Here is a 57671-nt window from a genome sequence, read left to right on the forward strand (position 1 = left end):
TGACATATTGTCATTCAGTTTTCAATGTTCGTTTTAACAATTACATTTATTAATTGTATCAAATACTAATTATTTTTGTCAAGAACTTTTTTAATTTTTCTTTTCTTGAAGTTAATTAATATTTCAACAAATAATATCTTATAATAAATTGTTTTTATAATCAATAGTCAAAATTACACTTTCTTAACATTGTTTTAAACTAATTTACTTTGCGTTTTCAAACAATATCTTTTGTTTTTGACGACTTTTATATAATAGCAAGTTTATTATTGAACGTCAATGAATTTTATAATATAAAATCGTTTAATATTTCACACTAAATGTATTCATTATCTTTAATGAGTATTTTTTATACTAAAACTCTATGGTATTTTTTATTTAATATTTATCTTTTAAATTCTTTGATTACTTATAAACAAAAAAAGCAATGACATTAAAGTCATTGCCTAACTTTATTCTTTATTTTTACATTCTTCACACAATCCATAAATTTCCATTCGATGATGTGTTACGTCAAAGTTTGTAACGTGTTGAGCTAATTGTTCAATTTCATCCAATTGAGGATAGTGGAAATCTACTATTTTACCGCATCGTTCACAAATAACATGATAATGATTATGAGTATTAAAGTCGAACCTACTTGATGCATCTCCATAAGTCAATTCTTTTACAATACCTATCTTCTTAAATACTCTTAAATTGTTGTAAATTGTCGCAACACTTATATTAGGAAAATCAGGTGAAAGTGCTTGATAAATTTCATCCGCTGTAGGATGTGTATGTGAGCTAATTAAAAATCTAACAATAGCTTGTCTTTGAGGCGTGATACGAACGCCTGACTTTCTTAATGCTATTATAGCTTGTTCAAGCTCATGTTCAATTGATTCTATTTCTGCACTCATCATTTTCACCATCTTTCTACTTTATAATTATTATTATCTTATTAATAATATAACTACTTTCATACGGCATTGTCAATTATTCCATAAGTTTTATATTAATAGCCATCTTTTAAGTCTACTACGTTCTCACTTATTTCTTCTTTATTGAGAAAATGAGATAGATTTCTTTCAAATATTTTCGTTGCTTCCTTTTTATTTTCTTTATCATTACCAGTTATATGTGCAGTAATTGTCACGTTATCTAAATCATAAAGTGGATGTTCTGATTCTAGTGGTTCATTTTCGAATACATCCAAGTAAGCATGACGTATTAATTTTTCTTTAAGTATTTCAATTAAATCGTCTTCTTCTACTATAGTTCCTCTTCCTACATTAATAAATAAGGTATCTTCCTTCATTAATTGGAAGTGATGTTTGTTTAATAAATGATATGTTTCTTTGGTTTCTGGTAACGTATTAATTATTATATCCGCTTCTCCTAATAGTTCGTCTAATTCATTTATCTCATATGTTTGATTAAATCCTTCTTTTTGTTTTCCTGTTTTACTTACACCTATTATTTTCAATTCGAAAGGTGTCAATAACTTTACAGTATCTTGAGCAATAGCTCCAGTACCTAAAAATAAAATTGTTTCATCCTTTAAACGTTTACCTGTCAAAGTACTATCATAAATATGCTTTTGTTGATTAATAAATGATGTTTTCATTTTTTTATGATCATCTAATATAAAAGTTAGTATATATTCTGAAAGTTGCTTTGATTGTATTCCTCTAGTATTGGTTAAAATAATTCCTTTATTCTTAATATACTCTAATGGTAGATTGTTTACGCCTGTTGCATACCATGCAATCCACTTTAAATTCGGGCAAGACTTTATAAATCTTTCATTAATCTCCCCGTCATACCCTATCAATACCTCGAGTTCTTTTTTTTCATTATCTGGAATATTATCTGCTTTATCATAAAACAAAAATGAAATATCAGGATACTTTTCTATTAATTCATTTTCTATATTACCTAAACGTTTCAAGCTTACGATTTTCATTTATCTCACTCCAGCATTTGTTTTAATTCATCTATTTGTGTTTTAACTTTTACTTTTTCAATGATATTTGTAATATATCCCGCTTCATCTATTACAAACGTTGTTCTCACTATTCCCATATTTTCTTTTCCAAAACTTTTCTTCAAACGATATATTCCTACTGCCTTCGATAACTTAAATTCATCATCAACTAACAAATCAAAATTCAAATGATGCTTATTAATAAAGTTTTCGTGTTTTTTTCTAGAATCCCCGCTAATACCATAAACTTTAACTTTCATATCATTAAAGTATTGTATATTATCTCTAAAGTCACATGCTTCTGTTGTACACGTTGGTGTGTTATCTCGTGGGTAGAAATATAATATTGTTTTTTCTCCCATAATTTTTTCATTAGTAATTAATTCACCATTTTGATTCTCTAATTCAAATTTTGGAAAAAGATCTCCTATTTTTAACATCGTATCACTCATTTCTTCATATTATAATTATTATGTTACGATAGTAATGAATATTATTAAATAAGAAAGGTTGATACTCTATGAATTTCACTGAAAGTGAACGTCTTCAAAAGTTATCAAATGAATATATTTTAGGTGGAGTTAATTCTCCTTCACGCTCTTATAAAGCTGTTGGCGGAGGTGCTCCCGTAGTTATGCGTGAAGGTCATGGCGCTTATCTTTACGATGTCGATGGAAATAAGTACATTGATTATTTACAAGCATATGGTCCTATAATCACTGGTCATGCTCATCCTCATATTACTGAAGCTATCCAAGATCAAGCGGCTAAAGGTGTGTTATATGGTACACCGACTGAACTTGAAATTGATTTTAGTAAAAAATTACGAGCAGCTATTCCTTCATTAGAAAAAATTCGTTTTGTTAATTCTGGAACAGAAGCAGTAATGACTACAATTCGAGTTGCTAGAGCTTATACTAAAAGAAATAAGATTATTAAATTTGCGGGGTCTTATCATGGCCATTCTGATTTAGTATTAGTTGCTGCAGGAAGCGGACCTTCTCAATTAGGTTCTCCAGATTCAGCTGGTGTACCTGAAAGTGTCGCTAGAGAAGTCATTACTGTACCTTTCAATGACATTGAATCTTATAAAGAAGCCATGTCACATTGGGGAGATGAAGTAGCAGCTGTATTAGTAGAACCTATTGTAGGTAATTTTGGTATGGTAAAACCTCAACCAGGCTTTTTAGAAGAAGTTAACAACATCACTCATGAACATGGGGCTTTAGTGATTTACGATGAAGTCATCACTGCTTTCCGCTTCCATTATGGCGCTGCACAAGATTTATTAAATGTTTATCCAGATTTAACAGCATTTGGTAAAATTGTTGGTGGTGGATTACCAATCGGTGGCTACGGTGGCCGTCAAGATATCATGGAACATGTTGCTCCATTAGGCCCAGCATACCAAGCAGGAACAATGGCAGGTAACCCACTTTCAATGAGAGCAGGTATTGCATTACTTGAAGTTTTAGAGCAAGATGGTGTATATGAGAAATTAGATAATTTGGGTAAACGTTTAGAAGATGGTTTAAATAAACTTATCGAAAAACATCATATTACTGCAACAATTAATCGTATTTATGGATCGCTAACACTCTATTTTACAGATGAAAAAGTAACACACTACGAACAAGTAGAAAATTCTGATGGTGAGGCATTTGCAAAATTCTTTAAACTTATGCTTAACCAAGGTATTAATTTAGCACCTTCTAAATTTGAAGCATGGTTCTTAACTACTGAACACACTGAAGAAGATATTGATCGAACATTAGAAGCGGCTGACTATGCCTTCAGTCAAATGAAATAATATTTAAAATTTAACGGACCTAAGAATGTCATATCGTAAATATACATTCTTGGGTTTTTATATATGCGTATACTTGTATAGTTTTATTTGTTGAGTGTATACTAATTTAAAAATACATTAAACTATAAACTTGTTATTTAAAGGAGCGTTGTATTTGAAATTAGGCGCACGTATACTTAAAACTGGAATTGCTATCATTCTCGCCCTTTTTATCGCTTCTTTTTTACCTGATAATGTTGGTTTGAAATCTGTAGCAGGAATAAGTGCTATTTTTGCAATGCAACCTAATATATATCGTTCAATGAAAACGATATCTGAACAAGCTACAGGTAATTTAATCGGTGCTATATTAGCAGTGATTATGGTAACCATTTTTGGTAAAAACATTGTGATTATGGGTATCACAGTCATTCTATTAATCGCCATTTTATACAAATTAAACTTGGCGCATGTAGCAACATTAGCAGGTGTCACTGCGTTAATCATTATGGGGCAACATACAGGATCGTTTTATCTTGCAGCTACATTTAGATTTATTTTAGTAATGATTGGAGTTTTAAGTGCTTCACTTGTAAACCTAGTATTCTTACCTCCAAAATTCGAAACTAAAATTTATCATAATGCGGTTAATATTTCTTCCGACATATTTATATGGTTTAAACTTGTGATTAATGATACTTCTGAATATCATCAGATAAAAGAAGATGGTGAACAGTTAGAATCTCGCATCATAAAATTAGAACAAATCTATAACTATTATCACGAAGAACGTACGTTTACAAGAAAAGCTGCTTTCCAACAAAATCGTAAAAAGATATTATTTAAAGAGGTCGTTGGAACAACTCGACAAGCTTACGAAGTATTAAATCGTATGGCTAGATATCAAAATGATTTGCATAATACGAATCATAATTTATTATTTCAAATTAAATTAGAGTTAGATTCATTAACAGCGTATCATGAACAAATTTTAAAAAGTTTATCAAAAAAGGCGCGTTATAATGTAGATGATTTTGATAATCAAATTTTAAATCCTCAAAAGAAAAATCTTATGGATGCTTTTCAATATCAATTAATTCAAAATCCATATCAAGTAGAATATTCATATTCGAATATCATGCAAATTATCGCAGCTATTGAAGAATATCGATATTATTTAGAGCATTTAGATAGACTAAGATTAAGTTTCTTTACGTATCATCGTAATGACACGGATATTGAAATTCAAGATGAAGACTTTGATTTATAAAAATTAAATATCAATACTAAAAAAGACAAACTTAACTATCAAAGTTGAGTTTGTCTTTTTTAGTATTCATTATTTAGTTATAAATCTTGAATGCTATACAAATGTTCATATTCACCTTTTTTAGCAATCAGCTCTTTATGTGTACCCGTTTCAACGATTTGGCCATGCTGCATAACAATAATTTTATCTGCGTGTGTGATTGTTGATAATCTATGAGCTACAATAAGTGTAGTTCTATCTTTACTTAAAACATCTAATGCGTCTTGAATAATTGCTTCACTTTCTAAATCAAGTGCACTTGTCGCTTCATCTAAAATTAATATAGGTGGATTATTTAAGAAAATACGCGCAATAGATAAACGTTGCTTTTGGCCACCAGATAATTTTACGCCACGTTCTCCAACTTCAGTATCATAGCCATTCGGTAAATTCATAATAAAGTCGTGCGCATTTGCCATTTTAGCTGCTTCGATTATTTCTTCTTCAGTAGCATCAGGACGTCCTAATAAAATATTCTCTCTTACAGTATCAGAAAATAAAATATTGTCTTGTTGAACAAGTCCAATTTGATTTCTCAAGCTTCCTGTTAAATAATCTTTAATATTATGACTATCGATCAAAATTTCACCTTCACTTACATCATAAAAACGTGGAATAAGATTAATAAGCGTAGATTTACCTCCCCCGCTCATACCGACGAATGCTACTGTTTCACCTTTGTTTATATTTAAATTTATATTTTTTAAAACTAAAGATTCATCTTCATTATATTTAAAGCTTACATTTTTTAATTCAATATGTCCTTCTTTTATTTCAATAGGTTGTGCACCTTTTTTATTTTTAATGTCATAGTCTTCATCCATTAATTGAAAAATACGATCCATAGAGGCGAAACTTTGCGTTAAAGTTGTGAATGAAGAAACTAAACGTCTTAATGGTCCGAATAATTGTTCTAAATATCCTACAAAAGCTGCTAAGGTACCTACTGTAATTGAACCAGTGATTGCTAAATATGACCCTACTCCAATAACAATGATAGGACCTAAATCTGTGACTGTATTAATAGCTGCAAATGAATAGGCATTCCATGAAGTATGTTGAAACGCTCTACTTAAAAAGTTTTTATTTTTTTTATCAAAGTTTTTCGCTTCATTATCTTCAATTGCAAAGCTTTTTATTACAGACATACCTTGAACACGTTCATGTAAAAATCCTTGTACTTCCGCTAATGCTTGTGAACGTTTACGTGTTAATTTTCTTAAACGTCCAAAGAAAAAATATACTGTAAAGATATAAAAAGGAAAAATAATAATTGCTGCAAGTGTTAATTTAATATCTAAGAAGAACATAATAGAAAGCGCAATAATAATCGTTACACAGTCTAACCAAATATTCATTAACCCAGTTAAAATAAAGTCTTTCGTTTGTTCTACGTCATTAATTACTCTCGATATAACTTGTCCCACTTGATTATTTGCATAAAATCGAGCACTTAAAGCTTGTAAATGGTCATACAATTGCTTACGAATATCATATAAAATTTTATTACTCGTCCATTGTGCTAAATATTGTCGAAGGTATTCAATTGGCGGGCGCACAATTAAAAATATAAATAGAGTAATACCTATCGCTATAGCAAGATGATGGAATTTTTCATTGGTAGTTAATGTACCATTATTAATGACACCATCAATCGCATATTTAATTAATAATGGAATTAACATTGGAATACCAAATTTTATAATTCCAATAATAATCGTTGCGAAAATACGATATTTATATGGTTTAACAAATTCTAAATATCGTCGAATCACACTGACTCCTCCTTAATTTTATTATCAAAAAATGAATAGAGGTTGAACCCTCTATTCATAAACTCATTTATTTAAGAATAGGCAAGTAGTTTCAACCTCTTATTTATTACTCAAGTACTATAAACTAATTAATTACTATTTGCCTCAATTATGCTTAGTAATTACGAATTTTTTTATATCTTTGTTTCCAAACTTTTATAAAGTCAGGAGCGAAAGGACCTTTTTTCTGTTCTATCCATTGTTGTAAAATGTCTACATTTCTTCTGAGTATTACGTCTATTTCATGAGGATAATTCATTTGTTTCATATGTTGTTCATATTCATCCTCATCTAATAAATGATATTTACCATTTGGATAAACTTTAATATCTAAATCATAATCAATATATTTTAAAGCTTCTTCATCACATACAAAAGGCGAAGATAAATTACAGTAATAGTAAATACCATCTTCTCTAAACATGCAAATTACATTAAACCAATACTCAGAATGAAAGTACACGATTGCAGGCTCTCTAGTAATCCATGTACGTCCATCACTTTCAGTTACTAAGGTATGATCATTCCCACCAATGATGACGTGATCTGTTCCTTTTAAAATCGTTGTTTCAGACCATACTCTATGAATATTTCCATCATGTTTATAGCTTTGGATTTTTATATTTTCGCCTTCTTTAGGTATGGATTCTTTAACCATACTCCACACCACCTTTTAAAGTTTTTACAATTCGAATTATACCATATTTTTTTAAACTTCTTTAAAGAGATATAGAGAGATAATATGTTTTTCTATTTACCAACAATAAACTCATATATTTTACTCATTGATACTGGGAAAGAATAATCGTCTCGATTTTCTAAATCAAACCATTCCATAAAGTCTGGTAATTGTGCTGAGTCAATATTTATATCTTCAATCACACTATAAACATTTAAATTCCAAGTTTTATGTGTAAATTGATGCTTTAATTGAAATATTGCGTTCTCAGCTAAAGTTAATGACTGGTTTAACTTATATTCTAGTTTTTGAATCCCATTAGGACTTTCAAACATCGGAAATTGCCACATACCATTAAGTAGCTTTTCTTGACGTTTTTCAATCAGATATTGACCTTTCTGATTTCTGACTAAAAAAACCTCCTGATTAATTATTTTCTTAGCTTGCTTTTTAGTCTTGATAGGTAACTCTAACGTAGTTCCTTTTCGAAATGCTTCACAATTTTCCTGCACTGGACAAAATAGGCATAACGGATTCTTAGGTGTACATATTGTTGCACCTAATTCCATCATTGATTGATTAAACGTACCCGCTTCTTCTTGTACAAAAGGTTGAAGCTCTTTTTCAAATGATTTTCTAGTAGATTGTAATTTGATATCACGATAGTCATTATTAAGTCGAGTCCATACTCTAAACACATTTCCATCTACAGTAGCTAAAGGGCGATTAAAAGCAATACTCATTACAGCTGCTTGAGTATATGGACCTACTCCCTTTAATTCACCAAAAACTTTAGGGGATGATGGCACTTCACCATTATAATTATGATGTACTTCTTTAATTGCTGTATGAAAATTGCGGGCACGGCTATAATATCCAAGACCTTCCCAATACTTTAATACTTCATCTTCTTCTGCTTCACTTAACGCTTTAACTGTAGGAAATCGATGAATAAATTTATTGTAATAATCAATGACCGTTTTAACTTGTGTTTGTTGAAGCATAACTTCACTTAGCCATATATAATATGGATTAGTTGTTTCTCTCCAAGGCATTTCTCGTTGATTTTTCTCAAACCATGTCACAATATTATTTTTAAATGTCGTTTCATTTAACATTAAATTATCCTTTCTCTTACATAAAAAAATGTATAAGTTATAATACTTTCTAATATTTGATAAGTATCTTAATTTTGTTATTCTAATTTTTAGATTATAATATATATTAAATCAAGATGAAAAGAGTGAACTTTTATGGATACAGCCACTCATATTGCTATCGGCATTGGACTAACTGCTTTAGCTACACAAGACCCAGCAATGTCACATTCTATGACAGCTACTGCAACAACTTTAATTGCGGGTTCTTTAATACCTGATGGCGATACGGTTTTAAAATTAAAAAATAATGCAACTTATATTTCACATCATCGTGGTATTACACATTCCATACCCTTTACGATTTTATGGCCAATATTACTTGCTTTTATAATATACGTTATCTTTCCACATGTAGATGTGACTCATATATGGATGTGGGCTCAGTTAGCGGTCTTTTTACATGTTTTTGTAGATATCTTTAATTCATATGGTACACAAGCACTTAGACCTATATCAAATAAGTGGATACAACTCGGTGTAATCAATACATTCGATCCAATTATTTTTTTAATATTATGTATTGGAATCACGCTATGGTTATTAGGCATTCATCCATATCTAGTGTTCTTTCCAATTATTGGCGTTTTAATTATTTATTATATCGTTAGATTTAAAATGCAATCAATAATCAAATCTCAAGCGTTGAAACTCATTCATGATGAACATCATCCTGTGAAAATTTTTGTTGCACCTACTATGAAATTTATGGAATGGCGTGTAGCTATTCAAACTGAAAGCTATGATTATGTAGGTAGAGCTTATGGTCGTAATATAACGTTTAGTGATAAAGTAAAACGTCAACAATTCTCATCTGATACACTTTTATGGCAAATAAAAAGTAATCCTGAAATAAGAACGTTTTTAAAATTCTCTTCTATCTATCGTTGGCAAATACGTAAACTTGATGATCAAACAACTGAGATAAGATTGATAGATTTACGTTATCTAAATAAAGGACATTATTCTTTTGCAGCAATTGCACATCTTACTCAAGATCAAAAAATTGACCATTCCTATATTGGATGGGTATTTACAGAAGAAAAACTTCAAAAAAAATTGTACTCTCATTAATCTATTAACTTTAACTATAATTTAAACAACCCCTAGATGACTTATTGACAGTCATTTAGGGGTTATTATTATAAAATTATAAAAAATATATGTTATTTATAACGATTCACTCATATATTAAATATATTCATATTTCTTATGGGCAACAAGTCGAGTTAAAATAAAATTGATAACTCCAATTAATACTAAAAAAGCAATAAAATAAATATGATACACAATATTGTACATATTTACAGCTCCAAAAACAATTGAAGATGATAATCCGTCAATCAAATAATATAATGGATTAATTTTTAATATTTGATCAATCATATTTGCCTTATTGTTAGGTATAAAAATGATAGGTACTAAAAAGAATAACACAATTGTTGCTACCACATAAAATTTAAATACTTTTTTACTTATTAAAGTCAATAAACTTAATGTTATTGATATAAAAACAATAAATATAATCGACATTAGTATAAAATAAACAAAAGATATCACCGATGTTTCAAGGTTTACTGGCTTAAAGATTGATGTAATCAATGATAAAACACAGATGATGATAGCCCCTATCAGTGCATTAAGGATGGGCGTAATAATAGGTGTGAGTTGAAATGATTTAGCAATAAGATAATCATACTTATATAATTTGAATGATTTATATATAATATAAGCAATGGTTACAAAAGTATAGAACGCAATCATTCGATATATCCATTGGGCCTTTTCAATTTCTTCTGTATTAAATAAATACATCACTCCAATTATGATACTAATGATAATTAATTGTATTAAAAATAAAATCACATCATATTTCCAAGTCTCTTTTACTTTTGCTTTAGCCAAATGTAAAAGAGATGGAAAATGTTTAAAATATAATATTAACTTATCTATCATGTTTACACCTACAATTCGATATAAATCCATTTACTATTTTTCATATCTGCAATTAAATATCCATTATTTAATTTTGAAATCCATACATTACTTTTAATATTAAATTTACGCTCTAATTTTGATTTATCTACTATAGGAAATACAAAACCAGTTAACTTATCCTCATCATTAAATAACATTTTAATAGGTTGTTGTGTAATAGGCACCACAAATCGTTGATCTTTTTCAGGAACAAGCGTCTTTTTCACTTGCTTATGTGGTTTATGTAATTGAGTATTAAAATAATCAACATACTTACTGTAGTTTGACTTCATATAAGGCGCTAAAGTACTAAATTTATGCGTTTCATATAATGCAGCAGGATTAAAATAATAAATTTTGTTCTTACCTACTTCATATGTATCATCATCGACAATTAAGCGGTATTTTGAAGCACTTTCTCCAGTAATCGTCACAAAAGAATATTTTGGCATTTCAATATCTTGATGATTTGATAATGTCACTTCATCATGTAGAACAATTCCATAAGACAATTTATTTTCAAAAGAATCCGTGTCTTGATTTTGAACTTTCTTCTGAGATTCGTTGATAGGAATTTCAATTTTCCCTATATTATTCACTACCAGTGCGCCAAGTAACACTAAGACGATTAACGTTGAAACTAAAAGCGTCCAAAATTTAACTATAAAATCCGGAACTTTAACATGTTTGTATCGTTCGACTCTTTTAAAGTTATAACTCATTTCCGGCAATCTACTTCTACTTTTCTTCCAATCCAAATCAAAATTCTTAAGTGTTTCTTCATCTTCGATACTTAATCTATCTCTTTCATGATCATTAAATACTGGTAAAACGTCATTTAAAGACCCTTCCATACGCACTTGTCCGTGAGAAATCCATGTAACATAGTTACTTACTTGAGATATTTTAGAAATATCATCGTCTACAAATATAATTGATAAGTCATTAGACACATAGTCTTTTGAAAGTTGTTTCGCCTTATTTAAAAAAGCTTCATCAAGATATTCGAGAATATGACTTAAAATAATAATTTCTGTTTTACAAACTCTTGCAACACTTAAAATCAATTGCGCATACTCAGAGTGACTAAGTTTATTCACTTGAATCGAAGATTTATCATCTAAATGCGCATATTTAATAATTTGATCGACAATATGTGAAGACGTCTCGTAATTAAATAAGCATTGTGTTTCTTCAATATAACTTTTAACAGACATATTTAATAAATGTTTGTTTTTTATATCTCCATAATAAATACTTGCTGATTGTACAACTTTCCCTCTATCAGGTGCAATATCTTGTGCCATAATTCTTCCAATCAATGTTTTGGATGAACCAGGTTCTCCTATGAGTGCAAGAGCTTCTCCTTGATAAATGTGTAAAGTTATTTTATTTAATTCTATGTCTTCCGCGCCATATCCAAACGGCAAATACCACTTTCTATTCTTTTGGTTTCTATAGTATTGTGTAACATTTAATAATTTTAAAACGATTGAACTTCCCATTTGTGTTACATCCTTCTAAATTTTTAATAATGCAATGGGTAAACCCTCTTCAGGATTCGTACTATTTATTCTATAACCCCAAGCAAAAACCCCTTTTAAACGTTCAACTTTAAAGTATTGTTCACTACCATCATTTAATTTATACATTCTGCCTATATTAATTTTAGAACGATCGACTAAATAACTCTCAGCTACAATGACTTTACTTTCATAAACATCATATTCATTCATTATGCCATTCATTTCAGCTTTACGCATTTTTTCTTTACATAATTGTATTTCATGTCTCAATTCCTGTTCAGACATTTCACTTAATCTTTTGTCACTCATCTAAAATACCACTTTCTGCTAATTTAATTTTTATTTTATCATAATTATATCCTTTTCTCATAAGTGCTTCTATTGTTTTCATTTTTAATGTATTACCATCATATTTACGACATTGTTTATTATAAACTTTTTCTAAATCCTTTTGTAATAAGTCATCTAGCACTTCTTCGTCTTGAGCAAAGTCTAACTCATTAAGTACATATTGTGCAGTTTCTATTGTATATCCTTTTTGGATTAAGCTATGCATTACTTTTTGCTTTACTTTAACAACAGGACCTTTTTTAGTTTTCATTATTTTTTTAGCAACATGAATGATAGATTCTATAGGTTGCTCTTCTTCATATCGTTTAACATATCTATCTATAATATTAGGTTCTACTCCAACTTGGTATAGTTTTTGTTTAAATACTTCAGGTCCTTTATCTGTTGTGTTGATCATTGTATTTTTTAAACTTTCAGCATAATCTTCATGATTAATATATTGCTCTTTATAACAATATTCAATCACTTTTTCTACTGCCATTTCATTAATATCATTCTTTTTCAAATAATCACTAACTTCTTTTTCAGTTCGTTTTTTATATGATAAATATTGTATTGCCATATTAACTCCTAGACGATAGTGTTCGTATTTTTGAATTTTTTCCATTTCTGCAGCATCTATCATTTGATTCTTTTTCAAATTGAATTTAACGAGTGTATCTATATCAATTCCCATTTCAAATGCTTCGTCAAGAAAGAGATTAAATCGTTCTTTATTATTTTTTTGAACTTCTATTTTAGTAATTTTCGGCATCATTATTCTCCTCATACTAATTAAAAATTGTATTTTAATAATATATTTATTTTATAACAGAAAATCTAACACATATAGTATTTGATATTAAAAAAGAGCGAAATGGAAGTTTATTTATTCTCATTCTCACTCTTAGTTTATATTTAATTAAATTGTTATATTACTATATTAATAATTATTAAGTTGCGATAAGGCTTCTTGATATTGACTGTCAGAAATATAATTCTGTTGTCTCATTTTTTCTAAATTCACTTTAATTCGATTCTTGAAATTATTTGATACGTTATTAATATCATATACACTTGGGGCATTAACTTTACTTGCTAGCATTGCACTTTGTAATACAGTAATAATCGGATAACTACTATTATTTTGATTTGTAGTTGCACCAAAATAGTAATTTGCTGCACTTTCAATATCATATTGATTATTACCATAGTAAATATTATTCAAATAAAAACTTAATATCTGATTTTTACTGTATTGCTGTTCAACTTTATGCGCGACAAATAATTCTTTTAGTTTACGTGTAAATGAACGTTCATTATTGTAATAATAATTTTTTACAGTTTGTTGAGTAATGGTGCTCCCGCCTTGTACCTCACGTTCACCAATCGTTGAAAATAATGCACGTGTTGTCCCTTTGATATCGAATCCATGATGTTTAGAAAAACGTTCATCTTCCATAGATATAAATGCGCCCTTAACATAATTCGGCATATTGTCTGATGATACAAAATTACTCTTATTTTCAATCGTTTGTAAATCATCGACATTCGCTCTAGATGATAAAAAATACATTAATCCAGTAAACAAAGCAAATATAATCAGAAATATAATAAACATTCTTAGAAAGAGCCGTTTACTTTTCTTCTTTTTCGGTGGTGAACCCACAGGTTGATAATAGGTATTATAATAAGGCTCATTTTGATAATAAGTTGTTTTCTCTTTTGGATAGTTATCTCTTTGTCTTCTTTTCATGGGATTGCTCCTTTACTTAAAGGTCACTCTATAATTGAGAGTTTAACAGTAAGTATTATTTTTATCTATATAAACAATCAAAAATCAGTCTCAAGGTGTATCATTGGTTTTTATATCGCTCAAATTTTCAAGTTACTTTGAAGAAGATAGAGAAGGATTTTTTAAAGATGGATAAGCGGATTTAAAAAACGATATTAAGTTCATAAATATATGAATTTTTAAAAGTAACATTTAAAACGTATTTTCTCCATTTCTAGAAAACAAGGAAAACAAATCAATCAGACGCTTATGAATTGACACGACTTGTAATGATACATTCTCAGTTTCATTGGAGCCTATCCAGAATACAGTTACATTGTAATTCAATCATCGACTATCAACACATTAAAAATGCCTGAGACAATTACACATGTCTCAGGCTCAAATATAACTTTCAAAAAGTTATTTTAAATTAATCATTTAATTTTTTAACGATTTCTCTATTGAAATCATCTAAATCATCAGGTACACGACTTGTTACAATATTATTATCAACTACTACTGATTCATCAACAACATTGGCACCTGCATTTGATAAATCTTTACGAACATTTAATACTGCAGTTAAAGTGCGACCATTTAAATCATCAGTATCAATTAAAACTTGAGGTCCGTGACAAATAGCAAATGTTGGAACATCATTTTTAGTAAAGTATTTTGCAAATGTTCCATAACGTCCTTCTGCATCTCCACGTAAATTATCTGGAGAGAAACCACCAGGAATTAATATTGCATCATAATTTTCTGGTTTAGCATCAGCAATACTTACATTTACTGTAACTTTTTCGCCATGTTTCCCAACAACTTCAGCGTTCGCAGTATCTCCAATAACTTCAGTTTCAAATCCTGCTTCTTCTAATGCTTCTTTAGGACTTGTTAATTCTATATCTTCAAATTCATCAGCTAAAATAATTGCTACTTTTTTAGTCATAACCAAAATCACCTTTTCTTTCGTTTTATTATATTTAATTATAGACAAATTTAAGATGGTTTAAACATAAATATTAAATTTAGTTAAAAACTTTTTCATACTCCACAATTACTTAGAAACTAACTTAACTTTTTCTTCTAATTGATCTAATAATCCAATCCATTCATCAATATCTTTTACACTTACTTCATCAGGATTAACGTGGTCAATATCTTCTAAAAATTTAGACAATCTTGTTTTAATTTGTTCAATAGTTTGTTTTTCATCCATCGGAATTTAACTCCTTATATATAATATTTTTAGCTTTTATTCATAACTATCCTAACAAAATTTGACAAAAAGAGATATAATTCTAATAATATTTATTGTAATTTTATAAAGAAGAATGTTTTAAAAGTTTAGGAGTTTTTATAATGACAACATCAAAAATTAAACAAGCAATCTCAATTTATAATGATCCGTGGGAAGCTTATAATGATATTAAACAATTCGATCAACTCACTTTGAGTAATGTAGAATTTACCACAACAAATTTATGTAATATGAGATGTAGTCACTGTGCAGTTGGTTATACATTACAAACAAAAGATCCTGATCCATTACCTATGAATCTTATTTATCAACGTTTAGATGAAATTCCCAATTTACGTACTATGTCGATTACAGGTGGAGAACCTATGTTTTCAAAGAAATCTATAAATAATGTTGTTAAACCATTATTGAAATATGCGCATCAAAGAGGCATATATGTGCAAATGAATTCTAATTTAACGTTACCTCAAGATCGATATCTAGAAATTGCTGAGTATATTGATGTCATGCACATTTCTCATAATTGGGGTACCATCCAAGAATTTGCAGAGGTGGGCTTTGGCGCAATGAAAAAACAACCTCCTTTAAAAGCAAAGTTAAAATTATATGAACAAATGCTAGATAATGCTAGTACATTATCTGACCAAGGGATGTTTGTTTCAGCAGAAACAATGTTAAATCAAAATACCCTACCACATTTAGAAAACATACATAAAGAAATTGTTAATGATATGAAGTGTAGTCGTCATGAAGTTCATCCTATGTATCCAGCAGATTTTGCAAGTCAACTCAATGTATTATCATTAAAAGACATGAAGCAAGCTATTCATCATTTATTAGACATTCGTGATAAAAATACTTGGATGTTATTTGGTACTCTCCCAATCTATCCTTGCATAAACGATGAAAATGACCAACTTTTACTTGAACGATTAAGAAATGAAAAAAATGTTACTGTTCGAAATGACCCAGATGGCCGTAGTCGCTTAAATGTAAATGTATTTAGTGGGGACGTTATTGTAACAGATTTTGGTGATGAAAACGGAACAATTTCTAATATTAAAAATGATAAGCTCACAGATGTATTTGATGCTTGGTTATCAACAGATTTAGCAAAATCTTTAAATTGTCATTGTGAAGCTTTCCAATGTTTAGGACCAAATGTATTAGTTAAAAATATGTATTATCCAAATACAAACTTTAGAGAAAATGAAATCGCAATGCACACTGAACATAGTTTTCAATAAAATTAAAAGAAACTGGGACATAATTCCTAGCAAAATAGCCAGTAAATGAGTTTATTGTAAACTCATTTACTGGCTTCTTTCTTTATAATACTGCGTATTGTTGGCTCGCTTTCTTAGGGCACAACTTCAGCCTGTAGTCTTTAGCATATCCTATTGCCTCAAGAGTCTCACCAAAACACTTTGTATTTATATGTAATTTTACATTGAATTATTTTTAAAAAACAAGGCCCTAAAACCCTTTCGTATAATTTAAAGTCAATACATATAATTTATATCATATGTATTGACTTTTATTATAAATCTTAAATATCTTCTATGTGCTGTGCTTCAGATAAAAATTCAATGGTTTTTTTACTTTCTTCACGTCGTTCTTTTCTTCGTTGAACACGTTTTGGTGCTCCTTCATAGAACCACTTTTCTATTTTAGTTTCAGGGTACACTTTAGGAATACGTGTTGGTTTTCCATTTTCATCTAGGGCAACAAATGTTAAAAAGCTCAATGCTGCTAAATGTCTTTCCTTATTTAGCACATCTTCAATAATAATTTGCACACAAATTTCCATTGAACTTGATCCTGCGTAACTTACCATTGCTTCATAAGACGTAATATCCCCTGTTTTTATAGGTCTTAAAAAATCCACCGAGTCAGTAGAAGCAGTAACCACTTGTGCATTCGCATGTTTCATAGCTGTAATTGCAGCTATTTCATCAATATTAGCCATCAATGATCCACCAAACATTGTATGGTGATGATTGGTATCTTGAGGAAATACTTGTCGTGTTTTTATACTTTTTGATTCAGACATAGATTTTTTATTAACTTGAGAATTTGACATACTTTATTTCTCCTATTCCTAATTTAAATGAGTTATTGTGCCCAATTCCCATTTTCGAAAACTAATTCTTTAGAGCCGTCTTCTAAAATACCATAAATCGTTAGATCTGAACTTCCAATCATAAAGTCCACATGAACATTAGAATCATTTAATCCACTTGCTATTTTTTCTTCAGTAGACATTTCTGTACCGCCTTTAATATTAAACCCGTAGGCTGAACCAATAGCAAGATGACAAGATGCATTTTCATCAAATAAAGTATTATAAAAAATGGTATTACGATTTGAAATTGGCGAATCATCTGGAACTAGAGCAACTTCTCCTAATCGCTTAGAACCTTCATCTGTGCTAATTAAATCTTTTAAAACTTCTTCACCTTTTTCTGCTTTAACATCGATAATTTCACCATTTTTAAATGTTAAAGTGAATCCATCAATAATATTACCATTATAACTTAATGGTAATTTATTAGTTACATAGCCATCTACATGATTTCTATCTGGTGCAGTAAATACTTCTTCCGTTGGGATGTTTGCAATAAATGGTTGTTGATTTCCATTTACATAGCTCGTTGCATCTTCCCAAATATGTCCTTTTGGTAGCCCTACTGTTAAATCAGTGCCTTCAGACATATAATGTAATGCTTTATAATTTTTTTCTTGAAGTTTATTTGCATGTACACTTAGAGATTTCACATGTTGCTCCCAATTTGTGATTGGGTCATTTCCATCCACACGTACAATTTCAAATACTTCATCGATAAATTGGCTGTATGCTTCTTCTTCAGGCAAATTAGGATATACACGTTTTGCCCATGCTTTAGATGGAAATGCAGCTACTACCCATGGAAATGCATTCTTTTGGCTACCTTCCATATACCCTTTGAATGCTTGTCCATAATTAAACTGAGATGCTTTTAATTTTTCTGAATCAATGCCATTTAATAAGTCTGGATCACCGGAAATAAGCGCTAAATTCGCTGCTCCTCTATGAGCATAATCCATACGCTCTTCAACATCATAAGCTTTAACAGCATGGTTTTCAAAATAATCAACAGATTCATTTTCATATTTTAAACGTTCTAAAATAGGATCTGAATATACCACTCTTACATCTGAAGCGCCTTCTTGATAGGCTACTTCGACAATTAAGCGCGTTAATTCTATAGTTTCTACAGAAGTTCTTATAAACACAGGTTGATTTTGTTGAACGTTCATACCTACCTTTACTAATAATTCTGCATATTGTTTTAATTTGTCTTGATAATCTTGATTGGCCATTTAAATTCTCCTTACTCGTGACGTAAATTACCTAATTCATCAGCAATTGCTGTAATTTCACTTGGTGAAAATGAATCTTTAGACATAACAAAATCATGAATGTCTTTAATATCCTTTGTATCTGTATCTTTAAATTTTTCTGGATTAATTAAAGATTGATTTACAATATTTAATTTTTTTCGAATATTTTTAATCATTTGTTCATTATTCTGTGCCATTTGTTTCACCTCTTTATTATCATATTTTATCAAAGTATAAAAATTTATTAAACTTTTATAGAAATTAGTAAAATTATGGCTTTATAAATGTTAAAAATAACTATAAAATAGTTTATATATTAAAGTTTGGAGGAGTACAAGATGGTAGATGTAGCTTTTGTATGTCTTGGAAATATTTGCCGTTCTACAATGGCTGAAGCAATCATGCGTCAACGATTAAAAGAACGCGGTATTTCTGATGTTATTGTACATTCTAGGGGTACTGGACGTTGGAATTTAGGTGAACCTCCTCATCAAGGTACTCAAAAAATTCTGAAACAACACCATATACCTTTTGATGGTATTGTTAGTGAATTATTTGAACCTGATGATGATTTTGATTATATTATCGCTATGGACCAAAGTAATGTGGATAATATTAAATCAATTAATCCCAATCTTAAAGGTCAATTGTTCAAATTGCTAGAATTTAGTAACATGGAAGAGACTGATGTGCCTGATCCTTATTACACAAATAATTTTGAAGGTGTATATGACATGGTACAATCATCTTGTGACAATTTAATAGATTTCATCGTAAAAGATGCTAATTTGAAAGAGGGGTAACTAAAATGGAAAATAAATTTGTTCCAGGTATTATTATTGGTGCTATCGTTGGTGGAGCTGCTACTTTAGCAGATAAATCAACACGTAATGCATTAGTACAATCATTCAAAGACATTAAAGAAGGTAATCGTTCTCGTAAACCTTCTAAAATTACTTCAATTAAAAATGAAGTATTGTATTGGAAAGATACAATTGAAGAAATTCGTCGTAATAATCCAGAATTAGAAAAATCAATTAAAGATGCTAAAGATACATTTGTAAATTGTAAAAACAATCGTCTTAGCTAATCAAATATAATTGACAGAAAATAAAGGCAAAATTCCTTTTTACTTAGGTAGTTTTGCCTTTATTTTAGAATTAATTTTTAAGGAGACGCCTATGTCAAAAAAAAATCAATCAAACTCTAAGTACCTTAACTCTATTAAGGAAAAAGAGACAGAAAATAAAGAGAAAATAAAGGTTGATCGTACATACGTAGAACCTCAGGAATTTCAATCAAAGAAGCCTAAAAAAGATAAACAAGTTTTTTTCGTTTCTAGATTAAATAAACCTGCAAAATATACTAAAAATTCTAATTTTTTATCTTATCTTATTTATCGTATTGGTAAAGATGATGCTTCAGGTTTAGCGGCTCAAATGACGTATCACTTTGTATTAGCTTTATTCCCAATGTTAATCTTTTTATTAACTTTATTACCATTATTCCAAATTGATCCTCAGCAAATTAAAGACTTAGTTAGTCAAAATGCTCCTGCTGAGACTGCTGATGTTGTTACTAAAATTTTTAAAGATATTACAAGTAACTCTAGTGGTAGTTTATTATCAGTCGGTTTGATTTTAGCTATTTGGTCAGCATCAAATGGTATGACAGCAATTATGAATTCATTTAATGTTGCTTATGATGTTGAAGATGCTCGTAATCCTATTGTTCTTAAATTATTAAGCATTTTGTTTACAATTGTTATGGCTATTGTATTAGCTATAGCTCTAACATTACCTACATTTGGTAATTTTATTAAAGATCATCTATTTGGTCCGTTAGGTTTAGATCAACAAGTCGCTTGGATATTTGATTTAGTGCGTATATTGTTACCACTTATTGTTATTATTATTTTATTCTTAACATTATATTCAGTAGCACCTAACGTTAAAACTAAGTTTAAATCTGTATATCCTGGTGCAATCTTTACTTCTATTGTATGGTTATTAGGATCATTTGCATTTGGTTGGTATTTATCTAACTTTGGCAACTATTCTAAAACATATGGTAGTCTTGCTGGAATCATCATTTTATTACTATGGATTTACATTACATGTTTCATTATCATTATTGGTGCTGAAATTAATGCAATTATTCATCAAAGACATGTCATTAAAGGTTCTACACCTGAAGAAGCTGCCTTAAAACATGATGATAATAATGAAAATCATTACAATGAGAATACAAAATATGAATACGATTCTACAGCATCATCTAAATATGAAAAAAATTATGATGTGGATCCTACACCCAATGATAAACATAGTGAACAAGACTCTTTTGTTGATAAAATTAAAGATAAATTTGATAAAGATAAATAGCTATAGAAAAGAAAACTTTTAACGAAAAACCTCCTTATGAGATAGTCATTTTTTGACTTCTTTATAAGGAGCTTTTTATTATTGAATTAAATTATGTTGGAATGCATAAATAACCGCTTGTGTTCTATCTTGTACCTCTAGTTTACTTAAAATATTACTCACATGTGTTTTTACTGTTTTAATTGTAATATGTGAAGCACTGGCAATTTCTTGATTAGAATAGCCTTTAGCAATTAATAACAATATTTCCATTTCACGTTCAGTGAGCATTTCATATAATTCTGCTTTCTTCTTCATTCTATTTCTCATTTTTACTAAAACTTCTGGCTCGAATACAGATTCTCCACGATATGTTTTTCTAACTGCTTCTGCAATATCACTGGCACTTGTCGTTTTTAATATATAACTATCAACCCCTGCATCAAGTGCTCTATATACTTCTTTATCTTCTATAAAACTTGTTAACATGACTACTTTGATATGAGGCAAATCTTTTTTTATTTGTGTCGTCGCTTCTACACCGTCCATATCATTCATTAACAAATCCATTAAAATTAAATCAGGATTTAACGTATGTGCTTTTTCAATTGCCTCTTTTCCTGATGATCCTTCTCCTACTACTTCAATATCAGATTGAGTAGATAAATAACTTGAAATACCAATTCTAACCATTTCATGATCGTCTACAAATAATACTTTAATCGTCATATTAACCCTCCTCTTTCGTTAAAGGTGCTTTTACCTCTATTCTAGTTCCTGAATCTGGTAGAGATACGATATGAAACGTTGCACCTATTTCTAATGCACGTTCTCTCATATTTTTCAATCCATAACTTTGTTCTACTTTTTCATCTACGTTAAAGCCTTTACCATTATCTTGAATTCTTAATAATAAATAATCTTGATGATTAAATAATTCGACTGTCACTTTAGTTCCATCAGAATGTCTTAATGTATTTGAAATTGCCTCTTGTGTAATTCGAAATAGATGATCTTCAATTCCTTTAGGCACTTTAAAATCTTGTATATCATAAATGACTTTCATAGGTACTTTCTTTTGTAAATCAATGACTAAATCTTTAATACCTTCCCCTAATGATTTATCCTTGAGTCCTAAAGGTCGCAAATGTAGTAACAGCGCTCGCATCTCTAATTGAGATTCTTGTATCATTTTCTCAAGTACTGGAATTTGTTGGTTAAGGGGTGGTTCTAGTTCTGTTTCTTTTATCGCTGATAACATCATACTTGCTGCGAAAAGTTGTTGACTTACTGAATCGTGTAATTCCCTTGCTAAACGCTGACGCTCATCTTCTATAATTTTTTTTACTTTAATGTCATTCATATTGTAGTTTTCATTTGTTAAATTTTGAGTTTTGATTCTTAATCGCTGTAATTCTTGATTTAAAGGCACTAACATTTGATAAATATCAATTGTTTCATTATATAGTTCTATGTTTTTATCATTAATACCTACCGTTTCACCTTCAATGGCGTGTTCAATTTGATTCTTTATCCAATCATTTTGCTGATTTATTTTATAAGCTAATACAGAGCCAACGATAATACAAAGTAAAATAATCACTAAATTAAGAAATAGAAACACAGGTATACCAAATATTTGAGTATAGAACATTCCTTGAAAATATATAATATTTACAAAAACTTTATCTATAAATAAAAACGCAGTTAGCATGCTATACACTAAAATAAGCATGGATCCTATTGCTCTTAAATAGTGATTCATCGATAAATCACCTCAACATCACCAATAAATGTTGATACATATATATTTACACTATAATTTTCTTCTTTCGGTTTTTCTTCTACTTGGACATGATTATTTTCTACTTTATATGCTTCTCCATTTATATAAGCGGTACCATAAAATGATGCCATGTGAAGATTAATATTATAATTAACTGGAACAATCAGTTGTACTTTACCTAAAATATGTCTAACTACAATCGTATTATTTTCTTTGATGTTTGCTGCTTTTGTCATATCAATATGAATATCTCCAACCCCATGTTGAATTTGCACATCTTCCCATTTATATACATATACTGGAGTACGTTGTTCACCTAGCCAACGTTGTTTAATAAATTGAGGAGAGGTCACTTCTTCTTCCGAGGCCACAATCTTCAAAGGTTTAAATTTAAAAACTAAGTATCTAATAATGATTATTACTAAAAATATAAATAAAATAATAATCGTATATTTGTTGGATAACAAGGTAAACGCTATGAGTAGTGCTCCTATCCAAAACGCCAATAACCCTCTTACTTTATGAAAGTAAAGGTACCCTACATAAATTAATATACATCCTAATAATAAAATAAATAAATATCCAATTTTTTCAAAAAAGATGTAATAAAAGTTAGCGATAATCATTAGCGCTGTAAAAATAATTAATAATTCAGTAGATATATATTTACGTGTCAATGTGTCGCCTCCTGATTTTAATTAAGCTACATAACTCATTTGTTCAATTATTGCATATTGTTCTTCTGCAGCAATACGTTCTTTCGTACAACGATGAATACTAGCTTCAATTTTGGCATAATATGCTTCAAATTTATCTAATCGTTGTTTTAATAAATCTATTTCATTATTATGAACTTCCTGAGCATTCTTTATATTGTACATATTTATCATATCAATATACTTATTCTCTAGTGTAGCAGATAAACTGTCAATTAAAGTATTGATTTTTTCTTTTTTATTTTTTAAATATTTTATATATCGTTCCATACTCTGAAGCTTATCATCTAATAATGAACGATAATCATTAATATTATTTTTTATAATTATTTTTAAAAAGTGTTGTAAATATAAATCTAAATAATTCATAGAACCACCTCGTTGTTTACTAAACTTTATTATAAATGAGTGAAATCTTACTTAATATAGTCCTAGGAACCATTTTCTTCTCATACTTAAGTACGATTAATTTTAATTTAAAAATAAGGATATGAGTTGAATACCATTAAGAAGAGTGATTTAAGATGGTGTCCATATATTTTAAACATTATTTTACTTCACATGTTCGAATTTAGTTTTTCATTTATCGCTGATACTAACTATTTATTATTTGGTGTTGTGTTTTTAAAGTCTGTTCTTTTAGGTGTTTCAGTAAAATGAGTATTTTGTAATATTGTTCAGTCGATTCACTTTGACTAATTAAGCTATATTTTGGTAGCTTTATTTTTGATTACATGTTTTATGTCCACTCTTATTTGGAAATTTGGCAAAGTAGAACAACGTTGGTCATAAAAAAGCCTAAGACATCATTGTTGTCTTAGGCATAGAAATTGTCTTTTTTCACTTATCCAGAAACTTTATGTTCCGGACTCTTTTTAATATACTAACAATTCTTGAAAATACATTTTATCACAAGTTTTTTCAACATCATCAGAGACGCTGAATCCCAACATAGAGACGTTCTTTATGGAACATCTCTATGTTGGGGAATCATTATCAGTATGGGACGACGACATCAAAATGACTTCTTTTCAACTTCATTTTTCTTAATCAATTTTTGTTGTTAACATCGGACCATCTTTCGTAACAATGACAGTATGCTCAATTTGGGCCACAAAGCTTTTATCTTTAGTTTCAAATGCCCAGTCATTTTTGCCTTCAGTAACAAATGTTGCTTTAGATGAAATAAAAGGTTCTACTGCAATGACTACGCCTTCTTTTAAAAGCGTCTTATCTTTAGGATCATAATAATTCATAACATGACTTGGCGCTTCATGTAAAGATTGTCCTACACCATGACCTGTTAAATTTTTAATAACAGTTAAATCATTTTTACGTGCTGTAGCATGTACCGCTTTACCAATATTACTTAGTTTTGTACCTGGTTTTACTTTAGCCATTGCTGCATCAAATGCTTCAAGTGCTACATCACATACTTTTTGTTTTAAAGGGTTATCCGCTTCTCCTACTACAAAAGAAATGCCAGTATCTGCATAATATCCATTTTTTAATGCTGAAACATCTATATTAACTAAGTCCCCTTCACGAATAATACGTTTACCAGGTATTCCATGAGCGACTTCTTCATTAACACTAATACAAGTTTGACCTGGGAATTTTTCATCATGAATAGGTGCTGAGATTGCACCATGTTCTTCAAATAATTCTTTAGCGATATTGTCTAATTCTTTTGTAGTAATCCCAGGTTTAGTTGCTTCTTGCATTGTATCTCGCACTTTTGCACATATATATCCTATTTCTTTTAACGCTTGTAATTCTTCATCTGTTTTTACAATCATATTATCCCGTTCCTTTTTAAAAAATATTCCACCTTATTATACCAAAAATTTTTTGATATACTAAATAAGAAATGTAATATCTACTGACTTGATGTCTCACTACATCAAACTTGATATTAAACTTATTCTAACATTATAATCATCACGTTCGTTCTTTGAGAGGATTTAACAATATGAATCAATGGTATAAACATATTATAGGCGCTAGAACAATAAAAACGGGGCTAGCTACTTTTCTAACAACTTTATTTTGTTTACTATTAAACTTAACTCCTATATTTGCAATTTTAACAGCAATTGTTTCGATCGAACCAACTGCTAAAGCTTCTTTACGAAAAGGTTATCGTCGACTTCCTGCTACCGTCATTGGTGCATTGTTTGCAGTTATTTTTACGTATATTTTCGGCGATCAATCTCCATTTACTTACACCTTTAGTGCTATTTTTACTATTTTAGCGTGTACGAAATTAAATCTCCAAGTTGGTACAACTGTTGCAGTATTAACTTCAGTTGCTATGATACCTGGTATTCATGAAGCCTATCTTTTTAATTTTTTCTCAAGACTTTTAACAGCTTTAATTGGTCTAGTAACTGCTGGATTAGTAAATTTTTTCGTATTACCGCCTAAATATTATCATCAAATCGAAGAGAACTTAATTCATTCAGAAAATAATTTGTATGAACTATTCGCTTCTAGATGTCATGAATTATTATTAGGAAAATTTGATTCAGATAATAGTAATACATCATTAGCAACCTTATCTGATATGAATAAAAAAACAGATACTTTAATGAATTATCAACGAGATGAATTACGCTATCATAAAAATAACGAAGATAAATGGAAACAATTAAAAGATATGTCAAATAGAGCATATATTGATAGACTTCTTGCTACACATTTATCAAATATTATTTATTTACCAAAAAACGTAAATATTTGTTTTACTACTGAGGAAAAAATGGCAATTATAAAAATTAGTAATAGTATCAACAATATCCCTTTAGATGGAGTTTTTAAAAGAGAATCTAAATCTATATCTACTTTAAAATCTTCAGTCAAAATACTAGAAGAATTCGATAAGAATCAAATTAAGAGTCACGTTATTTATGAAATTTTACTTATCTACAATTTACTAGATAATCGATTTGTTAAAGCATAAAAAAAACGTTGGATGAATTGAAATAATTCAAGTCATCCAACGTTTTTATTCTTTTTCTGAACGTTCAATAATAACATATTTCGCCGCTTCTTCTTCAGTGTTATCTAATTGTTTTGGTGTAAATGGAATTCCTTTACGTTCACATGCCTTCTCTAATAAATAATCAGTAAGTTCATGATTTTTCGGTAATATAGGCCCATGTAGGTAAGTTCCTAATAAGTTTTTATAATGTATACCTTCTTTTTTATCATCATCATTATTACCATACCCGGTTACTACATGACCTAATGTATCAAAGTTATGATATGTACGACCACCGTGATTTTCAAAACCTACTATTGTTCCAAATGTATCACTTTTAATTACGATATCTCCTGTTAAACGATCTGTTTTTGACTTTGTATAAAAGTCTAAAATTCCAAGTCCTTCTAACTCTGTACCATCAGGAGTAATATATTTAGTACCTAAAAATTGATATCCACCACAAATGGTTAAACCTGGCATTCCATCTTCTATTGCATCTTTTAATATAGTTTTAATTTTACTTAACTCTTTAGTAGCGATACTTTGTTCTCTATCACTACCCCCACCAATAAAGAAAATATCGCAATTTTCTAATGTAACTCCCTCAGTTTCATTAATTTCGATAACTTTTAAATTAATATTGCGTTTTTTTGCTCTCTGTTTTAAAGCAATAATATTTCCTATATCACTATATAAATTTAATTTGTCCGACATAAAATGAAAAACTGTTAATTCGTACATATCTAACGTCCTCCTGCAAATGAGCGATTAAGTTGTTCTAACATAGGTGAAAGTGATGTATAATTTGGAATCGCTACTGTAAAGCCTGCATAATTCATAGTTAAAGCTGTAGCTTTATAAATATCTTTCTCTAAAATAATTGGAACATCTACTTCAGCTAATTTCAGTCTAAGTTGTAATTCTTCTGCTCTTGTACCCGTTACAATAATTTTTTCTATATTTTGATTACGTAACTTTTCAAAATCCGCATCGTAAATCCAAGATGTATCTCTGCCATCAGCAGCATTATCATTCAGACTGATAACATATACTTTTTTTTCTTTAAGTTGATCTCCGACTGATAGACTCACATTCATGCCAGCAGGATTTTTAGCTAAATTAATCATTGCTTCTTTTTGACCACGCTTAAAGTATTGCATTCGACCATTATTTGAAGTGTATGTTTTAAATCCTTTACGAATTGCATCATTATTTAAGCCTAACTCTTTTAATACTGAATATGCAGCAAGTGCATTAAAAGCATTAAAATCACCAGCAATTTTCATTTCAAAGTGCGCATCGTTCACATCCATATCAATAAATGGTTGCACCTCAAATTGTGAAACTTCATATTTAGGTGTTTCACGCTTAAATCCACATTCACAATGATAATGTCCTAATTGATTATAATGGGTATAATCATAAGTTAATAATCTACCACAATTCGGACAATATTTACTTTCATTCATAGTACTTTGTTCAAATTCATGTGCATGGGCTTTCATTCCGTAATATACAATTGTATCACTCGCTATTTTCAAACGACTTACAAATGGATCATCGGCATTTAAAATTAATTTAATTCCTTTATTACTAATTGATTTTGCAATATTATTAACCATAATATCAATTTCACCAAATCGATCCATTTGGTCACGAAAGAAATTAGTAAATACCATCATTGAAGGTGTAACTTCTTTTAATACTTTTGGAATTGAACCCTCATCAATTTCAATGACCGCTACTTTAATATCTTTTACATTTTTCATGATGAATGCCGAAGTAATTCCAGCAGCCATGTTAGCACCTTCATTATTATGTATAATTTCAATATTATTTGCTTTTAAAGTGTGCCCAATCAAATTGGAAGTTGTTGTTTTACCATTTGTTCCACTGATAAAAACAATATCATCAACTTGTGAAGCTAACTTTCGTAAAATATTTTGATCTACTTTGCGAGCAATTTGACCTGGTAAATCAGTTCCTTTTTTTCCTGCTGCGATACTTATCTTGCGTGCTAGTTTAGCCAAGTGTGTTGCTGTCCATTGTCTCATGTCTTTCCTCCTCGCATAATTCACTCGAGTAATTATATCATGTATCTAAAGTAACAAAAAATATTCTCAATTAAAAGTAACAAAATACACTTCTAATTATAACTTTTTCCCTTTAAATTCCGTATCTATTTTTTACTCTGTTATCTATAGATTATGAAAAAAGCAATTATTTATATTTAAATCGTACTTTCTGTTAAACTGTGAATAATTCATTTTAAATATTTAGAAAGGAATATAGAATGCTTAAAAATTCATTTATAGCTTTGGATTTTGAAACTGCAAATAAAAAAAGAACAAGTATTTGTTCTGTTGGCATGGTAAAAGTAGTAGATAACGAAATAGTCGAAACGTTTTACACGCTTGTTAATCCTCATGACTATTTTTCGGAAACAAATATTCATGTTCATGGTATTCATCCTGAGGATGTTAAAGGTGCGCCAGATTTTAAAGAAGTCTTTCCATATATGTTGCAATTTATAAATCAATTACCCGTAGTGGCACATAATGCTGCTTTTGATATGGGTGTATTACATCAAAGCTTAAAACATTTAAACATAGCTGTTCCCTCACTTACCTATTTCTGCTCATATCAACTTGCTAGACGTACGATCAAAGCTTATCGATATGGATTAAAACATCTAATGAACCATTACAACTTAAATTTTCATGGCCATCATGATGCCCTGAATGACGCAAAAGCTTGCGCAATGATTACTTATAGATTATTAAAACACTATGATAGCTTACAAAGTGTGCTTCAATTTCATGGTAAAAATTTAAAAGATAGAAATAGATAATTTAAAACATCTTATCTATTTCTATCTTTAAATGAAATCATAAATGGTCATATTTTGATATGTTGATTGCTCTAGATGACCTACTGTAACACCAATTAATCTGATAGGTACATCAGGGTCTTTTAATTCATGATATAAATCATAAGCTATATTATAAATATCAATGTCTTTACTTACCGCTTCTCTCAAACTTCTTTGTTTAGAATAAGTTTCAAAGCGATGCGTTTTAATTTTGACAGTAACTGTTGTGCCAGACTTTTGCAATTGAGTTAATCGTTCAGTTGTTTTACGAGAAAGTTCCCATATTTTTTGTAGAATCTCTTTATCATCATTAATATCTGTTGAAAAAGTACGTTCGGTTCCTACTGACTTACGAATCCTACTTACTTTTACTTCACTATCATCAATGCCTCTTGCTTTTTGATAAAGTCCTCGTCCTTTTTTTCCAAACCAGCGAATCAATTCAAATTCCGATTTGCTATATAAATCTTTACCAGTATAAATATCATGTTCATGCATGATTTTTTTAGAAGCTTTTCCAACGCCTGGAAAATCACCTATATCTAAGTTCATTAGTATGTCATGCACATTCTGATAATGAATAACCATCATTCCATTAGGCTTATTCATTCCACTAGCTAATTTAGCTAAATATTTATTATAAGAAACACCAGCAGAAGACGTTAAACCTGTTTTATTGAAGATATCTTTACGTATGTTTGAAGCAATTTTTGATGCTGATCGATGAGGTTTAACTAAATGAGTAATATCTAAATACGCTTCATCTAGTGCTAAAGGTTCTACAATTTCAGTATACTGTTTAAAAATTTCCATTATCTTACTTGAAACTTCACGATATACATCAAATCTTGCTCTAACATAGTACCCATTTGGACATAGTTTATGTGCTTGCGACATAGGCATTGCTGAATGAACACCATATTTACGTGCTTCATATGAAGCGGTTGAAACGACTCCTCGATGACTTGCTTTTCCACCTACAATGACAGGTTTTCCTTGTAATTTAGGATTATCTCTCATTTCTACCTGAGCGTAGAAACAATCCATATCAATATGAACGATTCTCCTTTCTGTCATTGTCTCACTCCTTTTTAAATAAAATAAGCCTCAATACTATTATACTGCACCCTAAAAGAAAACACTTTATAAATGCATTTATAATAATATTAAGACTTATGCAGATGTTTATTCATAGTCATTATTTATAGATATAGGCAAATGATGATACATAAAGATACCTTCATCAGTAGAACGAATATATTTAAATTTGTTAATAATTGTTATACCTGCTAGATATATATCAATCAAACAATATCCGATGTGTATGCTTGATATAAATATAATAGAAGAGTAAGCAAAGTGGTAAAATGAAATCATTAACCCTATTGTAATGATTACTAATGGTGCAAGCATGACTGCACAAAATTGCCATTTATTAAAGTATTTAGATGACAAATAAATGAGCAAAATTCCATTTTTATATTTAAATTGTGGTTTCTGTCCTTTAGAAAAGATAAAAAATAAACATTTATGTATTAATTCGTGAATAATTAATACTCCAATAAAACCAAGTATTCCATAAATGACATTTGTCAAAAAACGTTGTTCAATAATATCAACATAATTAACTGCCCACTTATATGTAAATAAAATTGCAAATAACATCATAACAACTTGAATGGTAAGTAATTTTGATATTTTGATTCGATTGTGTGATAAATCAATTTTGTGCATCTGTCAACCTCCACTCATTTCACTAAAACTCTTTCATAGTATACATGTAGAAGTGTTAGAATGAAAGCGATTATAAATAACTTAAACCCTTTGTAATCTTATTTTAATAAACTTCTCCTCATTTACTTTAATTTAATTACACTGTTTTTCTTTCGAATAAGGCCACAGTTTCAATATGTGTTGTATGTGGAAACATATCGACTGGTGTTATTTCTTTTAAATGATATAGATTAGCTAAAAGTTGAGCATCTCTTTGTTGTGTTGAAGGATTACATGAAATATAGATAATGCGCTTAGGGGCTAACTCTAATAATGTTTCTATAAAGACTTGATCGCATCCTTTTCGTGGAGGATCGACCATGATAACATCAGGTTCTATTCCTTTTTGTTTCCATTCAATTATCACTTCTTCTGCTTTACCACATTCGAACGTTGTATTATCAAAATGATTAATTAAAGCATTTTGCTTGGCATCTTCAATAGCTGATGGCACAATTTCGACACCATATACATGTTTAGTCACTGGTGCCATGTAAAGCCCAATCGTTCCTATACCACAATATGTATCTAAAACAATTTCATTTCCACTTAATTGAGCATAGTCAATAGCTTTCTGATATAATTTTTCTGTTTGAACAGAATTAATTTGATAAAACGATTGATCACTAATTTCAAAAATAGTTTCACTTAACTTATCTGTAATTTTATCTTTTCCATATAAAGTCATCGATTGCTTACCCATTATGACATTTGAATGTGAATTATTAATATTTTGTTTAATACTTGTTATGTCAGGATATACCTCTGTTAGTCTATGTACTAGCGTTTCAGCTTCTTTAAATTTAGAACCATTTGTTACAAATATAATCATAACTTCATTTGTATAATGACTTGTTCGAATGACTACATGACGTAATAACCCTTTTTTATTTTTTTCATTATAAATGCTTACATTCAATTCATTTAACCACTGTTTTATATCATTCATTAGTTCTTGTTGTTTTTCATCTTGAATTAAGCAACTATCCATATCAATGATGTCATGACTTCTTTGACGATAATATCCCATTATCGTTTTATTATTTTTATCTTTACCTACAGGAAGCTGGGATTTATTTCTATACCGCCATGGATGATTCATACCAATAGTATCGTGAATCACTGTTTCCTCTAATTTCGCCTTTTTATGAAATAAATTAACAACTTGTTGTTTTTTCATTTTTAGCTGAGATTCATAAGACATATGTTGTAACTGGCATCCTCCACATTTCTCATAATATATACAAGGAGGTGTTACTCTTTGCTCACTTTGTTTTAGTACTTTTAATAGTTTACCAATAGCAAAGTTTTTCTTTACTTTAATTACCTTAAACTCTACTTCTTCATCAATTAACACATTAGGAACAAAAATAGGATAACGATCTAATTTAATCACACCATGTCCTTCATGCGTTAAATCTATCACTTTTCCTTTTATTACATCATTTTTATTAATCATCACTATTATTTTTTCACTCCATATGAAAAAGAGGTACGTATAACTTCTTACCTTTTCAAACCAGAAATTATAGATAACCTCTTTTTAACTTCTTATTTCATTTTCCCTAATTCGTTTAATTCTTAAATACTTTAATGATTTTCAGATAGCTCATCATTATAAATATCTTTAGGCGTACAAACTTCAATATGCTGTTTTAAATTTAAAAAGTTTGCAGGTAATTTACCACCATATTCTCCATCTACATTTAATTGCATATCTGTAAATGATGAAATATTAATTGATTTTGCTTTTTTATATATTACTTTAGGATGTTTGGTATGTTCACCTCTAGAAGCTAATGTCATGATATGGCCTAATTCAGCTAAGTTTGCTTTCTCAACGATAATTAAAGTATAATACCCATCATCTAACTTAGCATCAGGTACAAGTTTTTCAAAGCCTGCCATTGAATTGGTAAGCCCTAGTAAGAATAATAGTGCTTCTCCTTGGAATACCTCATTATCATATTCAATTCTCAAATCGACTGCCTTCATTTGCGGCAACATTTCGAAACCTTTTATATAATATGCAAAAGGTCCAACAATAGATTTTAAGCGACTAGGTGTTTCATAGGATACTTGCGTGAGCTTACCTCCAGCAGCTAAATTTATAAAATATCGGTTATTCATTTTTCCAATATCTACTTTTGTCGTATGACCTTTAATAATAACATCTACTGCACCCATAATATCATTTGGTAAATGTAAAGCTCGTCCAAAATCATTCACTGTACCCATAGGTATAATACCTAATTTAGGTCTATTGGGTTGTTCAGCAATTCCATTTACAACTTCATTTAAAGTGCCATCACCGCCAGCGGCTATAATAATATCATAGTTTTGTTCAAGTGCACGTTCCGCTTCAAGTGTAGCATCTCCTTCTCGTTCAGTTGCATAAGCACTTGTTTCATAACCTGCACGTTCTAATTTTATTAAAACATCTGGTAAAGTGCGTTTAAATAGCTCCTTTCCAGAAGTTGGATTATAAATGATTCTTGCTCGTTTTCTCATAAGTTATCCCTCTACTTTTTATTACATAACACTATATTAAATGATTTATGAATGAGTTAAAAGTATTTATACCCATTCTTTTAAATTTTTGTAGGTATCATTTTGTTGTACAATTGTTGTAATAAACTAACCGAAGTAAAGAATATCTCATTCTTTTGACACTAGGAACAAACTAAATACTTTGCTTATCTATCCTATTGAAATCCAATATCCTTTTCTTTAGAAATATGAATAAAAAACTGTTCACAATCTCAAACACTTTGTGAACAGTTTATCTTAAACTTATATTTAATACCTCATATGAGATGAGCTATTATCTTTTATCCAATTCTTGTTTTAATAATTGATTGACTTTTTGAGGATTAGCTTGACCTTTTGAAGCTTTCATAATTTGACCCACTAAGAAGCCCATAGCTTTGCCTTTACCATTTTTATAATCTTCAACAGATTGTGGATTATTATCTAAAGCTTCATTAACAAATTTTAATAGTGTAGCTTCATCTGAGATTTGAACTAAACCTTTATCTTCCATAATTTGTTTAGCATCTCCACCATTTTCAGCTAATTCTGGGAATACTTTTTTGGCAATTTTACTACTCATTGTTCCATCTTCAATAAGCTTAATCATTCCAGCAAGATTTTCAGGAGTTAATTTTGTATCTTCTAAATCTACTTGATTTTTATTAAGATATTCATTAACGCCACCCATCAACCAGTTAGATGTTAGTTTAACATCTGCGCCATGTTCAATCGCACCTTCAAAGAAATCAGACATTTCTTTAGTAAGGGTTAATACATGTGCATCATATTCAGGTAAGCCTAGTTCATTAACATATTTAGCTTTACGTTCGTCAGGCAATTCTGGAATGGTTTGTCGCACACGTTCTTTCCACTCATCATCGACATATAAAGGTACAATATCTGGTTCTGGGAAGTAACGATAATCATCAGAACCTTCTTTAACTCGCATTAAAATAGTTTTACCAGTAGATTCATCAAAACGACGTGTTTCTTGACCAATCGTACCACCGTTTAATAATTCTTCTTCTTGACGTTTTTCTTCGTATTCTAAACCTTTTCTAACATAGTTAAATGAGTTTAGATTTTTCAATTCAGTTTTAGTACCGAATTCTTTTTGACCGTAAGGACGTAATGAGATATTAGCGTCACAACGTAGTGAACCTTCTTCCATTTTACAATCAGATACACCAGTATATTGGATAATTGAACGTAATTTTTCTAAATAAGCATATGCTTCTTTAGGAGAACGAATATCTGGTTCAGATACAATCTCTATTAATGGTGTACCTTGACGGTTTAAGTCTACTAAAGAGTAACCATCTTTATGAGTTGATTTACCAGCATCTTCTTCCATATGAAGACGAGTAATACCAATACGTTTCGTTTCACCATCAACTTCAATATCAATATATCCATTTTCACCAATTGGTTGATCAAATTGAGAAATTTGATATGCTTTCGGATTATCTGGATAAAAATAGTTTTTGCGATCAAATTTAGAATTTGTAGCAATGTCCATGTTTAGAGCCATTGACGCACGCATCGCCCAATCTACTGCTCTTCTATTTACAACAGGTAAGACACCCGGATAAGCTAAATCAATAACATTAGTGTTTGAGTTAGGTTCAGCCCCAAAATGCGCTGGTGATGGAGAGAACATTTTTGAGTCTGTTTTTAATTCAACGTGAACTTCAAGTCCGATAACTGTTTCAAAATGCATTATTTCCACTCCTTATAATTTTTCGTATGCGTCGTGTAAGTTAAATTGTGTTTCATATTGATATGCCACACGATATAATGTTTTCTCATCAAATGGTTTACCAATAAATTGTAAACCTATTGGACGTCCGTTTGATTGGCCACATGGCACAGAAATGCCAGGTAAACCAGCTAAGTTAACAGGCGTAGTTAATAAGTCATTTGCATACATTGTTAAAGGATCATCAATTTCTTCGCCTAAATTAAACGCTGTTGTTGGAGCTGTAGGTCCTACAACAACATCATAATTTTCGAATACTTTATCGAAGTCATTTTTAATTAATGTTCTAACTTTTTGAGATTTATTATAAAATGCATCATAATAACCAGAACTTAATGCGAATGTACCTAAGAAGATACGACGTTTAACTTCGTCTCCAAAGCCTTCAGAACGAGACATTTTGTATAATTCTTCTAATGTTTGCGCTTCTTTTGAATGATAGCCATAACGAATACCATCGAAACGTGCTAAGTTTGCAGATGCTTCAGATGATGCAATTACATAATAAGAAGGAATACCATATTTAGTGTTTGGTAATGATACTTCATCAACTTCTGCACCAAGTGACTTTAATGTTTCTACTGCTTGTTTTACAGAGGTTTTTACTTCCTCACTAACACCTTCTCCTAAGTATTCTTTAGGAAGTGCAATTTTAAGACCTTTGATATCTTTACCAATTTCAGAAGTAAAATCAACGTCTTCAACCGGTGCACTTGTAGAGTCATTTTTGTCTGCACCTGCAATTGCTTCTAATACCATCGCATTATCTTTAACATTACGAGTGATTGGCCCAATTTGATCTAATGAAGATGCAAAAGCAACTAAACCAAAACGTGATACACGGCCATATGTAGGTTTCATACCTACTACACCACAATATGCAGCTGGTTGTCTGATTGATCCACCAGTATCAGACCCTAAACTAAATGGTACTAGTCCTGCTGCTACTGCTGCAGCTGAACCTCCAGAAGATCCTCCTGGAACTGCTTGATGATCGAATGGATTGACAGTTTTTTTGAAATAAGATGTTTCTGTAGAACCACCCATTGCAAATTCATCCATATTTAATTTGCCGATTAACACTGCATTTTCTTGATGTAATTTATTCATCACTGTTGATTCATAAATCGGTACAAAACCTTCTAACATTTTACTTGCACAAGTTGTTTCGACATCTTTAGTGATAATATTATCTTTAATTCCCATTGGGATTCCAAATAATTTACCTTCAAATTGATCTTTAGCTTGTAACTCATCTAATTCTTTAGCTTTTTTAATTGCATTTTCTTTATCCAAAGCTAAAAATGATTTAATTGTTGGATCTGTTTCTTCAATAGCATCATAAATATCTTTAACTACTTCAGAAGGTTTAATTTTTTTACTCTTAATCATTTCTGAAAGTGTTTCAACAGATTCATAACGAATACTCATCTTAAGCGTCCTCCTCATTCATGATAGCTGGTACTTTAAATTGACCGTCTTCTGTTTCTTTCGCATTTTTTAATGCAAGTTCTTGAGGAATACCCTCGATTGCTTTATCATCACGTAACACATTTTGTAAATCTAAGACATGATATGTTGGTTCCACACCTTCAGTATCTGCTGAATCATTTTGCTTTGCAAAATCTAAGATACTTTCAAGTGTATTAGCCATTTCTTCAGTTTCTTCAGGAGAAATTTGAAGTCTTGCTAAATGTGCTATATGTTCAACTTCTTCGCGTGTAACTTTAGTCATTATTAAAAAAGCCTCCTTATTACTCATTCATCATAAAATTGTATCAAATTTTCAGTTAAAAATCTAAATATTTATTATACTCAGTGTATTAACTATTCTTAGCAAAGTTAAGTATTAAAATAACTTTCTTATGTAACTCATTTATATAGTTATCTATAAATATACATTAATTTCTATTAATAATTTATTTATATTAACGTTATATAATAAAATGAATTATTTTTTATCTATACTATAATTCTTGTTAACGCTTATCATTATATTGAAATAAACTGTTATTTATAGATAAAATTTTACTTCTCTAATCTATAAATATCATTGTATAATATTACATGTAACTAATTTAAAAATCGTCATTTCTTTTTTCAGTACAATGTTGTTGAAAAATATAAATTTAAAAGTTTTAAAGGGGGTAATTACAATGTTTGTATTAGGTGCAAATTTAGGTACTCATGCTAACACAAGCTGGCAGACTTATATTATGATTGCAATCTATTTTATTATTCTGCTAGTGATTGGTTACTATGGTTATAAACAGGCAACCGGCAATTTAAGTGAGTATATGTTAGGTGGGAGAAATATAGGCCCATATATTACTGCTTTATCAGCCGGTGCTTCAGATATGAGTGGTTGGATGATTATGGGACTTCCAGGGTCAGTTTATAGCACAGGTTTATCGGCAATATGGATTACGATTGGTTTAACTATTGGTGCCTATGTTAACTATCTAGTTGTTGCACCAAGGCTTAGAGTATATACAGAAGTTGCTGGAGATGCAATTACGCTCCCTGATTTTTTCAAAAATCGTCTTAATGATAAACATAATATCATTAAAATTATTTCTGGTCTTATTATTGTTATTTTTTTCACTTTATATACGCACTCTGGCTTCGTTTCTGGAGGTAAATTATTCGAAAGCGCATTTGGATTAAATTATCATTGGGGACTTATTTCAGTCGCAATTATTGTCATTTTATATACCTTTTTCGGAGGATATTTAGCTGTTTCTATTACTGACTTTTTCCAAGGGGTTATCATGCTTATCGCAATGGTAATGGTACCAATAGTTGCTTTGATACAACTTAGTGGATGGGATACATTCCATCAAGTAGCTGAAATGAAACCAACTAATATGGATTTATTTAGAGGCACTACTTTTTTAGGTATGATTTCATTATTTGCATGGGGATTAGGTTATTTTGGTCAGCCTCATATTATTGTACGATTTATGTCTATTAAATCTCACAAACTTTTACCTAAAGCACGACGCTTAGGAATAAGTTGGATGATTGTAGGTTTACTTGGAGCTGTGGGTGTAGGGTTAACTGGAATTGCTTTTATTTCGAAAAATCATATTAAAATGGACGATCCAGAAACATTATTTATTATAATGAGCCAAGTTCTTTTCCATCCTTTAGTAGGTGGATTCTTACTTGCTGCCATTCTAGCTGCTATTATGAGTACAATTTCTTCACAATTATTAGTGACTTCAAGCTCACTTACAGAAGATTTCTATAAGCTCATTCGCGGTGAAGAACATGCTCAGTCACATCAAAAAGAATTTGTACTTGTAGGCAGATTATCTGTGTTAGCTGTGGCCATTGTAGCTCTTGCTATTGCTTGGTCTCCTAATGACACTATATTAAACCTAGTCGGAAATGCTTGGGCTGGTTTTGGTGCAGCGTTTAGTCCACTTGTTCTTTTTTCTTTATATTGGAAAAAACTAACACGTGCGGGTGCGATAAGTGGTATGATTGCTGGAGCTCTCGTAGTCATTATTTGGATTGTCTGGGTTAAACCACTTGCTAATATTAATGAACTATTTGGTATGTATGAAATTATACCTGGTTTTATTAGTAGTGTAATCGTTACATACCTTGTTAGCATCTTCACCTATAAATCAAACTATTCTATTGAACAACAGTTAAATCAAGTTAAAACCATTGTTCGCGAAAAATAAATTAATTTATTGAATATCAAAAAGAGGCTGTGACACGACGTGTCACAACCTCTTTTTGATTAATTACTATAAATATGGACTTGTGGGTCTTTGTCATCTTTTGTTTTACTAATAAGTGCTCTTGAATTGTTACCATCTTTTATACGAATTTCGTAACTATCTATATTATCAAAATATTTCTTAGCTTGTTCTGTTACATATTGTGTAATTCCTATTGTTTCAGCTTGACCATAGTAATCGATTGGCAAATCAATCACTAGTTTATTAGGTTTCTTATCTACAAATTTCACTTTTCCAATTGCTTGAGTAAAATTAGAGAAATAAGATTGAAGATCATCATTAAATTGCTTAAAATTATTATTTAGATTTTTGTCATATTTTTCTGCTTCTGTTGAAGGTAAAAGTGCTGAAATCTCATCAATTTTATTCCATTTATTAATTTTAGTTTGTTTGTCATCAACAGTAGTATTAGCAATAAAGTGTCCTGGCGTAATTGCATCTTGACTCGATTGAACATATATTGCAAAGTGAATTGGAATATTTTTCAAATCTTTATTTGCTCTAAGGCGTGTAAGTAACTCTTGAGCCATTGCTTTACCTTGTTTTTCAATTTCTTTATTATCTAGCGATTTGCTATATGTTTCTCCATCTTTTTCTTTTTGATAATAATAGACACTATTCATAGCAAGACCAATTGTTATGCCTTTAATTGTTTTTCCTTTTGTATCATTTGTATCATAAAAATCTTGTTCTAAGATATTAGATAAATAAGCAGGAGAACTTTCTGCTATTTTTTCTGGTTTAGTTTCTCCATCATGTGATGGATTAAGACCTAAATTTTCAGTAGCTTTTTTTGATTCCTTTTCACTTTCACTCATATTATCAATTTCGTCTTTAGAATACTTGGGATTTAAATATGCGTTAACTGTATTTTTGTCTAAATACTGCCCATCTTGATATAAAAAATTATCAGTTGGAAATACAGACTTACTTAGATGTAATAAACCATTTTCGAAATCTTCACCGTTATAGCTATTAGCCATATTATCTTGTAATACTCCACGAGCTTGGCTTTCTTTAAATGGTAAGATTGTACGATAATTATCTCCTTGAACTTCTTGATCAGTGGCAACTGTTTTTACATTATTTGAATTTTGTTCTTGTTGCTTATTATTTGACTGACTATTTTTATCATTCCCATTGCCACACGCTGTCAATATCATAAGCGACGTTATAACTAATAATAATAACCGCTTCATTACGTTCTCCTCTATTCTGATATTTCATTTTGTTTTTCAATAAATTGTGATTCGGACCATATTTCTGTACCAAATTGTTCAGCTTTAGACAATTTTGAGCCAGCATCTTCACCAGCTATTACTAAATCTGTACTTTTAGTTACACTACTTGTTACTTTAGCACCTTGCATTTCTAACCATGTTGTTGCTTCTTTACGTGTCATTTGTTGTAATTTTCCAGTAAGAACAATAGTCTTATTTTGAAATTCTGGATGTCCTTCAATTTCAGAGGATTTAACACCTTTATATGTCATGTTGACATTTTTATCTTTTAATTTTTCAATAAGTGCTTTAATATCCTCATTATCTAGATACGTTACTACAGATTGTGCTAATTTATCTCCAATATCATGAATCGCTATCAGTTCTTCTTCTGTTACTTTAAGTAAACGATCCATGGTTTCAAATTTCTCTGCTAAAATTTGACTTGCTTTGGCGCCAAGATGTCGTATACCTAAACCAAATAATAAATGTTCTAAAGAATTTTGTTTTGCATGTTCAATAGCGCTTAATAAGTTTTCTACTTTTTTTGTACCCATTCGTTCTAAAGGCAATAAATCTTCTTTAGTTAAATAGAAAATATCACCTACATCTTTAATAAGTTGATGATGATACAGTTGCTGAATAATTTTATTTCCTAGTCCGTCTATATTCATCGCTTGTCGAGAAACAAAATGAATCAATCCTTCCACAAGTTGAGCTTGGCATTTTGGATTGATACATCTAAGCGCAACCTCTCCTTCAATACGCACTAATTCATGACCACAACTTGGACAATGCGTTGGCATACGGTATGGTTTTGCATCATTTGGACGACGGTCAATAATACTTCTTACGACTTCAGGAATAATATCTCCAGCTTTTTTCACTATAACGCTATCACCGATTCTAATATCACGTTCTTTAATTAAATCTTCATTATGAAGCGATGCTCTTGAAACTGTAGTACCCGCAACACGAATAGGTTCTAAAATGGCTGTCGGTGTAACGACGCCAGTACGTCCTATACTTAATTCAATATCTTTAAGTTCTGTGACAACTTCTTCGGCTGGAAACTTATAAGCTATTGCCCAACGTGGAGATTTTTGAGTAAATCCCATTTCGTCTTGTTGATCAAGATCATTCACTTTAATAACAATTCCATCAATATCATAAGATAACTGTTCACGTTGTTTAGTCCACTTTTTAATATATTCTAGTACACCCTCTATATCTTCTACGCGTGCACGTTCATGATTAGTTTTAAAACCTAAACGATCTAATTCATCTAATGCATCACTTTGAGTAGTAGCGTTAAAATCTGTAAAATCATTTACACTATATAAAAAGACACTTAGTTTACGTTTAGCAGCTAATTTAGGATCTAATTGTCTTAAAGAACCTGCTGCTGCATTACGTGGATTAGCAAATGGTTGTTCTTCATTTTTTTCTCTCTCATCATTCAATCTCATAAAGGAACGACGTGGCATATATGCTTCTCCACGAACTTCGACATTTAAAGGTTCTTTAATTTTAAGAGGAATCGCATGAATAGTACGTAGATTTTCTGTAATATCTTCTCCTGTGGTACCATCTCCTCGCGTTAATCCCTGCACAAATCGTCCATCTTCATACTTTAAAGAAACTGCTAAACCATCAATTTTTAGCTCACACATATATTCCACTTTACCAATATGTTCTCGAATACGTTCATCAAAACGTCTTAGTTCTTCTTCATTAAAAGCATTACCTAAACTAAGCATAGGTGTTTCGTGATTTACTTTTTCAAATGATGATTGAGCTTCTCCACCAACCCTAACTGTTGGAGAATCGTCAGTTTTTAGTTCAGGATGTGCATTTTCAATGTCAATTAATTCACGTAATAATTTGTCATATTCACTATCAGGTACAGAAGGATTATCTTTTATATAATATTCGTAACTATATTGATTTAATAAATCATGCAGTTCATTGACACGATTTTGAATGTTATCCATTTACTAATCCTCCTTTTTTTCGATAGGCGCAAATTGAGCTAATAAACGCTTAGGACCTTCAGATTTAAATATAATATCTAATTCAACAGAGCCATTTTTTTCACTTACATTACTCACCATACCTTCGCCCCATGATTTATGTGTCACTTTATCTCCTACCTTCCAATCTGAAGCAGATACTTGTTTTTTAGTAGAAGTCGTACGTTTACTAAAACCACGTTTTGACGATGTAGTTGACTTAGAAGTGATTGTTTGTCGTTTTGATTTTGCTGGTGTTTCTAATAATTCTTCAGGAATTTCTTTTAAGAAGCGTGATGGTAGATTTGCTTGTGAACGTCCAAATAACATACGAGAAGTTGCATGTGTAATATATAACACTTCTTCTGCACGTGTGATGGCTACATAACAAATTCGTCTTTCTTCTTCCATCTCATGTTCGTCATCACTTTTAATTGCTCTAATATGAGGGAAAAGTGATTCTTCCATACCCATTAAGAATACAATTGGGAACTCTAATCCCTTTGCAGAATGCATGGTCATTAACGTTACACCACTATCAATTTGTGCTTCATCAATATCTGCGACAAGTGATAAATCAGTTAAAAAGTTAATCAATGATTGTTCTTCTAAAGGTGTATCTTTTTCATAGTCTTTAGGTACAGACATAAATTCATCAATATTTTCAAGACGACTACGTGATTCAATTGTTTGTTCATGTTCTAACATTTGACGATATCCTGATTTTTCAAGTATTTCCTCAACAATCTCACTAATTTCTAAAAATTCTTGTTCTTTAATTAAGTTTTGAACCATTTCATAAAATTGTATACATTCTTGAGTTACTTTTTTAGAGAGCCCTATAAAATCCACTTCTCCTAATGCATCAAACATACTAATATTGTTATCTAGTGCATATCGTTGAATTTTATCAACTGATGATGGTCCTATCCCTCTTTTAGGAACATTAATAATTCTTTGAAGACTAATATCATCATTACTATTTGCTACTATTCTTAAATAACTTAATAGATCTTTGATTTCTTTACGATCATAGAACTTTTGGCCTCCAACCATCGTATAAGGAATATTTGATTTCATAAATGTTTCTTCTAACACACGTGATTGTGCATTTGTTCGATACAAAATTGCCATATCATTATAGTCTTTTCCAGACTTACGATGTTTAATAATTTCACGAACTACATATTCTGCTTCGTCACGTTCAGTCATCGCTTCATAATATTTAATCTTTTCTCCACCATTATTTGCAGTCCATAACCCTTTAGGCTTCCGTTCAGTATTATGTTTAATCACTTCATTTGCAGCTGTTAAAATGGTTTTTGTTGATCGATAATTTTGTTCTAGGAAAATGGTCTTTGCTTCAGGATAGTCTTCCTCGAAAGATAATATATTTTGAATATCTGCACCACGCCATCCATATATTGATTGATCAGAATCACCTACAACACATAAATTTTTAAATTTACTTGCAAGTAATTTAACAAGTGTATATTGTGCTTTATTTGTATCTTGATACTCATCTACATGGATGTATTGAAATTTATTTTGATAGTATTCTAATGCATCTGGTACACGTTCAAATAAACGAATCGTTTTCATGATTAAATCATCAAAATCCAATGCTTCATTTCTAGACAGTTGACGTTGATATCCACTATATACTGTTGCAACCATTTGTGAATGAAAATCATTTGCTTCTTTCATCGCATCTTCGGGCGTTTTCAATTCATTTTTTAAATTACTGATGGCACCAATAAACATTCTCGGTTCAAAACGTTTACTATCAATATTTTCATTTTTAAGTACATCTTTAATTACAGATTTTTGATCAGTTGGATCAATAATGGTAAAGTTGCGTTCAATTCCAATACGATCTGCATCTCTTCTTAAAATCTTTACACACATTGAATGGAACGTTGACATCCAAATCACTTGAGCTTCTTCACCAACCAAGTGTTCCACACGCTCTTTCATTTCTTTTGCAGCTTTATTAGTAAAGGTAATAGCTAAAATGTTATACGGAGACACATCTTTTTCATCTAATAAGTAGGCTATGCGATGTGTTAACACCCTTGTTTTACCTGAACCTGCGCCAGCCATGATAAGCAGAGGACCTTCTGTCGTTCTAACTGCTTCACTTTGTTCTTTATTCATATTACTTACTAGAGCATTCATTATTTCGACTCCTTCTTTATTTTTACAGTTTTTAAAGCTTTTTTAATATCTGAGTATATAATATTACCTACAATAATTGTATCGGCATAGTTTTTCATTTCTTTAGCTTCAGTTAAAGAACTAATACCGCCACCATAAAATAATTGTGTATGGGTTAACATTTGGGAAGCGGCTTTTACAATATCTTTATCTCCATATGTACCACTATATTCTAAATACAAAATTGGCAACTTATACATTTCTTCAACGAGTTGAGCATAAGCTTCAATATCTTCAACATCTAACTGAGTATTTGATTGTGTCAGTTTGGCTACTTTACTATCTGGATTAAGAACGACATACCCTTCAAGCATCACTTCTTCAAAATTAATCATATGACCATATTGTTTTAATGCTTTATGAAGCAAACCATTATGATACGTCACATCATTACTATTTAATATTGAAGGTATAAAATAAAAGTCAAAGCCAGGCATTACGCTATCTAAATTTGAAACCTCTAGTACTAAAGGTAATGGATATCTTCTAACTCTACTCATAAGATGAATGACATTATCTTCAGTTACATCGTCTGTCCCACCAATCATGATGGCATCAGTATCTGACATACATAAGGCTTCTAAATTTTCGTCGCTAATCTCTTTGGCAGGATCAAGTTTAAATACATGCTGCCACTTTCTAATGTCATACATTATCCATAACTCCTTCTTTTAACATACACTAAATTATAGCATTTTTACCTTTGCAATTCTAAATCAATACACTAAGTTTATACTAGTATAAATTGTAAAAATTATATTCACAAAAAAGAGACAATTGCTATTTTTAGCTAAGCAATTGTCTCTCTTTATTTATTCTTTTGTTTCAACATTTAATCTATCTAAAATCATTGTATACGCATCATTACCCCATTGCAGTGAGCGTTTAACTCTAGATATCGTAGCTGTTGATGCACCAGATTTCTTTTCTATAGTTGCATAAGTAAAACCTTGCTTTATCATTTTAGCAACTTGAAGTCTTTGAGATAAAGATTGAATTTCATTGACTGTACATAAATCATCAAAGAATTGATAACATTCTTCTCTATCTTTAAGTGTTAAGATAGCATCAAATAATTCATCCAATGCTTCTCCTCTTAATTTTTCAATTTGCATCTCAAGCAACCCCTATTTTCAAATTAAATATAACTATATTTTAACGCATTAATTAATTAAAGTGTAGTTATTTCAATTGAAAATACTAAAACTATATTAGTAAACTATTCTAAATTAGCACGTTTAAAAATGGTATCAACTTGGTTCAAATGATGTTTTGGATCAAAACACTCGTCTAATTCTTCTTTAGATAAAACATTTGTAATGGTTGAATCTTGTTCTATAAGTTCACGGAAAGGTGTTTTAGTTTCCCAAGATTTCATTGCTTTAGGTTGTACTTTATCGTATGCTTCTTCACGAACCATACCTTTATTAATCAATGCAAGTAAAACGCGTTGTGAGAAAATAAGACCAAATGTTTTATTGATATTATTTCTCATATTATCTTCAAATACTGTTAAACGGTCGATAATATTAGTAAATCTATTTAAAGCATAATCTAATACAATTGTTACATCTGGTAACATAATTCGCTCTGCAGAAGAATGAGAAATGTCTCGTTCATGCCATAATGGGACATTTTCATAAGCAGTCGTAATATAACCACGAATCACTCTTGAAATACCTGTAATATTTTCTGAACCGATTGGATTACGTTTATGCGGCATTGCTGATGATCCTTTTTGACCTTTTGCAAATGCTTCTTCAACTTCTCTCGTTTCAGTTTTTTGTAAATTACGAACTTCTACAGCAAATTTTTCTAATGATGTCGCAATTAACGCTAAAGTTGCAATGTAATAAGCATGACGATCACGTTGAAGTGTTTGAGTTGATACAGGGGCTGTGTCAATTCCGAGATGTTTACAAACGTAACTTTCAATTTCAGGAGGGATATTGGCAAATGTTCCTACTGCACCACTCATTTTCCCAACTTCAATTTCTTTACGTACCTCTTTAAAACGTTTTAAATTACGTTTCATTTCTGTATACCATAATGCCATTTTTACGCCAAAAGTAGTTGGCTCAGCATGAACACCGTGTGTACGACCCATCATTAATGTATATTTGTATTTTTTAGCTTTTTCTTCAAGTACTTTAATAAAGCGTTCAATATCTTTTTCAATAATTTCATTAGCTTGTTTAATTACATAACTTAATGCAGTATCTACAACATCTGTAGAAGTTAATCCATAATGAACCCATTTACGTTCTTCTCCAAGTGTTTCAGATACTTGTCTTGTAAATGCTACTACATCATGACGTGTTTCTTGTTCAATTTCTTTTGCACGATTGACATCAACTTTAGCATTTTCACGAATTTTTTTTACGTCGTCCTTAGGAATATACCCTAATTCGCTCCAGGCTTCACAAGCAAGAATCTCAACTTCTAACCATGCTTCATATCTATTTTGGTCTGTCCAAATACTAGACATTTCTTCTCTTGAATAACGTTCAATCATTATTAAACTCCTATCTTATGTAATTATTTTTATAAAAAGCTGTACATTAAATCGATTTTAAGTAAAATAGTTCGTATTTAACTCTATATTTATAGTTTAACAGATTCTATACTAAAAGTATAAAGATTTTTTATTCTAATTGAATATAGGTTTACGAACTTTATAAAAATATTAAAAGGTCTCTGACTTCTAAAGTGTCAAAGACCTATATATGAGCAGTTATTAAATGTCGTTTTCGATTTTCTTACCAACAAATTGAATATCTTGTCGTAATATCTTTATATTTCCTTGTTTATCTTCAAAGTACACAGGTTTTTCAATACGTCTGACTGGCATGTATCCTTCTTTTCTCATACGTGCAATACAATCTGAAATAGTTTCATTTTCATTTACCTTGAACTTCACTATGTTCCACAACACTTTCTATTTCTTCTACTTCATATGCTTTTACTTTCTTAGTTCGAACACCTTTAGTCCAGAATCCACCGTGAATGGCTCTAGGTTCATACGCAATGATAAATGCTTTTTCATCTAAACTACGAACAGTTTCCATTAATTTTCGTTCATAACGTCTAGGTGTTAAAATTTGCATTACCATTCGACTTCCATCTCTACCATGTGCTTCATAGTGAGTAACACCATAACCTAAATTTCGTAACTCTTTAGGTAAATCGAGCTCATATTCTGAAGATGTTACGTTTACAACTGTATAGCCTAACGCAAGTTTTTCTTCAATTTTCATTCCAACAATGATACCTATTGAGAATCCAAAGGCATATGCAATAATATTTTGAATTTGATCTAAACTAGACATCACTAGCCCTAATCCAACAACATATATTAAAACTTCAAAAAAACTTACTACTGCTGCCATATAACGATATCCTTTTAACGTTAAAATTGTGCGCATTGTAAGAAATGTAACATAAAAAACGTTAATGATGAATATCGCTAATACCATTATCCATGGATTTGACGTTATTACTGACATATTATTCCTCATTTCATTTAACTAAAATTCGAAATAATTTTATCAGTCACAAATAATTTTGTCACTAAAAACTAATAGTAATTAAATCATTTAATTATTAACGTATTCATTTATTCTTTTGCATGTGAATGTTTAGGCCAAGTATAGCGAGTATATGCCAATTCTCTTTTATGTGCATTTTTAACATAATGATTCTCTATCGTTGTTTTTGCATCACTTGGTACTTCTTTGCCCTCTAAGTAGTCATCAATTTGATTATAAGTTACCCCTAATGCTTCCTCATCAGGTAATTGAGGTTTATCATCTTCTAAATCAGCAGTAGGCACTTTTTCATATAAATGTGATGGCGCTTCTAAATATTCCAAAAGCTGTCTACCTTGGCGTTTATCCAGTCCAAAAATAGGTGCAATATCAGCAGCACCATCACCGTATTTAGTATAAAAACCTGTGATATTTTCAGCTGAATGGTCCGTTCCTATAACAATACCACTACGATTTGAAGCAATAGAAAATTGTACTTTCATGCGCTCTCTTGCTTTTTCATTTCCTCTTTGGAAGTCTGTAAGTTCAATACCCGCTTCTTTCAATGATGCTACACTTTGATCTACTGCCGGTTTAATATTAACTGTAATCACTTCATCAGGTTGAATAAAATGAAGTGCATCTTCTACTTCATCAGCATCCTTTTGTTTACCATAGGGAAGTTTAACTGCTATAAATTGGCATTCTCTTCCTTCTTTACGGAGTTCTTCAACTGCTAATTGCGCTAATTTACCAGTGAGTGTAGAATCTTGACCACCAGATATACCAAGTACTAATGACTTAATAAATGTATGTGATTGAACATAATTTTTAATGAATTGGATAATCTCACGAATTTCTTGTTGACTATCAATATGTTTCTTTACTTTCATTTCTTTTACTACGATATCTTGTAAATTAGTCATTGTCTTCCTCCATTTCCTTAACATGTTCTGTCACTTCAAGAATGCGCTTTTGTTTATTATTCCAACAACTTGTGCTTAAATCTACTGGATATTCTTGTGGATTTAAATAACGTTTATTTTCTTCCCACAATTGTGATAATGATTGTTTTAAATAATCTTGAGTTTCTTTTTCACTTGGTAAGTCATAAACTAACTTACCATTTTCGAAAATTGAATGATGTAAATCAACCGCTTCAAAATGCTTAACATGTTTCATTTTATAAGTATGAACTGGATGGAACATCTTTAATGGTTTTTCTTTATTAGGATTTTCATGTTCAAGCGTGATATAGTCACCTTCAGCCTTGCCAGTTTTAGTATTAATAATACGATATACTTTTTTCTTACCAGGCGTAGTAACTTTTTCCGCATTATTTGATAGCTTGATACGATCTACATATTCACCTTCATTATTTTCAACAGCGACAAGCTTATAAACTGCTCCTAAGGCTGGTTGATCATAACCCGTGATCAATTTAGTCCCTACACCCCAAGAATCTACTTTTGCACCCTGTGCCTTTAAACTGGTAATTGTTTGCTCATCTAAATCATTTGAAGCAATGATTTTTGCGTCTTTAAAGCCTGCATCATCAAGCATACGACGAGCTTTTTTCGATAAATATGCAATGTCACCAGAATCTAATCTTATACCTATAAAATTAATGGAATCTCCTAATTCTTTTGCAACTTTAATTGCAGTTGGTACCCCTGATTTTAAAGTGTGGAACGTGTCTACTAAAAACACACAATTTTTATGTCGTTCTGCATAAATCTTAAATGCTTTATACTCATCACCATATGTTTGAACTAGTGCATGAGCATGAGTTCCAGAAACTGGAATACCAAATAATTTACCTGCTCGGACATTACTTGTTGAATCAAACCCACCAATATATGCCGCACGTGCTCCCCAAACTGCAGCATCTATTTCTTGTGCACGTCGTGTACCAAATTCCATTAACGTATCTTGTGGTGCAACTTGACGAATTCTACTAGCTTTCGTTGTAATAAGCGTATGAAAATTTACAATATTAAGTAAAATTGTTTCAATAAGTTGAGCTTGAATTAGTGGCGCTTCTACTCGTAATAATGGTTCATTCCCAAAACACAATTCCCCTTCTTGCATTGCGCGAATATTCCCTGTAAATTTCAAATTTTTAAGATATTTTAAAAAGTCATTTTTATATCCTATTGATTGTAAATATTCGATATCAGAATCACTAAAATGGAAGTTTTCTATAAATTGAATCATTCTTTTCAACCCATTAAAAACAGCATATCCACTTCCAAATGGCATATTTCTGAAATACAAATCAAACACTGCATTTCTTTCATGAATACCATCATTCCAGTAACTTTCTGCCATATTTATTTGATATAAGTCATTATGTAACATTAAACTATCATCTTCGTAACGATACACCCTCATCTCTCCTAACAACCTTTTTGTATATTTTATCACAATTCAATAATAGTGAGTATTTTCGATAATAGTCTTTAATTTAAAAATTAATTTTTTTAATTCGACAAATTCATGACATAAGTATTTATTGTATGTGTTATATTAGTTACTCGCTTATAATACTATTGAGGTGTTTATATGCTATTAGAAGAAGCTAAAAATTTTATCCAAACTATGTATGGTGAATTAAATTACTCAAATCATATTATTTCTAAACGTATCACTGAGATAGAGAAAGAAATCAATCAAACAGGTACCTATACACATACTTATGAAGAACTAAATTATGGTGCTAAAATGGCATGGCGTAATTCCAATCGATGTATCGGCCGCTTATTTTGGGAATCATTAAACGTTGTAGATGCACGAGATATTTATACAGAACAACATTTCTTAGATGCGCTTCATAATCATTTAAGCAAAGCAACAAATGGCGGTAAAATCAAACCATATATCACTATATTTTCTTCAACTGATGCACCTAAAATATATAACAATCAATTAATACGTTACGCAGGATATGAAGATAAAGGCGATCCATCAGAACGCGAGATAACGCAATTAGCTAATCATTTGGGATGGAAAGGCAAAGGTTCAGACTTTGACGTGCTTCCTCTTATTTATCAATTACCAAATTCACCTATAAAATATCATGAATTTCCAGCCTCATTGATTAAAGAAGTAGATATAGAACATGATCAATTTCCAAAGCTGAAAGATTTACATTTAAAATGGTATGGTGTTCCTATTATTTCTAATATGGATTTGAAAATAGGTGGAATTACATATCCAACTGCTCCTTTTAATGGTTGGTACATGGTCACTGAAATTGCAGTTCGTAATTTTACTGATACTTATCGCTATAATTTGCTTGAAAAAGTTGCAGAAACATTTGAGTTTGGTACACTTAAAAATAATTCATTTAATAAAGATCGTACATTAGTAGAATTAAATTATGCAGTTTATCACTCTTTTAAATCACAGGGTGTTTCTATTGTTGACCACTTAACTGCTGCTAAACAATTTGAATTATTTGAAGAAAAAGAGGAACAGCATCATCGTGATGTTACTGGAAAATGGTCATGGTTAGCCCCACCGTTATCGCCAACGTTAACTGCTAATTACCATCATGGATACAAAAATATTATTAAAGATCCTAATTTCCATTATAAAAAAGCGACACCGATGAAATGTCCATTCCACTAGTGTACAAGATTCATGAGGTGACAATTCATCATGCATTTATATTATTTAGGTCCCGAAGGTACATTTTCATATTTAGCTGCTAAAAAATATTTTTCAAAAGATAACTTTAATTTCATACCAAAGTCTAATTTATACGAAGTCATTAAGGCAGTAAATAGTGACGCTCAATCTGTAGCAATTGTACCAATAGAAAATTCAATTGAAGGAACTATAAACATTGTGGCAGATGCACTGGCTCAACAACATGTTTTTGCACATGGGGAAATACATTTAGATATTAATTTTGGTTTATATGCGACAAGTGATTCAAAGGTAGAAAATATAAAAAAGGTATACTCTATCGCACCAGCCATCAGTCAAACAAGCCAATACATTCAAAAACATCAATTTTCTTACGATTATGTTGACAGTACGATTCAAGGATTAGAAAAAATTTCCTCAGATGTAGCTGCCATTGTTCCTGTGGGTAGTGGTGAAATGTACGGATATACTGCTATAGAGAGTAATATTCAAGATTATCCGCATAATGTTACACGTTTTTTAGTCATAAAAAATGATAATAACTTTGAGTCTAAAACGAATAACACAATGCTATTAATTACCCCTAAGTATGACAAAGCTGGATTACTGGCAAGTATACTGACTACATTTGCATTATTTGATATTAATTTATCATGGATTGAATCAAGACCACTGAAAACTCAACTGGGTATGTATCGTTTCTTTGTACAAGCAGATACCGGTCTATCAGATAATTTGAATAAAGTTATCTCGATATTAGAAACATTAGATTTTTCAGTAAAAATTATTGGTGCTTTTCATCGTCAATAAAATAGAGTGGACAATATTTGTGTTGAAGTTATCCTCTCATTCTGAAAATCTAACCGCATCATATTAAAAATGCCTAGGACCACTCATGAACTCATGATGTCCCAGGCTCTTTTTGTATATTTATTTAAAGTATTAAGATAAAACATACATAATGAATATATGATTTCAAGATATTTAATTTTATTTTAAATTTAATGTGTCAGAAATATCAAATCCTAAAATATGTGGCATTAAGAAATAAACAACTACTATAATAATCACTGCAGAAATTAAATTAACCCAAAATCCTACTTTAGCCATTTCTTTAATACTCAACTTACCTGATCCAAATATAATAGCATTTGGGGGTGTTCCTACTGGTAACATGTAAGCACAGTTTGCTGCCATAGCTGCAGGTACCATTAATAACAATGGATGTACACCTACTGCTACAGATAGCGCAGCAAGAATAGGTAAAATCATTGTAGCAGTTGCTGTATTCGAAGTCACTTCTGTTAAAAATAACACAAATATTGTAATGACAATAACGATTACTAGTGGATGCACCCCATCTAACATTTTCAGTTGCTCACCTAGCCATTTTGCTAAACCACTTTCTGAAATTCCTTTTGCTAAAGCTAAGCCTCCACCAAATAATATAAGTACACCCCATGGTAATTCTTTTGCCACTTCCCAATCAATAATTCGCTTATGCTTTTCTTTACTTTTAGCCGGAAATATAAAAAGTAAAATAGAAATAAATATTGCAATTGTACCGTCTGCAACTTCAGATGTTATTGGAAAATTTTTTAAAATAAACTCTCTTGTTATCCATAGTAAGCTGGCAAGAATAAAAATAGCTTGAACTACTTTTTCTTCATAAGACATTTTACCAAGACGATTGAGTTTATCTTCAATCAATGTTTGACCACCCGGTAAATACTTCAGATCATGTCTAAATGCGATAAATCTTAAATAAGCCCATGCTAGTGCTATTAAAATAATGACTGTAGGAATACCAACAATCATCCATTTAGCAAAGCTAATTTCTTGTCCGAAATGTTGTTCAAATTGTCCTTTTAGTATAATGAGTGGCGGTGTTCCAATAAGTGTACCTAATCCTCCGATGGTTCCAGAATAACCAATTGCTAAAACAAGTGATTTTTCAAATTTCGAAATACTATCTGATTTAACGTCATCATCTTTCAACTCATTCGCTTCTTTAATAATTGCTAAACCAATAGGTATCATTATCATAACAGCCGCTGTATTTGATACAAACATTGATAGGAATCCTGTAGCAATCATGAATCCTAATAATATTTTACTCGTGCTTGCTCCAATATATCTAATAATAGTTAAAGCTACACGTGTATGTAAATTCCACCTTTCCATAGCAATTGCAAGAATAAAACCACCTAAAAATAAAAAGATAATATCATTACCATATTCAGAAGAGACTTGTTCAGGCGAAAGTACATGTCCTAAAGGCAAAAGTATGAGTGGTAAAAAACTCGTTGCAGCAATTGGTATCGCTTCTGTAATCCACCAAATAGCTATCCACACCGTAATTCCTAAAACATATACCCCTTTGAAAGGAAGTTCTACTGGATGAAAGAATGATAAGATAAGAACAAACAATAACGGTCCTAGAATGAGCCCCAATAATTGCCCCATAGAATAAGATTGATTTGTATGATCTTTTTTAGAAAAAAATGTTAAGTATTGTGCATTTTTTCGAAAACCTGATTGCTTAGTCATCTAATTCCCCCTTTAAAATTAGAAACTTAACTCAATATATTCTATTTTTAGAAATATGGCATCATCTCAATATAGTTGATTTGATACCTATTATGTTGCAAACAAACCCCATAGAAAATCTGACTTTTTTGAAAATATATAATGATATTATAACACAAAAGAAAGCGCTTTATTATATATTACAATAAAGCGCACATCATTTAATTTCCATATATAATTATATCTTTTTAAATTAAATACTAATCAATATTAATTTTTTTAACTTTAACTTTATCACTTTGATTAAATGTCAAATTAGAAATATCTTCTAAATGTAATCTTTGTGTCGAATGATTAAATGAATTACCTGCAATAAACACATTAGTATGTTTTACATTATTATAACTTCTCACGTGTATAGCATCTCTTTTCATTTCTCCTTCGAAATGGTTACCGGTTACAGTCAAATTATCTCCAGCTTGAGTCTTTTGAACTTGTCCTGTAGAAACATCAGCCGCATTTTTTCCATCTTTAACTCCAAGAAAACGAATACCACCATTACAATTTATAAAGGTATTATTCGAGATAAACATTGCCTTTGATTTTAACGGAGTTAATGCATATTCGTTCATTCCGTTAAACACATTATTTCTTATATGAATATTTTCATAAAAGCGATTATAACGACTGGCATGAGAACCTATCGCTCTATTCCAAGCTTGCATTTTAGGTTGGTTTGAATTTCCAAAATAGCAATCTTCAATGACAACATTTTTGGTAATCGTGCCATCAGTCGTACCAAATTTAGGAAAAGACCCAGGTACTTGAATGTCTAATTGAATTGCTTCAGAAAATGAGCGATCACCATTTACATCAAAAAAGCCTTTAAACTTACAATTCTTAATATATAAACCATTGATTCCACAAGCATCTAGTGCATGTCCACCTACAACATCAAGTACTGTAATACCTATTAGCTCAATATCTTCAGCATGACCTATAGACATTGCGGTATTATTATAGGGGTACTTTGAACCGTTCATATCAAATATACCACCTTTTATTTTAATATGCCCATTTCCTTGATATCCATGATAGAAACCAAATTTTTTACCATTTTTTAACAATGCATCTCTCGAGTGACGTTGCAAGATGGTATCATCTTCTAATATTAAAGTGGTATGATCATATATCACTAATGCTTTACTAATATAATAAGTCCCAGATGGTATATAAACTGTATGCTCTCCGTATCTTGCGGTATTAAGTGCTTTTTGTATAGCTTTAGTATCTCTTCGTTTATGTTTTCCTTTTAAACCAAAATCCTGTGCATTGATCAATATTTTTTTATCCCCTATCTTATGTTGTTATTAAATATATTTGTAACCATAATGGTGTATAGCTATACTATATTTATAATTTAATATTATACATTTTTTAAGGGATTCAAACATTTATTAAGAAAGGGATGTTTATTATGACTAACAAAGCATTGATTGTTGTAGATTATTCTTATGATTTTATCGCTGATGACGGCCGATTAACTTGTGGTAAACCAGGCCAAGATATTGAACACTTTATTGTAGAAAGACTCAATCAATATCAACATCAACATGATAATATCTTTTTCATGATGGATTTACATTTCGAAGAAGACCCGTATCATCCTGAAACTAAATTATTCCCACCTCATAACATTGAAGGCACTTCAGGTCGTCATTTATATGGTGAGGTAAAATCATTTTTTGATAAATATAAAAATGAAGATACTGTACATTATTTAGATAAGCGCCGTTATGATTCTTTTTATGGTACTGCTTTAGATAGTTTATTAAGAGAAAGACATATTGATACTGTTGAAATTGTAGGTGTATGTACTGATATATGTGTACTCCATACAGCAATTTCTGCTTATAATTTAGGTTATCATATTATTATCCCTGAACAAGGTGTTGCATCATTTAATGAAGAGGGTCATCAGTTCGCTTTAGCTCATTTTAAAAACTCATTAGGTGCAAAGGTAGAAGTTATCAATTAAAACATGCTAAAATAAAGATAAATTTAAAAAATAAGGGTGAATAAATCAATGGCAAAAACTTATATTTTTGGACATCAAAATCCGGATACAGATGCAATATCTTCAGCTATTATCATGGCTGATTTTGAACAACAAACTGGAAATTCTGAAGCAACTCCTTATCGTTTAGGTGAAGTGAGTGCTGAAACAAAATATGCATTAGATTATTTTAAAGTTGATGCACCAACTTTATTAAATGATGATTTAGAAGGTCAAGACGTTATCTTAGTTGACCACAATGAATTCCAACAAAGTGCTGAAACTATTGCTAAAGCGAATATTGTGAATGTCGTAGATCATCACAGAATTGCGAACTTTGAAACAGCAGGTCCTTTATACTATCGCGCAGAACCTGTAGGTTGTACTGCTACAATTCTTTATAAAATGTATAAAGAACGTAACTTTAAGATTAAACCTGAAATTGCTGGATTAATGATTTCAGCTATTATTTCAGATAGTTTATTATTTAAATCTCCAACATGTACTGAAGAAGATGTAAATGCTGCTAAAGCATTAAAAGACATTGCTAATGTCGATTTAGATGAATATGGTTTAGAAATGTTGAAAGCAGGTGCTTCAACAACTGATAAATCTGCTGAAGAGTTATTAAATATGGATGCTAAATCATTTAATATGGGGGATTATGTTACTCGTATTGCTCAAGTCAATACTGTAGATATTGATGAAGTCTTAAATCGTAAAGATAAATTGGAAAAAGCAATGTTAGAAACAAGTGCAAACGAAAAATATGATTTATTTGTATTAGTTGTCACTGATATTATTAATAGTGATTCTAAAATTTTAGCTGTCGGGGCTGAAAAAGATAAAGTTGGTCAAGCTTTCAATGTTCAATTAGATGATGGTATGGCTTTCTTATCGGGTGTAGTTTCTCGTAAAAAACAAGTTGTACCTCAAATCACT

Annotated in this window: 56 protein-coding genes and 1 pseudogene (1 of these 57 running past the window's edge); 15 read left to right on the plus strand and 42 right to left on the minus strand. The window is 30.4% G+C overall.

The window, feature by feature from the left end:
* Positions 1-452 precede the first annotated feature (452 nt).
* The 3 genes from perR to HMPREF2561_RS03350 form a co-directional block, all read right to left on the minus strand.
* Entirely contained in the window at positions 453-902 is a 450-nt protein-coding gene (perR, locus tag HMPREF2561_RS03340) for a peroxide-responsive transcriptional repressor PerR (protein WP_017175209.1), read from the minus strand.
* Between the two features lie 95 nt (positions 903-997).
* Positions 998-1948 (minus strand): phosphoglycerate dehydrogenase, encoded by a 951-nt coding sequence (locus HMPREF2561_RS03345; RefSeq protein WP_017175210.1) that lies wholly within the window; start codon positions 1946-1948, stop codon positions 998-1000.
* A gap of 5 nt (positions 1949-1953) precedes the next feature.
* Positions 1954-2409, minus strand: coding sequence for a peroxiredoxin (locus HMPREF2561_RS03350; RefSeq protein ID WP_017175211.1), 456 nt, complete (start codon positions 2407-2409; stop codon positions 1954-1956).
* Positions 2410-2489: 80 nt separating this feature from the next.
* Here HMPREF2561_RS03350 and HMPREF2561_RS03355 point away from each other — a divergent pair, with 80 nt between their 5' ends.
* Together HMPREF2561_RS03355 and HMPREF2561_RS03360 are read left to right on the plus strand one after the other, a co-directional pair.
* Positions 2490-3779, plus strand: a complete 1290-nt coding sequence (locus HMPREF2561_RS03355) for a glutamate-1-semialdehyde 2,1-aminomutase (protein WP_017175212.1) — start codon at positions 2490-2492, stop codon at positions 3777-3779.
* A 154-nt stretch (positions 3780-3933) separates the two neighbouring features.
* The gene (locus tag HMPREF2561_RS03360; RefSeq protein ID WP_017175213.1) at positions 3934-5028 is read left to right on the plus strand and encodes an FUSC family protein; all 1095 of its coding nucleotides are present in this window, start codon (positions 3934-3936) and stop codon (positions 5026-5028) included.
* Positions 5029-5105: 77 nt separating this feature from the next.
* Here the strand turns inward: HMPREF2561_RS03360 and HMPREF2561_RS03365 are convergent, their stop codons facing one another.
* From HMPREF2561_RS03365 to mutY, 3 genes are all read right to left on the minus strand, one after another.
* The gene (locus HMPREF2561_RS03365; protein ID WP_017175214.1) at positions 5106-6842 is read right to left on the minus strand and encodes an ABC transporter ATP-binding protein; all 1737 of its coding nucleotides are present in this window, start codon (positions 6840-6842) and stop codon (positions 5106-5108) included.
* Between the two features lie 154 nt (positions 6843-6996).
* On the minus strand, positions 6997-7539 hold the full coding sequence (locus HMPREF2561_RS03370; protein WP_017175215.1) for a nucleoside tri-diphosphate phosphatase: 543 nt from the start codon (positions 7537-7539) through the stop codon (positions 6997-6999).
* Between the two features lie 92 nt (positions 7540-7631).
* On the minus strand, positions 7632-8678 hold the full coding sequence (mutY, locus tag HMPREF2561_RS03375) for an A/G-specific adenine glycosylase (protein WP_017175216.1): 1047 nt from the start codon (positions 8676-8678) through the stop codon (positions 7632-7634).
* A 135-nt stretch (positions 8679-8813) separates the two neighbouring features.
* On the opposite strand from mutY, the gene HMPREF2561_RS03380 reads away from it, so the two are divergent.
* Positions 8814-9791 carry a metal-dependent hydrolase gene (locus HMPREF2561_RS03380; RefSeq protein WP_017175217.1) on the plus strand — a complete coding sequence of 326 codons (978 nt, stop codon included), beginning with the start codon at positions 8814-8816 and terminating at the stop codon, positions 9789-9791.
* A gap of 117 nt (positions 9792-9908) precedes the next feature.
* Here the strand turns inward: HMPREF2561_RS03380 and HMPREF2561_RS03385 are convergent, their stop codons facing one another.
* The 7 genes from HMPREF2561_RS03385 to HMPREF2561_RS10700 form a co-directional block, all read right to left on the minus strand.
* Complete coding sequence (locus HMPREF2561_RS03385) at positions 9909-10673, minus strand: teichoic acid transporter (RefSeq protein WP_019835724.1); 765 nt, start codon at positions 10671-10673, stop codon at positions 9909-9911.
* Positions 10674-10681: 8 nt separating this feature from the next.
* Positions 10682-12199: an ATP-binding cassette domain-containing protein gene (locus HMPREF2561_RS03390; protein WP_017175219.1), complete on the minus strand. Its 1518-nt coding sequence runs from the start codon at positions 12197-12199 to the stop codon at positions 10682-10684.
* 15 nt (positions 12200-12214) lie between these two features.
* Positions 12215-12529, minus strand: a complete 315-nt coding sequence (locus HMPREF2561_RS03395) for a YfhH family protein (protein ID WP_002455132.1) — start codon at positions 12527-12529, stop codon at positions 12215-12217.
* Positions 12522-13325, minus strand: a complete 804-nt coding sequence (gene recX, locus HMPREF2561_RS03400; protein ID WP_017175220.1) for a recombination regulator RecX — start codon at positions 13323-13325, stop codon at positions 12522-12524. Before recX ends, HMPREF2561_RS03395 begins: the two co-directional genes overlap by 8 nt.
* A gap of 168 nt (positions 13326-13493) precedes the next feature.
* Positions 13494-14306: a monofunctional peptidoglycan glycosyltransferase SgtB gene (gene sgtB, locus HMPREF2561_RS03405; protein ID WP_017175221.1), complete on the minus strand. Its 813-nt coding sequence runs from the start codon at positions 14304-14306 to the stop codon at positions 13494-13496.
* Positions 14307-14757: 451 nt separating this feature from the next.
* Positions 14758-15276: a type 1 glutamine amidotransferase domain-containing protein gene (locus HMPREF2561_RS03410; RefSeq protein WP_017175222.1), complete on the minus strand. Its 519-nt coding sequence runs from the start codon at positions 15274-15276 to the stop codon at positions 14758-14760.
* Between the two features lie 108 nt (positions 15277-15384).
* The gene (locus HMPREF2561_RS10700) at positions 15385-15546 is read right to left on the minus strand and encodes an SE1561 family protein (RefSeq protein ID WP_002450046.1); all 162 of its coding nucleotides are present in this window, start codon (positions 15544-15546) and stop codon (positions 15385-15387) included.
* Positions 15547-15689: 143 nt separating this feature from the next.
* Between HMPREF2561_RS10700 and yfkAB the strand changes: the two genes are divergently transcribed.
* Positions 15690-16835: a radical SAM/CxCxxxxC motif protein YfkAB gene (yfkAB, locus tag HMPREF2561_RS03415; protein ID WP_049420015.1), complete on the plus strand. Its 1146-nt coding sequence runs from the start codon at positions 15690-15692 to the stop codon at positions 16833-16835.
* Positions 16836-17137: 302 nt separating this feature from the next.
* Here yfkAB and HMPREF2561_RS03420 read toward each other — a convergent pair whose 3' ends face one another.
* From HMPREF2561_RS03420 to HMPREF2561_RS03430, 3 genes are read right to left on the minus strand one after another with little or no spacing between them, the layout of a single operon-like run.
* On the minus strand, positions 17138-17671 hold the full coding sequence (locus tag HMPREF2561_RS03420; protein ID WP_017175224.1) for an acyl-CoA thioesterase: 534 nt from the start codon (positions 17669-17671) through the stop codon (positions 17138-17140).
* 32 nt (positions 17672-17703) lie between these two features.
* Positions 17704-18951 carry an aminopeptidase gene (locus HMPREF2561_RS03425; protein ID WP_070468339.1) on the minus strand — a complete coding sequence of 416 codons (1248 nt, stop codon included), beginning with the start codon at positions 18949-18951 and terminating at the stop codon, positions 17704-17706.
* Between the two features lie 11 nt (positions 18952-18962).
* On the minus strand, positions 18963-19169 hold the full coding sequence (locus tag HMPREF2561_RS03430) for a DUF1128 domain-containing protein (protein WP_002450082.1): 207 nt from the start codon (positions 19167-19169) through the stop codon (positions 18963-18965).
* A 141-nt stretch (positions 19170-19310) separates the two neighbouring features.
* Between HMPREF2561_RS03430 and HMPREF2561_RS03435 the strand changes: the two genes are divergently transcribed.
* From HMPREF2561_RS03435 to HMPREF2561_RS03445, 3 genes are all read left to right on the plus strand, one after another.
* On the plus strand, positions 19311-19775 hold the full coding sequence (locus HMPREF2561_RS03435) for a low molecular weight protein-tyrosine-phosphatase (protein WP_049335620.1): 465 nt from the start codon (positions 19311-19313) through the stop codon (positions 19773-19775).
* Positions 19776-19780: 5 nt separating this feature from the next.
* Positions 19781-20062: a hypothetical protein gene (locus tag HMPREF2561_RS03440; protein ID WP_070468340.1), complete on the plus strand. Its 282-nt coding sequence runs from the start codon at positions 19781-19783 to the stop codon at positions 20060-20062.
* A gap of 91 nt (positions 20063-20153) precedes the next feature.
* Positions 20154-21356: a YihY/virulence factor BrkB family protein gene (locus HMPREF2561_RS03445; protein ID WP_017175227.1), complete on the plus strand. Its 1203-nt coding sequence runs from the start codon at positions 20154-20156 to the stop codon at positions 21354-21356.
* Between the two features lie 78 nt (positions 21357-21434).
* Here the strand turns inward: HMPREF2561_RS03445 and vraR are convergent, their stop codons facing one another.
* Genes vraR through HMPREF2561_RS03465 form a run of 4 tightly spaced genes read right to left on the minus strand, consistent with a single transcriptional unit; the run spans position 21435 to position 24206 of the window.
* On the minus strand, positions 21435-22064 hold the full coding sequence (gene vraR, locus HMPREF2561_RS03450) for a response regulator transcription factor VraR (protein WP_002450048.1): 630 nt from the start codon (positions 22062-22064) through the stop codon (positions 21435-21437).
* 1 nt (position 22065) lies between these two features.
* Positions 22066-23100, minus strand: coding sequence for a sensor histidine kinase VraS (locus HMPREF2561_RS03455; protein ID WP_017175228.1), 1035 nt, complete (start codon positions 23098-23100; stop codon positions 22066-22068).
* On the minus strand, positions 23097-23798 hold the full coding sequence (gene liaF, locus HMPREF2561_RS03460; protein WP_017175229.1) for a cell wall-active antibiotics response protein VraT: 702 nt from the start codon (positions 23796-23798) through the stop codon (positions 23097-23099). Before liaF ends, HMPREF2561_RS03455 begins: the two co-directional genes overlap by 4 nt.
* 21 nt (positions 23799-23819) lie before the next feature.
* Positions 23820-24206, minus strand: a complete 387-nt coding sequence (locus HMPREF2561_RS03465; RefSeq protein ID WP_017175230.1) for a hypothetical protein — start codon at positions 24204-24206, stop codon at positions 23820-23822.
* Between the two features lie 330 nt (positions 24207-24536).
* Here HMPREF2561_RS03465 and HMPREF2561_RS10965 point away from each other — a divergent pair.
* A pseudogene (locus HMPREF2561_RS10965) lies at positions 24537-24629 on the plus strand (hypothetical protein); the annotation flags it as partial.
* A gap of 254 nt (positions 24630-24883) precedes the next feature.
* Here HMPREF2561_RS10965 and map read toward each other — a convergent pair.
* Positions 24884-25636, minus strand: coding sequence for a type I methionyl aminopeptidase (gene map, locus HMPREF2561_RS03470; RefSeq protein ID WP_049382583.1), 753 nt, complete (start codon positions 25634-25636; stop codon positions 24884-24886).
* Between the two features lie 173 nt (positions 25637-25809).
* On the opposite strand from map, the gene HMPREF2561_RS03475 reads away from it, so the two are divergent.
* Positions 25810-26799, plus strand: a complete 990-nt coding sequence (locus HMPREF2561_RS03475; RefSeq protein ID WP_017175232.1) for an FUSC family protein — start codon at positions 25810-25812, stop codon at positions 26797-26799.
* 45 nt (positions 26800-26844) lie between these two features.
* Here HMPREF2561_RS03475 and HMPREF2561_RS03480 read toward each other — a convergent pair whose 3' ends face one another.
* Together HMPREF2561_RS03480 and HMPREF2561_RS03485 are read right to left on the minus strand one after the other, a co-directional pair.
* Positions 26845-27564, minus strand: coding sequence for a lipid II isoglutaminyl synthase subunit GatD (locus tag HMPREF2561_RS03480; RefSeq protein ID WP_017175233.1), 720 nt, complete (start codon positions 27562-27564; stop codon positions 26845-26847).
* A 2-nt stretch (positions 27565-27566) separates the two neighbouring features.
* Complete coding sequence (locus tag HMPREF2561_RS03485; RefSeq protein ID WP_049415628.1) at positions 27567-28877, minus strand: lipid II isoglutaminyl synthase subunit MurT; 1311 nt, start codon at positions 28875-28877, stop codon at positions 27567-27569.
* 239 nt (positions 28878-29116) lie between these two features.
* On the opposite strand from HMPREF2561_RS03485, the gene HMPREF2561_RS03490 reads away from it, so the two are divergent.
* The gene (locus HMPREF2561_RS03490) at positions 29117-29674 is read left to right on the plus strand and encodes a 3'-5' exonuclease (RefSeq protein ID WP_017175235.1); all 558 of its coding nucleotides are present in this window, start codon (positions 29117-29119) and stop codon (positions 29672-29674) included.
* Between the two features lie 27 nt (positions 29675-29701).
* Here HMPREF2561_RS03490 and dinB read toward each other — a convergent pair whose 3' ends face one another.
* From dinB to gatC, 7 genes are all read right to left on the minus strand, one after another.
* A complete protein-coding gene (gene dinB / locus HMPREF2561_RS03495; RefSeq protein ID WP_070468342.1) occupies positions 29702-30772 on the minus strand; it encodes a DNA polymerase IV in 1071 nt (356 codons plus the stop codon).
* 108 nt (positions 30773-30880) lie between these two features.
* Complete coding sequence (locus HMPREF2561_RS03500; RefSeq protein WP_017175237.1) at positions 30881-31429, minus strand: DUF3267 domain-containing protein; 549 nt, start codon at positions 31427-31429, stop codon at positions 30881-30883.
* Between the two features lie 136 nt (positions 31430-31565).
* Entirely contained in the window at positions 31566-32927 is a 1362-nt protein-coding gene (gene rlmD / locus HMPREF2561_RS03505) for a 23S rRNA (uracil(1939)-C(5))-methyltransferase RlmD (RefSeq protein WP_070468361.1), read from the minus strand.
* Between the two features lie 131 nt (positions 32928-33058).
* Positions 33059-33979, minus strand: a complete 921-nt coding sequence (locus HMPREF2561_RS03510; RefSeq protein ID WP_048761651.1) for a diacylglycerol kinase — start codon at positions 33977-33979, stop codon at positions 33059-33061.
* A gap of 313 nt (positions 33980-34292) precedes the next feature.
* The gene (gene gatB / locus HMPREF2561_RS03515; RefSeq protein WP_017175240.1) at positions 34293-35720 is read right to left on the minus strand and encodes an Asp-tRNA(Asn)/Glu-tRNA(Gln) amidotransferase subunit GatB; all 1428 of its coding nucleotides are present in this window, start codon (positions 35718-35720) and stop codon (positions 34293-34295) included.
* A gap of 12 nt (positions 35721-35732) precedes the next feature.
* Positions 35733-37190 (minus strand): Asp-tRNA(Asn)/Glu-tRNA(Gln) amidotransferase subunit GatA, encoded by a 1458-nt coding sequence (gatA, locus tag HMPREF2561_RS03520; RefSeq protein WP_048761656.1) that lies wholly within the window; start codon positions 37188-37190, stop codon positions 35733-35735.
* A 1-nt stretch (position 37191) separates the two neighbouring features.
* Positions 37192-37494: an Asp-tRNA(Asn)/Glu-tRNA(Gln) amidotransferase subunit GatC gene (gatC, locus tag HMPREF2561_RS03525; RefSeq protein WP_002450027.1), complete on the minus strand. Its 303-nt coding sequence runs from the start codon at positions 37492-37494 to the stop codon at positions 37192-37194.
* 421 nt (positions 37495-37915) lie between these two features.
* Here gatC and putP point away from each other — a divergent pair, with 421 nt between their 5' ends.
* Complete coding sequence (gene putP / locus HMPREF2561_RS03530) at positions 37916-39454, plus strand: sodium/proline symporter PutP (RefSeq protein ID WP_017175242.1); 1539 nt, start codon at positions 37916-37918, stop codon at positions 39452-39454.
* A 59-nt stretch (positions 39455-39513) separates the two neighbouring features.
* On the opposite strand, the gene HMPREF2561_RS03535 is transcribed toward putP, so the two are convergent.
* The 10 genes from HMPREF2561_RS03535 to HMPREF2561_RS03580 form a co-directional block, all read right to left on the minus strand.
* The gene (locus tag HMPREF2561_RS03535; RefSeq protein ID WP_017175243.1) at positions 39514-40713 is read right to left on the minus strand and encodes a CamS family sex pheromone protein; all 1200 of its coding nucleotides are present in this window, start codon (positions 40711-40713) and stop codon (positions 39514-39516) included.
* Positions 40714-40724: 11 nt separating this feature from the next.
* A complete protein-coding gene (ligA, locus tag HMPREF2561_RS03540; protein ID WP_017175244.1) occupies positions 40725-42728 on the minus strand; it encodes an NAD-dependent DNA ligase LigA in 2004 nt (667 codons plus the stop codon).
* A 3-nt stretch (positions 42729-42731) separates the two neighbouring features.
* The gene (gene pcrA, locus HMPREF2561_RS03545; protein ID WP_037541687.1) at positions 42732-44924 is read right to left on the minus strand and encodes a DNA helicase PcrA; all 2193 of its coding nucleotides are present in this window, start codon (positions 44922-44924) and stop codon (positions 42732-42734) included.
* The gene (locus HMPREF2561_RS03550; RefSeq protein WP_017175246.1) at positions 44924-45616 is read right to left on the minus strand and encodes a heptaprenylglyceryl phosphate synthase; all 693 of its coding nucleotides are present in this window, start codon (positions 45614-45616) and stop codon (positions 44924-44926) included. Before HMPREF2561_RS03550 ends, pcrA begins: the two co-directional genes overlap by 1 nt.
* A 159-nt stretch (positions 45617-45775) precedes the next feature.
* Positions 45776-46078 (minus strand): YerC/YecD family TrpR-related protein, encoded by a 303-nt coding sequence (locus HMPREF2561_RS03555; protein WP_017175247.1) that lies wholly within the window; start codon positions 46076-46078, stop codon positions 45776-45778.
* A 104-nt stretch (positions 46079-46182) separates the two neighbouring features.
* Positions 46183-47478: an adenylosuccinate lyase gene (gene purB, locus HMPREF2561_RS03560; protein WP_017175248.1), complete on the minus strand. Its 1296-nt coding sequence runs from the start codon at positions 47476-47478 to the stop codon at positions 46183-46185.
* Positions 47479-47700: 222 nt separating this feature from the next.
* Positions 47701-47883, minus strand: a complete 183-nt coding sequence (locus tag HMPREF2561_RS03565; protein ID WP_002455112.1) for an NETI motif-containing protein — start codon at positions 47881-47883, stop codon at positions 47701-47703.
* Complete coding sequence (locus HMPREF2561_RS03570) at positions 47864-48469, minus strand: DUF2179 domain-containing protein (protein ID WP_017175249.1); 606 nt, start codon at positions 48467-48469, stop codon at positions 47864-47866. The genes HMPREF2561_RS03565 and HMPREF2561_RS03570 overlap by 20 nt, the downstream gene beginning before the upstream one ends.
* Before the next feature lie 110 nt (positions 48470-48579).
* The gene (gene nadE, locus HMPREF2561_RS03575) at positions 48580-49416 is read right to left on the minus strand and encodes an ammonia-dependent NAD(+) synthetase (RefSeq protein ID WP_017175250.1); all 837 of its coding nucleotides are present in this window, start codon (positions 49414-49416) and stop codon (positions 48580-48582) included.
* A complete protein-coding gene (locus HMPREF2561_RS03580) occupies positions 49409-50878 on the minus strand; it encodes a nicotinate phosphoribosyltransferase (protein ID WP_049420018.1) in 1470 nt (489 codons plus the stop codon). The genes nadE and HMPREF2561_RS03580 overlap by 8 nt, the downstream gene beginning before the upstream one ends.
* A 177-nt stretch (positions 50879-51055) precedes the next feature.
* Between HMPREF2561_RS03580 and HMPREF2561_RS03585 the strand changes: the two genes are divergently transcribed.
* Together HMPREF2561_RS03585 and pheA are read left to right on the plus strand one after the other, a co-directional pair.
* Positions 51056-52123, plus strand: a complete 1068-nt coding sequence (locus HMPREF2561_RS03585) for a nitric oxide synthase oxygenase (protein WP_049420019.1) — start codon at positions 51056-51058, stop codon at positions 52121-52123.
* Positions 52124-52153: 30 nt separating this feature from the next.
* Positions 52154-52954 carry a prephenate dehydratase gene (gene pheA / locus HMPREF2561_RS03590; protein ID WP_017175253.1) on the plus strand — a complete coding sequence of 267 codons (801 nt, stop codon included), beginning with the start codon at positions 52154-52156 and terminating at the stop codon, positions 52952-52954.
* 180 nt (positions 52955-53134) lie between these two features.
* On the opposite strand, the gene HMPREF2561_RS03595 is transcribed toward pheA, so the two are convergent.
* Both HMPREF2561_RS03595 and HMPREF2561_RS03600 read right to left on the minus strand, forming a co-directional pair.
* Positions 53135-54694, minus strand: coding sequence for an SLC13 family permease (locus HMPREF2561_RS03595; RefSeq protein ID WP_070443966.1), 1560 nt, complete (start codon positions 54692-54694; stop codon positions 53135-53137).
* 239 nt (positions 54695-54933) lie between these two features.
* Positions 54934-56016 carry a glycosyl hydrolase family 28-related protein gene (locus HMPREF2561_RS03600; RefSeq protein WP_070443969.1) on the minus strand — a complete coding sequence of 361 codons (1083 nt, stop codon included), beginning with the start codon at positions 56014-56016 and terminating at the stop codon, positions 54934-54936.
* 134 nt (positions 56017-56150) lie between these two features.
* Here HMPREF2561_RS03600 and HMPREF2561_RS03605 point away from each other — a divergent pair, with 134 nt between their 5' ends.
* Together HMPREF2561_RS03605 and HMPREF2561_RS03610 are read left to right on the plus strand one after the other, a co-directional pair.
* Positions 56151-56711, plus strand: a complete 561-nt coding sequence (locus HMPREF2561_RS03605; protein WP_070443972.1) for a cysteine hydrolase family protein — start codon at positions 56151-56153, stop codon at positions 56709-56711.
* A gap of 48 nt (positions 56712-56759) precedes the next feature.
* A protein-coding gene (locus tag HMPREF2561_RS03610) for a manganese-dependent inorganic pyrophosphatase (RefSeq protein ID WP_070443975.1) crosses the window boundary here: on the plus strand, positions 56760-57671 show its 5' portion. Its footprint extends 18 nt past the window's final position; only the first 912 of its 930 coding nucleotides appear in the window; its start codon is at positions 56760-56762; the stop codon falls past the right edge of the window.

Origin of the sequence: Staphylococcus sp. HMSC069E10 (assembly GCF_001809205.1) — a bacterium.
Taxonomy (GTDB): Bacteria; Bacillota; Bacilli; order Staphylococcales; family Staphylococcaceae; genus Staphylococcus; species Staphylococcus hominis.

Coding starts and splice junctions, on each gene's coding strand:
- perR (WP_017175209.1), bottom strand. CDS start 902: ATGAGTGCAGAAATAGAATCAATTGAACATGAGCTTGAACAAGCTATA.
- HMPREF2561_RS03345 (WP_017175210.1), bottom strand. CDS start 1,948: ATGAAAATCGTAAGCTTGAAACGTTTAGGTAATATAGAAAATGAATTA.
- HMPREF2561_RS03350 (WP_017175211.1), bottom strand. CDS start 2,409: ATGTTAAAAATAGGAGATCTTTTTCCAAAATTTGAATTAGAGAATCAA.
- HMPREF2561_RS03355 (WP_017175212.1), top strand. CDS start 2,490: ATGAATTTCACTGAAAGTGAACGTCTTCAAAAGTTATCAAATGAATAT.
- HMPREF2561_RS03370 (WP_017175215.1), bottom strand. CDS start 7,539: ATGGTTAAAGAATCCATACCTAAAGAAGGCGAAAATATAAAAATCCAA.
- mutY (WP_017175216.1), bottom strand. CDS start 8,678: ATGTTAAATGAAACGACATTTAAAAATAATATTGTGACATGGTTTGAG.
- HMPREF2561_RS03380 (WP_017175217.1), top strand. CDS start 8,814: ATGGATACAGCCACTCATATTGCTATCGGCATTGGACTAACTGCTTTA.
- HMPREF2561_RS03385 (WP_019835724.1), bottom strand. CDS start 10,673: ATGATAGATAAGTTAATATTATATTTTAAACATTTTCCATCTCTTTTA.
- HMPREF2561_RS03390 (WP_017175219.1), bottom strand. CDS start 12,199: ATGGGAAGTTCAATCGTTTTAAAATTATTAAATGTTACACAATACTAT.
- HMPREF2561_RS03395 (WP_002455132.1), bottom strand. CDS start 12,529: ATGAGTGACAAAAGATTAAGTGAAATGTCTGAACAGGAATTGAGACAT.
- recX (WP_017175220.1), bottom strand. CDS start 13,325: ATGCCGAAAATTACTAAAATAGAAGTTCAAAAAAATAATAAAGAACGA.
- sgtB (WP_017175221.1), bottom strand. CDS start 14,306: ATGAAAAGAAGACAAAGAGATAACTATCCAAAAGAGAAAACAACTTAT.
- HMPREF2561_RS03410 (WP_017175222.1), bottom strand. CDS start 15,276: ATGACTAAAAAAGTAGCAATTATTTTAGCTGATGAATTTGAAGATATA.
- HMPREF2561_RS10700 (WP_002450046.1), bottom strand. CDS start 15,546: ATGGATGAAAAACAAACTATTGAACAAATTAAAACAAGATTGTCTAAA.
- yfkAB (WP_049420015.1), top strand. CDS start 15,690: ATGACAACATCAAAAATTAAACAAGCAATCTCAATTTATAATGATCCG.
- HMPREF2561_RS03420 (WP_017175224.1), bottom strand. CDS start 17,671: ATGTCAAATTCTCAAGTTAATAAAAAATCTATGTCTGAATCAAAAAGT.
- HMPREF2561_RS03425 (WP_070468339.1), bottom strand. CDS start 18,951: ATGGCCAATCAAGATTATCAAGACAAATTAAAACAATATGCAGAATTA.
- HMPREF2561_RS03430 (WP_002450082.1), bottom strand. CDS start 19,169: ATGGCACAGAATAATGAACAAATGATTAAAAATATTCGAAAAAAATTA.
- HMPREF2561_RS03435 (WP_049335620.1), top strand. CDS start 19,311: ATGGTAGATGTAGCTTTTGTATGTCTTGGAAATATTTGCCGTTCTACA.
- HMPREF2561_RS03440 (WP_070468340.1), top strand. CDS start 19,781: ATGGAAAATAAATTTGTTCCAGGTATTATTATTGGTGCTATCGTTGGT.
- HMPREF2561_RS03445 (WP_017175227.1), top strand. CDS start 20,154: ATGTCAAAAAAAAATCAATCAAACTCTAAGTACCTTAACTCTATTAAG.
- vraR (WP_002450048.1), bottom strand. CDS start 22,064: ATGACGATTAAAGTATTATTTGTAGACGATCATGAAATGGTTAGAATT.
- HMPREF2561_RS03455 (WP_017175228.1), bottom strand. CDS start 23,100: ATGAATCACTATTTAAGAGCAATAGGATCCATGCTTATTTTAGTGTAT.
- HMPREF2561_RS03465 (WP_017175230.1), bottom strand. CDS start 24,206: ATGAATTATTTAGATTTATATTTACAACACTTTTTAAAAATAATTATA.
- map (WP_049382583.1), bottom strand. CDS start 25,636: ATGATTGTAAAAACAGATGAAGAATTACAAGCGTTAAAAGAAATAGGA.
- HMPREF2561_RS03475 (WP_017175232.1), top strand. CDS start 25,810: ATGAATCAATGGTATAAACATATTATAGGCGCTAGAACAATAAAAACG.
- HMPREF2561_RS03480 (WP_017175233.1), bottom strand. CDS start 27,564: ATGTACGAATTAACAGTTTTTCATTTTATGTCGGACAAATTAAATTTA.
- HMPREF2561_RS03485 (WP_049415628.1), bottom strand. CDS start 28,877: ATGAGACAATGGACAGCAACACACTTGGCTAAACTAGCACGCAAGATA.
- HMPREF2561_RS03490 (WP_017175235.1), top strand. CDS start 29,117: ATGCTTAAAAATTCATTTATAGCTTTGGATTTTGAAACTGCAAATAAA.
- dinB (WP_070468342.1), bottom strand. CDS start 30,772: ATGACAGAAAGGAGAATCGTTCATATTGATATGGATTGTTTCTACGCT.
- HMPREF2561_RS03500 (WP_017175237.1), bottom strand. CDS start 31,429: ATGCACAAAATTGATTTATCACACAATCGAATCAAAATATCAAAATTA.
- rlmD (WP_070468361.1), bottom strand. CDS start 32,927: ATGATTAATAAAAATGATGTAATAAAAGGAAAAGTGATAGATTTAACG.
- HMPREF2561_RS03510 (WP_048761651.1), bottom strand. CDS start 33,979: ATGAGAAAACGAGCAAGAATCATTTATAATCCAACTTCTGGAAAGGAG.
- gatB (WP_017175240.1), bottom strand. CDS start 35,720: ATGCATTTTGAAACAGTTATCGGACTTGAAGTTCACGTTGAATTAAAA.
- gatA (WP_048761656.1), bottom strand. CDS start 37,190: ATGAGTATTCGTTATGAATCTGTTGAAACACTTTCAGAAATGATTAAG.
- gatC (WP_002450027.1), bottom strand. CDS start 37,494: ATGACTAAAGTTACACGCGAAGAAGTTGAACATATAGCACATTTAGCA.
- putP (WP_017175242.1), top strand. CDS start 37,916: ATGTTTGTATTAGGTGCAAATTTAGGTACTCATGCTAACACAAGCTGG.
- HMPREF2561_RS03535 (WP_017175243.1), bottom strand. CDS start 40,713: ATGAAGCGGTTATTATTATTAGTTATAACGTCGCTTATGATATTGACA.
- ligA (WP_017175244.1), bottom strand. CDS start 42,728: ATGGATAACATTCAAAATCGTGTCAATGAACTGCATGATTTATTAAAT.
- pcrA (WP_037541687.1), bottom strand. CDS start 44,924: ATGAATGCTCTAGTAAGTAATATGAATAAAGAACAAAGTGAAGCAGTT.
- HMPREF2561_RS03550 (WP_017175246.1), bottom strand. CDS start 45,616: ATGTATGACATTAGAAAGTGGCAGCATGTATTTAAACTTGATCCTGCC.
- HMPREF2561_RS03555 (WP_017175247.1), bottom strand. CDS start 46,078: ATGCAAATTGAAAAATTAAGAGGAGAAGCATTGGATGAATTATTTGAT.
- purB (WP_017175248.1), bottom strand. CDS start 47,478: ATGATTGAACGTTATTCAAGAGAAGAAATGTCTAGTATTTGGACAGAC.
- HMPREF2561_RS03570 (WP_017175249.1), bottom strand. CDS start 48,469: ATGTCAGTAATAACGTCAAATCCATGGATAATGGTATTAGCGATATTC.
- nadE (WP_017175250.1), bottom strand. CDS start 49,416: ATGACTAATTTACAAGATATCGTAGTAAAAGAAATGAAAGTAAAGAAA.
- HMPREF2561_RS03585 (WP_049420019.1), top strand. CDS start 51,056: ATGCTATTAGAAGAAGCTAAAAATTTTATCCAAACTATGTATGGTGAA.
- pheA (WP_017175253.1), top strand. CDS start 52,154: ATGCATTTATATTATTTAGGTCCCGAAGGTACATTTTCATATTTAGCT.
- HMPREF2561_RS03595 (WP_070443966.1), bottom strand. CDS start 54,694: ATGACTAAGCAATCAGGTTTTCGAAAAAATGCACAATACTTAACATTT.
- HMPREF2561_RS03605 (WP_070443972.1), top strand. CDS start 56,151: ATGACTAACAAAGCATTGATTGTTGTAGATTATTCTTATGATTTTATC.